This window comes from Streptomyces sp. NPDC096012 (assembly GCF_040426375.1).
In the GTDB taxonomy this organism is placed as follows: domain Bacteria; phylum Actinomycetota; class Actinomycetes; order Streptomycetales; family Streptomycetaceae; genus Streptomyces.
Genome location: NZ_JBEOTD010000008.1, coordinates 1 through 57199 on the forward strand (window position 1 = coordinate 1; position 57199 = coordinate 57199).

Genomic DNA, 57199 nt, shown 5'->3' on the forward strand with positions numbered 1-57199 from the left:
GCTCGGTGTGGCTCACGCAATGGACCGACTGACCGCCGTGGCCGCCAGCCTGAGCAACCGCTCCTGAGCCTCTGACATCGGACTTATTCGTCTAGGGGGCGCCTCGAGCCTCGCGGCGGACGCCGCGGCCCCGAATCATGACGTGCCGGCCTTCGCGCGCGGACCCCGCGTCCCCGAGCTGCTGGGGTACCTCGACCCTCGCGGCGGACTCCGCGCCCGGGGGGCATGACGTGCCGGCCCCCGCGGGAGGACCCCGCGTCGCCGAGCCAGGGGGGCACCTCGACCCTCGCGGCGGACGCCGCGGCCCCGGGTCATGACGTGCCGGCCCTCGCGCGCGGACCCCGTGTCCCCGAGCTAGGGGGCGCCTCGATCCTCGCGGCGGACCCCGCGCCCCCGGGTCATGAGGCGCTCACGGGCCTGCGAGCGGCGTAGATTGACGGCATGGTAACCCCGCTGCTCCCCAACTCCCGCACCGAGGCGGACGGTTCCGCGGTCGTCAGGGTCCTGAGCTACAACATCCGCTCCATGCGCGACGACACGGACGCGCTGGCCAGGGTGATCTCCGCCTGCGCCCCCGATCTGGTCCTCCTCCAGGAAGCCCCCCGGTTCTTCCGCTGGCGCAAGAAGCTGGCGCGGCTCGCGGCGGCCTCGGGCCAGGTCGTCCTCACCGGCGGAGCCACCGCGGCGGGACCGGCGATCCTGTGCGGTCTCCGGGCCACCGTCGAGCGGACCGAGGACGTGCTCCTCCCGCTCACCCCCGGACTCCACCGGCGGGGCTTCGCCACGGCGGTGATCCGGTTCGGCGGCGCCCGCCTGGGCGTGCTCAGCTGCCACCTCAGCCTGCGCGAGGACGAGCGCCACGAGCAGGGCGGCCTGCTCCTGGACCGCCTCGCCGGCCTGGGCGTGGAGCACGCGGTCGCGGGCGGCGACCTGAACGAGCGACCCGGCGGCCGCACCTTCCGCCGCCTCTCCGCAGACCTGCAGGACTGCCGTACGGCCGCCCCCTGGGGCGAGGAGTTCACCTCCACCCCGGCCGACCCCCACCAGCGCATCGACGCGATCTTCGCCACCAAGGGCGTCGAAGTGCTGGGCTGCGGCGTGCCGGTGGACCAGCCCGGCGTCACCCGGGCCGACCTGACGGCGGCCACCGACCACCTCCCGGTGCTGGCCGCGCTCAGGGTCCCGGCGAGCTGAGAGCGGCCGCCGTGGCACGGGCGAGGCCCCGGCGACCTGAGAGCGGCCGCGGTGGCACGGGCGAGACCCGGGAGGTCGTCTCGGCCGTGCCGTGCGGTCAGACCACGGCGCCCCGGCCGGGGTCGCCGTCCTCGTCGTCGTCCGTCCGCATCCGCACCACCAGCGTCGCGAAGCCGCCGAGGAAGCCGCCGATGCCGAGCGTCGTCAGCCACCAGGTCATGTCCCAGCCGAGCAGGACCGCCAGCAGGAGCAGCACCGGCCCGCCGACGACACCGAGCCAGGCGAACCTGGCCGTCGCGTCGGTGGCCGGCAGCGGCGGCGGCTCGGGCGGCACGAAGTGGCCCTCGTCGTCCTCGTCGAAGTCGTCGTCGGACGGCTCGGACGTGTTGTAGTCGCGCGGGCCGACGCCGGGCGCGAACGAGACGGAGCTGCCGAGCGGCCGCACGGGCCGCGGGTCGGCGGACTCGTCGTCGCCGTTCGTGGTGTCCTTCTCCGGCAGCGCGAGATCCTCCACCGGCTTGTGCGGCTTGGCGCCCGGCGGATCCGCCGGTTCCTCGCCGTACCCGGCGACGATGGCCCGCCAGGCGGCGTCCTCGTCGAAGGGCACCCCCTGCTCGTCCGGCTCGCGCTCCTCACGGTTGTCGCGGTCGGAGCCGTGCTCAGCCAACTGCGGCCGTCCCTTCCTTGCCGACGCCGGGTGCGAGCCGGCCGATGAAGGCGAGGCTCTCGTCGAACACCCGGTCCGCATCCTCGTCCAACGTCGCCACGTGGTAGCTGTGTTCCAGCACGAGCTCCGTCACGTCCGTGGACGACACCCGGCCGAGCACCCGGGCCGAGTCCGCGGCCGGGACGACGTGGTCCTGGGCGCTGCGCAGCAGCAGCAGCGGCTGGGTGACCTGGGGCAACTCGCCATCCAGCCGGCGCAGGAACATCCGCAGCGAGTGGGCCGCGTGCAGCGGCACCCGGTCGTAGCCCAGCTCCGCGGCGCCCTCCTTCGCGATGTCGCTGGCGATGCCCTTCGTCGTCCGTACGAGGTGCCGGGCGACGGGCAGGGCGTACGCCGACAGGCCGTGCACCCTGTTCGCCGGGTTGACGGTCACCACGCCGGTGATCCGGTCGCCGTGCAGCGCGGCCAGGCGCAGCGCCAGCGCGCCGCCCATGGACAGGCCCGCGACGAACACCCGGGAACAGCGCTCGGAGAGCAGCCGCAGCTCGCGGTCCACCTCCGCGTACCAGTCCTGCCAGCCAGTGACCTGCATGTCCTCCCAGCGGGTGCCATGGCCGGGCAGCAGCGGCAACGACACGGTCAGGCCGTGGGCCGCGTGGTGCTCCGCCCAGGGGCGCATCGACTGGGGTGAGCCCGTGAAGCCGTGACAGAGGAGGACGCCCACCTCCCCGCCTTCGTGGCGGTACGGCTCGGCTCCGGGGAGAACCGGCACCTTGGACTCTCCTGTTCGTGGGAGGCCTCGCCCGGTGGCCGGTCAAGGCGGGAAGAAACACGCGGATGTGGTTCACCGTACGCGACCGCACTGACACCGACCAGGGTCGTCGGGCCCTTTGACGGTCCTCCGGGTTATGGTCTGTTCGACGCAAACAGGAGGCACACGGGTGTTGTACGGCACGATGAAGGTCGCCATCGGCGGGCCGCTGAAGGTCGCCTTCAGGCCCTGGGTGGAGGGGCTGGAGAACATTCCGGCCACGGGCCCCGCCATCCTGGCGAGCAACCACCTGTCCTTCTCGGACTCGTTCTTCCTGCCGACGATGCTGCACCGCAAGGTCACCTTCATCGCGAAGGCCGAGTACTTCACCACCCCCGGTGTGAAGGGCCGGCTGACCGCCGCCTTCTTCAAGGGCGTCGGCCAGCTCCCGGTGGACCGCTCCGGGGCGCGCGGCGCCGGCGAGGCCGCGATCAACAGCGGTATAGAGGTGCTGCGGCGCGGTGAGCTGTTCGGCATCTATCCCGAGGGGACCCGCTCGCCCGACGGCCGGCTCTACCGGGGCAAGCCCGGCGGCCTCGCGCGCGTGGCCCTCGCCACCGGCGCGCCCGTCATCCCGGTCGCCATGATCGACACGGAGAAGATCCAGCCTCCCGGCAAGGTGGTGCCCAAGCTGATGCGGCCCGGCATCCGCATCGGCAAGCCCCTGGACTTCAGCCGCTACCAGGGCATGGAGCACGACCGGTTCGTGCTGCGCGCCCTGACCGACGAGGTCATGTACGAGATCATGCGGCTCTCCGGCCAGGAGTACGTCGACATCTACGCGACCGCGGCCAAGCGGCAGATCGCGGAGGCGGCGAAGGCGGCCAGGGAAGCGGAGAAGAAGGCGGCGGGGTAGCCGGCGAGGCGGCGGGGTATCAGGCGGGCGGGGGAGCGGGGGGACATGCCCAGGCGCGAGCGTGTGATGCGGATGTCGGTCGAGCTGCCGCTGTGGCGCGCGCTCGCCGGCTACCGCGTGCTGACGATGCTGTACGCCATCGGCCTGTGCGCCACGGCGTACTCCCACTTCGCCCGCCCCTGGGTGGCCCTCGCCTACTACGCCGTCCTGCTCGGGTGGACGCTCGCGACCCTGCCCAAGGTGGCGGGCGAGGCCGCCTGCACCAGGCGCTTCCTCGCCGCCGACCTGACCGTCGCGCTCACCGGCATCCTGCTGACCCCGCTCGCCGACAACCACGAGCGGATCGCCGGCGGCGGCCCCACCCTGCCGTCGATATGGACCGCCGGTTCCGTGCTGGCCTTCGCCCTCAAAGGCGGCTGGCGCTGGGCGGCGGTCGCCTCGACGGCCGTGGCCGCCGGCAACCTCGTCGAGCGCGGCCACCCCGCCCGGGACACCGTGCACGCCGTGATCCTCGTCTGGGTCGCCGCCATCGCCATCGGCTACGTCGTGGAGGTGGCCCGCGCCTCCGAGCGCACCCTGGCCCGCGCGCTGGAGATCGAGGCCGCGACGCGGGAGCGGGAGCGGCTGGCCCGGGACATCCACGACAGCGTGCTCCAGGTGCTGGCGATGGTGAAGCGCCGGGGCACGGCGCTCGGCGGCGAGGCGGCCGAGCTGGGCCGGATGGCCGGGGAGCAGGAGGTGGCCCTGCGCACGCTGGTGTCGGGCGGTCTGGTGCCGGTGTCCCGGGTGTCGGAGGACGCGGCCGCCGGAGCGGTCGTACGGGCCGTCGAGGAGCCCTACGTCGACGGACCGGACGGACCGGCCGGGTCGGCCGGGTCGGTCGATCTGCGCTCCCTGCTCGCCCCCTTCGCGAGCGGCCGGGTCGGCCTCGCCGAGCCCGGTGCCCCGGTGGTGCTGCCGACCGCCGCGGCACGGGAGGTGGCCGCCGCGGTCTCGGCCGCGCTGGACAACGTGCGCAGGCACGCCGGCGAGGAGGCCCGGGCCTGGATCCTGGTCGAGGACGAGCCGGACGAGGTCGTCGTGACCGTACGGGACGACGGTCCCGGCATCCCCGCGGGCCGGCTCGCCCAGGCCGAGGGGGAGGGCCGGCTCGGGGTGGCCCAGTCGATCCGCGGACGGCTGCGGGACCTCGGCGGCAGCGCCGAGCTGGTCTCCGTCCCCGGGCAGGGCACGGAAGTCGAACTGAAGGTACCGAAGGGCGCCGGACGGGCGCGGGGCAAGAGGGCGGAGCAGCGATGACACAGCGGCAGGACCCGATCAGGGTCATGGTGGTGGACGACCACCCCATGTGGCGTGACGCGGTAGCCCGGGACCTCGGTGAGCGGGGCTTCGAGGTGGTCGCCACCGCGGGCGACGGCGACCAGGCGGTCCGCCGCGCCAGGGCCGCCCGCCCCGACGTCCTGGTGCTGGACCTCAATCTGCCCGCCAAGCCCGGCGTCCAGGTATGCAGGGAACTGGTCGCCCACAACCCGGCGTTGCGCGTCCTGGTCCTCTCGGCGAGCGGCGAGCACGCCGACGTCCTGGAGGCGGTCAAGTCCGGCGCCACCGGCTATCTGCTGAAGTCGGCCTCCACCGGGGAACTGCTGGACGCGGTGCGCCGTACCGCGGCCGGCGACCCGGTGTTCACGCCGGGCCTCGCCGGGCTGGTGCTCGGCGAGTACCGCCGACTGGCCTCCGAGCCCGCGCCCGCCGCCGACACCGGCGAGCCGGGCGCGCCCCGGCTGACCGACCGGGAGACGGAGGTGCTGCGGCTGGTCGCCAAGGGCCTGAGCTACAAGCAGATCGCCGAACGGCTCGTCATCTCCCACCGCACGGTGCAGAACCACGTCCAGAACACCCTCGGCAAGCTCCAGTTGCACAACCGGGTGGAGCTGGTGCGGTACGCGATCGAGCGTGGCCTGGACGACGAGTAGAGCGGCCGCCGCGGCACGCGGCGGAATCACCCTTCCCGCCTCTCCCGATGTGACGCGAATCACCACTAGCGTGACTGAGCGTCAGGCAAGCGCGGCGAAGGGACACTTTCATGCGGGTCGGAGTACTGACCGGAGGCGGCGACTGCCCCGGGCTCAACGCCGTCATCCGGGGCATCGTGCGCAAGGGCGTGCAGGAGTACGGCTATGACTTCGTCGGCTTCCGGGACGGCTGGCGGGGTCCGCTCGAGAACGACACGGTCCGCCTCGACATCTCCGCGGTGCGGGGCATCCTGCCCCGCGGCGGCACCATCCTCGGCTCCTCGCGGACCAACCCGCTCAAGATGGACAACGGCATCCGCCGTATCAAGGAGAACCTGGCCAAGCAGGAGGTCGAGGCCCTCGTCGCGATCGGCGGCGAGGACACCCTCGGCGTGGCCGCGCGGCTGGCCGACGAGTACGGGGTGCCCTGCGTCGGCGTCCCGAAGACCATCGACAACGATCTGTCCGCCACCGACTACACCTTCGGCTTCGACACCGCGGTCAACATCGCCACCGAGGCGATCGACCGCCTGCACACCACCGCCGAGTCCCACATGCGGGTGCTGGTCTGCGAGGTGATGGGCCGCCACGCCGGCTGGATCGCGCTGCACTCGGGCCTGGCCGGCGGTGCCAACGTCATCCTCATCCCGGAACAGCGCTTCGACCTGGACCAGGTGTGCGCCTGGATCACCTCCCGCTTCAAGGCGTCGTACGCCCCGATCGTCGTCATCGCCGAGGGCGCCATGCCGAAGGACGGCGAGGTGGTCCTGAAGGACGAGTCGCTGGACTCCTTCGGGCACGTGCGCCTCTCCGGGGTCGGCGAGTGGCTGGCCAAGGAGATCGAGCGGCGCACCGGCAAGGAGGCCCGCACCACGGTCCTCGGGCACATCCAGCGCGGCGGCACCCCCAGCGCCTTCGACCGCTGGCTCGCCACCCGCTTCGGACTGCACGCCATCGACTGCGTGCGCGACGGCGACTTCGGCAAGATGGTCGCCCTGCGCGGCACCGACATCGTGCGCGTGCCGATCGCCGAGGCCACGGCCAGGCTGAAGACCGTGGACCCGAAGCTGTACGAGGAGGTGGGGGTGTTCTTCGGCTGACGACCCGGCCGCGCCGTGGCGGGGCCCGGGACCGCGGTACCCGGGCCCGTCCCTCACCCGCGTGTGCTCGCCGCGCGCAGCCCGCCGATCAGCTCGCGCACGATCGCCGCGCCGTCCAGGGTCAGCACGGACTCCGGGTGGAACTGCACCCCGGCGAACCCGGGCCCCCGCAGGGCGTGCACCTCGCCGTTGCCCGCCCGGCTCACCTCGATCCCGTGCGCCGCCAGCTCCCGGGCCGCCCCGTCGTCGCAGCGAGCCGTGAAGCTGTTGTAGAAACCGACCGTCTCCGGCCGCCCGAACAGGTCGATCCGCGTCTGCGCCCCCTGGTACGGCACCTGCTTGCGCACCAGGTCGAGGCCCAGCTCCGCCGCGATCAGCTCGTGGCCGAGGCACACCCCGAGCACGCCGAAGCGGTGCTCGCGGATCAGCGTGGCCGCCAAGGCGCGCAGGAACCGCATCTTCGGGTCGGCGGGATCGCGGGGATCTCCGGGACCCGGTCCGAGCACGACCGGCCCCTCGTGCGCGAGCGCGGCCTCACGCAGCCCCGGCTCGTCGTACCGCCGGACGGTCACCTCCTGACCGCCCGAGCGCAGCACGTGCGCCAGCATCGCCGTGAAGGTGTCCTCTCCGTCCACGACCAGGGCATGGCCGGTCAGCTCCCGTGCCTGCTCCTGCATCCGCAGCCAGAACGGCGCCAGCGCCGAGCGGCGCCCGTCCAGCGCGGCCCGGACCCGGGGATCGTCGGCCAGCCGGGGCCGGTCCCGCTCCGTGGCCGGCCGGGACGGCCGCACCCCGAGGGCGGACAGCACCCCCGCCGCCTTCGCGTGCGTCTCCGCGACCTCGCCCGCCGGGTCCGAGCCGCGCACGAGCGTCGCGCCGACCGGGACGCGCAGCCGGCCGTCCGCGTCGATGTCCGCGGTGCGGATCAGGATGGGCGAGTCCAGTGTCTGGGCGCCCCCGGAGTCCCGCCCGAGCAGCGCCAGCGCCCCCGCGTAGTAGCCCCGGCCGCCGACTTCACGGCGCTCGATCACCCGGCACGCGTTCTGCACCGGCGATCCGGTGACGGTCGCCGCGAACATGGTCTCCCGCAGCACCTCCCGCGCGTCCAGGGAGGACTTCCCGCGCAGCTCGTACTCGGTGTGCGCGAGGTGGGCCATCTCCTTCAGCCGCGGGCCGACGACCACTCCGCCCCGGTCGCCGACGGTGCACATCATCTTCAGTTCCTCGTCGACGACCATGGACAGCTCCTCGATCTCCTTGCCGTCGGCGAGGAAGTCCAGCAGCCGCTCCGGTGTCGGCCCCTCGGCGGGATAGCGGTAGGTCCCGCTGATCGGGTTCATCACGACGGTCCCGCCGGACATCCGCACATGCACCTCGGGACTGGCACCGACCAGCGTCCGCTCCCCGGTGTGCACCACGAACGTCCAGTACGCGCCGCGTTCGCCGGTCAGCAGCCGCCGGAACAGGGCCAGCGCGTCGGCGCGGCCGAACCCGGGGATCTCGCCCTCGTACGTCCGCCGGATCACGAAGTTCGCGCCCTCGCCCCGGCCGATCTCCTCCGCCAGCACCCGCCCGACGATCTCGCCGTACTCCTCGTCCCCGACGTCGAAGCCGCCGCCCTCGACCCGCACGTCGTGCGCCGGGAGCCCGGTCAGCGCCTCGGCGAGCGGGATCTCGTACGACTCCTCGGGGGTGAGGGCCAGCAGCGGGGTGCCGTCGTCGCGGACGTCGAAACCGCGCTCGCGGATCTGCCGGAACGGGATCAGCGCCAGCCCCTCGTCGGGCAGGTCGGCGAGCCGGTCGTGGGTGGTCACCGGGCCGATCAGCACCTCCACAAGCTGCTCGGCGCGGCCGGGGGTGCGGCGGCGCAGCAGGGCGAAGGGGCGGGGGTCGGACAGCAGGTGCAGAAGGTTCACGGGTCGGGCTCCTACTCGATCGTGTGAAGGAGAGGAACGACCCGGAGAACGCCGAAGGCCGCCCCTCGGGCGGCCTTCGCGAAGTCTGGTGTACGCGCGATCAGCGGGCCGCCGGGAGAGCGGTCCACCACCAGTTCTGGATCGAAAGCGCGAACATGCGAAAGACCCTACCTCACCCGCGGGCCGTCCACGGGGCGACCACCCCGTCTCATCCTTCGAGCCGGAAGAAAGAACATCCGACACGACCACGTAAGGTTTGGGAGGTGACCGTGAACGCTAAGACCAGCACGAGTGCTGGCAACACCTGGCGAGACCTGCCCGCGGCGCAGCAGCCCGAGTACCCCGACACCGAGGCTCTGCGCGCAGTGATCGCGGACCTCGAGTCGTATCCGCCGCTCGTCTTCGCGGGCGAGTGCGACCAGCTGCGCGCCCGGATGGCGGCCGTCGCCAAGGGAGAGGCGTTCCTCCTCCAGGGGGGCGACTGCGCCGAGGCCTTCGACGCGGTGTCCGCCGACCACATCCGCAACAAGCTCAAGACGCTCCTGCAGATGGGCGCCGTCCTGACCTACGCGGCCTCCGTGCCCGTGGTGAAGGTGGGCCGGATCGCGGGGCAGTACTCCAAGCCGCGCTCCAAGCCGACCGAGACCCGCGACGGCGTGACCCTGCCGACGTACCGGGGCGACTCCGTCAACGGCTTCGACTTCACCGAGACCAGCCGCGTCCCGGACCCCGAGCGGCTGAAGCGCATGTACCACGCCTCGGCGTCCACGCTGAACCTGGTGCGCGCCTTCACCACCGGCGGCTACGCCGACCTGCGCCAGGTGCACGCCTGGAACCAGGACTTCGTGCGGACCTCGCCGTCGGGCCAGCGCTACGAGCAGCTGGCGCGCGAGATCGACAACGCGCTGAACTTCATGCGGGCCTGCGGCACCGACCCGGAGGAGTTCAAGACCGTCGAGTTCTTCGCCTCGCACGAGGCGCTGCTGCTGGACTACGAGTCCGCCCTGACCCGGGTGGACTCCCGCACCGGCAAGCTGTACGACGTCTCCGGGCACATGGTGTGGATCGGTGAGCGCACCCGGCAGCTGGACGGCGCGCACATCGAGTTCGCCTCGAGGATCCGCAACCCGATCGGCATCAAGCTCGGCCCGAGCACCACGGCCGAGGAGGCGCTGCAGTACATCGACCGCCTCGACCCCGACCGGGAGCCGGGCCGGCTGACCTTCATCGTCCGCATGGGCGCCGGCAAGATCCGCGACAAGCTCCCCGAGCTGGTGGAGAAGGTCTCGGCCTCCGACGCGACGGTCGCCTGGGTGACCGACCCGATGCACGGCAACACCTTCGAGGCGGCCTCCGGGCACAAGACCCGCCGCTTCGACGACGTGCTCGACGAGGTCAAGGGCTTCTTCGAGGTCCACAAGGCGCTCGGCACCCACCCGGGCGGCATCCACGTGGAGCTGACCGGCGACGACGTCACCGAGTGCGTGGGCGGCGGCGACGAGATCTTCGTCGACGACCTGCACCAGCGTTACGAGACGGCCTGCGACCCGCGGCTGAACCGCAGCCAGTCGCTGGACCTGGCGTTCCTCGTGGCGGAGATGTACCGGGACCAGTGAGCCCGGGTGGGGCGCGGATCACAGACGATCCGCGCCCTTTCTCTTTTGCGCCCGGCGCGGGATGGGTAAGGTTAGGTTTGCCTCACCGAATAGGGGATGGCATCACGACCCGTCGGGAGGTGGATCCGCGTGTACGTCTGCAGCTGCTTCGGGGTGACCGAGGCGCAGGTCAAGCAACACGCGGAGGACGGCGCCTGCACGCCCCGGCAGATCGCCTCGGCCTGCAAGGCAGGCACCGACTGCGGCGGCTGTGTACGGCGGATCCAGGCGCTGCTGGGCCGGGGAGCCTGTCCGCGCCGTGAGCTGATCGAGCAGCACGCCCCGGCGCTCGCGCGGCTGGACGACGCCGCCTAGCGTCCCCGTCCGCGGCCGCCCGGTGCACGGCGAGGCCGCCGTGCCGGGATCTCAGGCGTCGGGCTGGCTCTGCTCGATGACGGTCGCCAGATAGAGCGCCTCGCCGAGCTTGTCCACCAGTTCCAGCTGGGTGTCCAGATAGTCGATGTGGTGCTCCTCGTCGGCCAGGATCGCCTCGAAGACGTTCGCCGACGTGATGTCGTTCTTCTCGCGCATCACCTGGACCCCCCGGCGCAGCCGGTCGATGGCCTCGACCTCGACCTGCCGGTCGGCCCGGAACATCTCGGTGACCGTCTGGCCCACCTGGACGTGGAAGAGCCGCTGGTAGTTCGGCAGGCCGTCGAGCAGCAGGATGCGGTCGGTGAGGATCTCCGCGTGCCGCATCTCGTCGAACGACTCGGCCCGGGTGTACTTCGCGAGCTTCGTCCATCCCTTGTGGTCCTGCAGTTTGGCGTGCAGGAAGTACTGGTTGATCGCGGTCAGCTCGGCGGTCAGCTGCTCGTTGAGCAGTTCGATGACCTCGGGGTCGCCTTGCATTGCGATGAACTCCTTCGCGTAGTCGGACCAGGCCGATAGCGCCGCATGATTGCACCGGCGAAGAAGATCTTCCAGTAAGTGGGTACTTAGTGGGTAAGTTCTGTCTTGCTGATATCTGTCCGTTCCTGTGGGGGGTGGTCAAGGGCATCGCCCGAGGTCTGTCAGGATGGATACATGGGTCATCCGGTGGAGCGAGAGTCTGGAGCAGCGGCAGGGACCGAACTTCCCCCGGGTCAGCGGCTCCAGCGCGGCTGGCCGGTCACGCACTACGGACCCGTCCCGAAGTTCCGGCCCGAGCGCTGGGAGTTCCGGGTCTTCGGCGCCACCGCCGACGGCGACAAGCACACCTGGGACCACGAGGAGCTCACGGCCCTGCCCTACACCACCGTGGTGGCCGATCTGCACTGCGTGACCAAGTTCAGCATGATCGGAGCGGAGTGGGGCGGCGTCCCGGCCCGCACGATCCTGGACCTGGCCCCGCCGGCGCCGGACGTCACCCATGTGATGGTCTGGGCCGAGTACGGCTTCAGCTCCAACCTGCGCCTGGCGGACTTCGCCTCCGACCGCACGATCTTCGCCACCCACAAGGACGGCGAGCTCCTCACCGCCGAGCACGGCTTCCCGCTCCGCCTGATCGTGCCCCACCTGTACGCCTGGAAGGGCCCGAAGTGGGTCCGTGGCGTGGAGTACATGACCGCCGACCGCCGCGGCTTCTGGGAGGAGCGCGGCTACCACAACCTGGGCGACCCCTGGAAGGAACAGCGCTACTCCTACCAGGAGGAGCCCGGGGACGGCCCCGAGCTGTGACCTCGGGTCCGCTCGGGGCGGTACCGGTGCACCATCACGGCCCCCTGCCCCGCCCGGTCGTCCACTCGCCGGCCGCGGGCCGTGCCGTCGGCCGGGCGCTCACCCCGGTCGACTCAGGAGTCCCGGAGTTTCTTCAGCCGCTCCACGTCCGCGGCGTGCCCCTGGCTGCCGCCGGGCGTCTCGATGACCAGCGGGACGCCCGCCGTCGCCGGATGCGTCATCAGGGCGCGGAACGGGTCCTCGCCGATGTGGCCGGCACCGATGTTCTCGTGCCGGTCCTTGTGCGCCCCGACGACGTCCTTGGAGTCGTTGGCGTGGATCAGCTTCAGCCGGCCCTCGCCGACCGTGTCCACCAGCAGGTCGAGGGTCTGGTGCATACCGCTCGGACCGGTCAGATCGTGCCCCGCGGCGAAGATGTGGCAGGTGTCCAGGCACACGCCCAGCTTCGGGTGCGCGTCCAGCGCCTCGAAGTACGGCCCGAAGTCCCAGGTGCGTGAGCACAGCGAGGCGCCCTGCCCGGCGGTCGACTCCAGCAGCAGGAACGGGTCGTCGTCGGTCAGTTCCTCCAGCAGCGGCAGCAGGCGCTCGCGCACCTGCCGCAGCGCGACCTCCCGCGGCCGCCCGCCGGTCGCACTGCCGGTGTGCACGACCACGCCCAGCGCACCGATCTCCCGCCCGCGCCGCAGCGAGTGCCGCAGGGAGGCCACGGACCGCTCGACGGTCGCCTCGGTGTGCGAGCCGAAGTTGATCAGGTAGGGGGCGTGCACGTACGCCGGGATCGACTCCTCGGCGCACGCCGCCCGGAACGCCTCGTCCTGCCGTGGGTTCCCGGCGGGCGTCGCCCAGCCGCGCGGGTTGGCGACGAAGACCTGCACGGTCTCCGCCCGCAGCTCACGGGCGTACGACAGCCCGACGGAGTGCAGGCCGCCGGCCACCGGGACATGGCCGCCGACGGGGTTGCGGGGCGGCGGGGACTGATCAGGACTCACCCGTTCAGGGTGTCATGCCCACCCCGACCCTCGGACCACGGTCCCCGGTGACCCCCGTCACCGGATCCGCCGGACGCTCCGGGTCTCCGGACGCACCGGATCCGCCGGACGCACCGGTTCCCCGGGCCCGCCGGGTTTCCGGGCCCACCGGGTCCCCGGGCCCATCGGATTTCCGGGCCCGCCGGGTCTCCGGGCCCGCCGGGTCTCCGGGCCCACCGGTTCCCGGGACCAGCGGACCCACTGGATCCCCGGACCCACGGGGCGTACCTACCGGGAGAGCCAGATGATCACGGTGTCCCGTCACCGGACGGGGACGACGACCTCGTCACCGGACGGCGACGGTGCCTCCCGTCACCGGACGGGGAGGGCGCTTCAGGTCACCGGACGGGGCACGGTGCCCCCGGCACCTACCGGATGGTGATCGTGATCGACGACCCCTTGGGCGCCGTCTCGCCGCCCTTCACCGACTGCTTCTTCACGGTGTCGCCGAACAGCCCGAGCAGCCCGCGGTCCTCGTCCACCTGGAAGCCGGCGCCCTCGAGGGCCCGGTGGGCGTCGTCCACGCTGTCGCCGACCACGTCCGGCACCTCGACCATCTCCGGGCCCTTGGACAGCGTCAGCGTCACCGTGTCGCCCTCCGCCGCCTCGTCACCGTCCCGCGGGCTCTGCGCCGCGACCGCGTCCTTGTCGTACTCGGAGTTGATCCGCTCCGGGGCGATCCGCACCTTCAGCCCGGCGTCCGCCAGCTCCTGCTTCGCGCTGTCCAGGTCGTCGCCGGTGACGTCCGGTACGTCGATCGGGCTGCCCTTGCTGACGGTCAGCGCGATCGCCGAACCGGCGTGCCGCTCGGTGCCCGCACGCGGGGCCGTCGCGATCACGGACCCCTTGTCCACGTCGTCGCTGAACTCCCGGGTGACCATCCCCGGCTCCAGCCCCGCCGACTTCAGCCGCGCCCGCGCCCCGGCGAGCGACTGCCCCTGCACATCGGGCACCTTCACCGTCTCCGGGCCCAGCGAGACGGTCAGCGCGACCGAGTCGTGGTCCCGGATACGGGCGCCGGGCGCCGGGTCGCTGCTGATGACGGTGCCGCGGTCGACGGTGTCGTTGTACGACCGCTTGATCTTCCCCACGTCGAGCCCGGCCGACTTCAGCCGCTCCCGCGCCTGCGCCTCCGTCTTCGTCAGCAGCGGCGGCACCTTCGTGAACTGCCCGGAGTTGATGTACCAGACCCCGGCGCCCACGCCGAGCACCAGCAGCACGGCCGCGAGCACGGCCAGCACCGTCCGCCGGGGCCGCGCCGGGCGCCGCCGGTCGGGGACGGGCGGGGACTGCAGCCGGGTGGTGCGGTGGACGCCGTCCGCCGCGGCGTCCTCGTCGACGGGAAGCGGCCGGGGTACCGTCAGTGCGCGCGGGATCACGCTCGTGCGGTCCTCGGCGTTGTCGTGCTCCGCGGTCAGCGCCTGCGGCGGCAGTGCGTCCAGCTGCTCCTCGGTCAGCGCCCGGCGCGCCTCGCGCACCTGGCCCAGCAGCACCACGGCGTCCTGCGGGCGGATCCCGGGTTGGCGCGCGGTGGCCGACGCGACCAGCTCGTCCAGCTCGAACGGCAGCCCCGGCACGAGCGCCGAGGGCGGCGGCACGTCCTCGTGTATGTGCCGGTAGAGCACCTGGGCGGGGGAGTCCCCCGAGTGCGGCTTCCCGCCCGTCAGCATCTCGAAGAGGACGACACCGCACGCGTACACGTCGACGCGTGGATCGGTGGTCCCCCGTTCTATCTGCTCGGGCGCGAGGTACGACACCGTCCCGAGCACCGAATCCGTCGTGCTGGTCACCGTGTCCACCGAGCGCACCAGCCCGAAGTCGGCCACCTTGACCCGGCCGTCGTCCCCTATCAGGACGTTCTCCGGCTTCATGTCCCGGTGCACGAACCCGGCCCGGTGCGCGGCGCCGAGCGCGGCGAGCACCGGCTCCAGGATGTCCAGCGCGGCCCGCGGCTGCAGGGCACCCCGCTCGCGCAGCACGTCGCGCAGGGTGCACCCGGCGACGTACTCCATCGCCAGATACACGTACGACCCGTCGGTGCCCTGGTCGAAGACCTGCACCACGTTGGGGTGGTCGAGCCGGGCGACGGACTTCGCCTCCCGGATGAACCGGTCGACGAAGGCCCCGTCCACCGCGAGCGCCGGGTGCATCACCTTCAGCGCGAGGACGCGGTCCAGACGGGTGTCCAGGGCCCGGTAGACCGTGGCCATCCCGCCGGCCGCGACCCGCGCGTCGATGCGGTATCGGCCGTCGAGCACCTGCCCGACGAGAGGGTCCTGAAGGGTCGTATCCACGCAGGCGAGTCTACGAGGGACGACCGGCACTCCCGTCCCCCCGTGCTTTCGCGGGGGACGGAATGCAGCAGAGCTGTGACCGTCGCGCGACCGGCTCGGCTAGAAGGCGGGGCGCTCGGGGTCCAGGTGCGCGCGCCCCTCGGTGGGGGAGGACGCCTCGGCGAAATGGCGGCGCGGGATGCGCCCCGCCAGCCGGGCCAGCCGGCCCGCCTCCACGGCGTGCTTCATGGCCGCGGCCATCGTCTCCGGCTCCTGCGCCCGGGTGACGGCCGAGGCCAGCATCACACCGGCGCAGCCCAGCTCCATCGCCAGCGCCACGTCGGACGCCGTACCGGCGCCCGCGTCCAGGATCACCGGCACGCGCGCGTGCTCGACGATCAGCTGGAAGTTGTGCGGATTGCGGATGCCGAGCCCGGACCCGATCGGGGAACCGAGCGGCATCACCGCCGCACAGCCCACGTCCTCCAGCCTGCGCGCGAGGACGGGGTCGTCGTTCGTGTAGGGCAGCACCGTGAACCCGTCGTCGACCAGCGTCTCCGCCGCCTCCAGCGTCTCCACCGGATCCGGCAGCAGGGTCCGCTCGTCGGCGATGACCTCCAGCTTGACCAGGTCCGTGCCCAGCGCCTCCCGGGCCAGCCGGGCGGTGAGCACGGCCTCCCCGGCGGTGAAACAGCCCGCGGTGTTCGGCAGCGCCCGGATGCCGAGCCGCTCCAGCACCGAGAGCACCGAGCCGTGCACGGAGGGGTCCACCCGCCGCATCGCGACCGTCGTCAGTTCCGTACCGGAGGCAACCAGCGCCCGCTCCAGCACGTCCAGGCTGGGCGCACCGCCCGTGCCCATGATCAGACGGGAGCCGAAGGGCACTCCGCCGAGAACGAAGGGATCGTCGGCCATGGGTCAGCCTCCTTGGACGGCGGTGAGGACTTCGACGCGGTCGCCCTCGGCGAGCGCGGTGTCCGCCCACCGGGCGCGCGGGACGACGGTCTCGTTGACGGCGGCCGCCACCCCGGAGGGCGCCGGGGTGAGGGCCCTGACGAGGGAGTCGAGAGCGGTGCCGGGGGCGATGTCCCGGCGCTCCCCGTTGACGGAGATGGTGACGGAGAGGGTCATGCGGGCTGCTCCGTGAGGACGGTGCCGAATCGCGTCGGCGTGAACGGGCGGGCTTCTTCGGGAAGGTCGCCGGTGACCAGCGCGTGCGCCAGGACGTCCCCCGTCACGGGCGTGAGCAGCACCCCGTTGCGGTAGTGCCCGGTGGCCAGCAGCAGGCCGTCGAGGCCGGACGGGCCGAGCAGCGGCGCGTTGTCCGGGGAGCCGGGCCGCAGCCCGGCGCGGGTCTCGGTCAGCGGCAGCTCGGTGATGCCCGGCACCAGTTCGTGGGCGTCGCGCAGCAGCTCGTACACGCCGCCGGCCGTGACCGTCGTGTCCCAGCCCAGCTCCTCGCTGGTGGCGCCGACGACCAGCTCGCCGTTCTCGCGGGGCACCAGGTAGACGTGGCTGCCGCGGACCACGGCCCGCACGGTACGGCTCAGGAACGGCGCGAACCGGCCCGGCACGGTCAGCCGCAGCACCTGCCCCTTCACCGGCCGCACCGGCGGCAGCAGCGCCTCCGGCACACCCGCGAGGCGTCCGCTCATGCTCCCCGCGGCGAGCACGACCCGGTCCGCGCGCAGCCCGGTGCCGTCCGCCGTGGTGACACCGGCGGCCCGCTCCCGGACCACGTCGAGCCGCTCGGCCCAGGCCCGGTGGAAGACCACTCCGGCCCGCTCGCAGGCGCTCACCAGGGCCGCCGCCAGCCGCCGCGGATCGATCTGGTGGTCACCGTCGACCCGCAGGCCGCCCCGCACCCCGGACGCCAGCATCGGCTCCAGCCGCCGGCACTCCCGCCCCGACAGCCACTCCGCCTCCAGGCCCGAGCGCTGCTGCAGCGCGTGCAGTTCCCGCAGGTGGGCGCGGTCGTCGGCGTCCAGCGCGACGGCGAGGGTGCCGCAGCGGCGGTAGCCGAGGTCGAGGCCGGTCAGGTCGGTGAGCTCGGCCGCGAAGTCCGGATAGCGGCGCGCCGACTCCAGGTTCAGGGCGAGCAGCCGCTCCTCGCCGTAGTGCAGCTCGGTGACCGCGGCCAGCATCCCGGCCGCCACCTGGGCCGCGCCGCCGCCGGGCTCGGGGTCGACCACGGCCGTGGCGAGCCCGCGCTGCGCGGCGCGCCACGCCGTGACCAGACCGATGATTCCGCCCCCGATGACGAGGACGTCGGACGTACGTGAGGACATGGGCGTCCAGCCCCTCCCTTCGCCGGCATGACCCGGATCAGGTTCGTACGGTCGGAGGCCGCCAGCCTCCCTCTCAGCCCGGTGCGCCCGGGCTCCCGCGAGTGCTTGTACGGTGGCCAGCCTAGCCCGCAGCACTCGTCACCCGTAAGGGAGCCCCTGTCATGGCCCGCTCGCTCGACGGACTGGTCCTCGCCCCGGTGGCGGACCAGTCCCCAGGTCAGGTGGGTACGCGTACCCGGTTCACGTACCACGAGGAGGACGGGGCGGTCTGGGCCGAGTACGCGGGCGGCGACGTCGTGCGCGGCCGTCTGATCGGCACCCGCGAGGGCGACCGGCTGGACTTCCGCTACGTGCAGCTCAAGACGGACGGGACGACGTCCTCGGGGCACTGCGTGTCGCAGGTGACCGAGCTGCCCGACGGCCGCGTGCGACTGGCGGAGACCTGGGAGTGGGAGTCGCAGCCCGGGGCCGGTACGAGTGTTGTGGAGCAGGTCACCGAGCACGCCCCCTGACTGACGCACCGTCACGTGTCTAAGGTGATCGGGTGAGCGAGCAGACAGCGCAAGAGACCCCGGCGGCACAGCGGCGCGTGGTCGTCGTGGGCGCGGGCATGGCCGGCGTGCAGACCGCGGCCGCCCTGCGGGACCAGGGCTTCCGGGGCCCCGTGACCGTCATCGGCGCCGAGCCGCACCAGCCCTACGACCGGCCGCCGCTGTCCAAGGCCGTCCTGCTCGGCAAGGCCGAGGGCTCCGCCTTCGACGTGGACTTCGAGGCGCTCGGCGTCGAGCTGCGGCTCGGCTGCGAGGCGCTGGGCGTGCGCCCCGCCGAGCGCGAGCTGGACACCGAGGCGGGCCCGGTGCCCTACGACGTCCTGGTCCTCGCCACCGGCGCCGAGCCGATCACCCTGCCCGGCACCGAGGGCGTCCCCGGCGTGCACCTGCTGCGCACCCTGGACGACGCCGAGCGGCTGCGGCCCGTGCTGGAGCGGCAGCACGACATCGTGGTCGTCGGCGCCGGCTGGATCGGCGCCGAGTTCGCCACCGCGGCCCGGCTGGCGGGCTGCGCCGTGACCGTCGTGGAGGCCGCCGACCGGCCGCTCGCCGGCGCGCTGCCCGCCGAGGTGGCCGCGCCGATGGCCGCCTGGTACGCCGACAGCGGCACCGAACTGCGCACCCACGCGCGCGTGCAGCGCGTCGAGCCCGGCGCCGTGGTGCTCGCCGACGGCACGCGGCTGCCCGCGGGCGCCGTGGTCGTCGGGATCGGCGCCCGCCCCGCCACCGGCTGGCTGGCCGGCTCCGGCGTCGAGCTGGGCGCGCACGGCGAGGTGCTCGCCGACGCCCGCCTGCGCACCGGCGTCGCGGACGTGTACGCCGTCGGCGACTGCGCCTCCTTCCCCTCGGCGCGCTACGGCGAACGGCTGCTCATCCACCACTGGGACAACGCCCTGCAGGGCCCGCGCACGGTCGCCGCCAACATCCTCGGCGAGACCGACGCCGTCTACGACCCGGTGCCGTACTTCTGGTCCGAGCAGTTCGGGCGCTTCGTCCAGTACGCAGGCCACCACGCGGCGGCCGACCGCCTGGTGTGGCGCGGTGATCCGACGGGGCCGGCCTGGACGGTGTGCTGGCTGCGCGGGGAGCGGCTGGTGGCCCTGCTGGCGGTGGGCCGGCCGCGCGATCTGGCCCAGGGCCGGCGGCTGATCGAGGCGGGCCGCCACCTGGACCCGGAAGCCCTGGCGGACCCGGCCCGGCCCCTGAAGGACGCCACCGCCGACCGGCCGGCGACGCCGTGACGAGAAGCGCCGCGTGACCGGGTGCGACGCCGAGCCCGGAGCGACGCTTGGCCGGGTGTGACGCCCGTGACCGGCTGCGACGCCCCTGACCGGGAGCGGCGGCGTGATCGGGTTCGGGGATCGTGACCGGGAGCGACGGCGTGCCGCGGAACGCGCGGCCGGACTCGACCGGGAGCGACGGCGTGACCGGGTTCGGGGATCGTGACCGGGAGCCACGGCGTCCCGCGGAACGCGCGGCCGGACGCTGCCGCCCGTGACCGGGTGCGACGCCCCTGACCGGGAGCGACGGCGTGACCGGGTTCGGGGATCGTGACCGGGAGCCACGGCGTCCCGCGGAACGCGCGGCCGGACGCTGCCGCGGCGCGCGGGGCAGCCCGTGGCGACGTCCGTCGCGACCCCGGGCGGCGTCCCGCGGAGCGCTCGCGTGGACCTGCCTGACTTCCGACTGTCGGTGGGGGATGGCAGGCTAGATTCCGTGACCGAGATTGACACGAAGATCGATGCTCTCGTCCCCGCCTGGCTCACCGTCCCCGACATCGCCGAACAGCTCGGCGTCGAGGTGACGCGTGTGCGGCAGCTGGTCAAGGAGGGCCAGCTCATCGCCGTACGCCGAGGTGAGAACAAGGCACTGCACATCCCCGCCGCCTTCATCGACGGGGACAAGGTCGTCAAGGGCCTGTCCGGGACCCTGACGCTCCTGAGGGACGACGGCTTCACGGACGAAGAGATGCTGGAGTGGCTCTTCACCCCCGACCCGACCCTGCCCGGCACCCCCGCGCAGGCCCTGAGCGAGAATCGCGGCACGGAGGTGAAGCGCCGCGCCCAGGCGCTCGCCGTCTGAGCCGACCGCGCCAGGAGGTGGCGTGCGGCTCCCAGCCCGCACGCCACCGGCCACCACTCCGACCATGGGGGGACCCGCACATGTCCGACACCGCCCGCGCCGCGCTCGCCGACGCCCGCCTGTACCTGTGCACGGACGCCCGTGCGCGCCAGGGCGACCTCGCCGAGTTCCTCGACGCGGTCCTGGCCGGTGGTGTCGACATCGTCCAACTGCGCGACAAGGGCATGGAGGCCGCCGAGGAGCTGGAGCACCTCCGGGTCTTCTCCGAGGCCTGCGCCCGCCACGGCAAGCTCCTCGCGGTCAACGACCGGGCGGACGTCGCCCACGCCGCCGGTGCCGACGTGCTGCACCTCGGTCAGGGCGACCTGCCCGTCCCGGCGGCCCGCGCGCTCCTCGGCGACGGCGTCCTGATCGGCCGCTCCACGCACGCCGAGGAGGAGGCCGCCGCGGCCGCCGTCCAGGAGGGCGTGGACTACTTCTGCACCGGCCCGTGCTGGCCGACCCCCACCAAGCCCGGCCGGCCGGCACCCGGCCTCGACCTGGTCCGCAGCACGGCCGCGCTGGGCACCGACCGCCCCTGGTTCGCCATCGGCGGCATCGACCTGGGCAACCTGGACCAGGTGCTGGACGCCGGCGCCCGCCGGGTGGTCGTGGTCCGCGCGATCACCGAGGCGGACGACCCCGGCGCCGCGGCGGCGGAGTTCGCCAAGCGGCTGCGGGAGACCCGGTAGCGGTTCCGGGGACGCGCCGTCCGCTCCGGGGACGCGTCGTCCGCCGTCGACGTTCGCCAGTGACCCCGGGATGAGGCCTCCCGTCCACCTGATGGACAAGAAAACGACAAATCGGCCAAATTTCCGGTGTGCGGTTGGGGGACCGCCCACCCGTGGCTAACCTGCGGGTATGGCCCTAGGAACCGCATCCACCAGGACCGATCGCGCACGCACCGTGCGTGACATCCTGGCCACCGGCAAGACGACGTACTCGTTCGAGTTCTCGGCGCCGAAGACCCCCAAGGGTGAGCGGAACCTGTGGAGCGCCCTCCGGCGGGTCGAGGCGGTCGCCCCCGACTTCGTCTCCGTGACCTACGGCGCCGGCGGCTCGACCCGCGCGGGCACCGTCAGGGAGACCCAGCAGATCGTCGCCGACACCACGCTCACCCCGGTCGCCCACCTCACCGCGGTCGACCACTCCATCGCCGAACTGCGCAACATCATCGGCCAGTACGCGGACGCCGGCATCCGCAACATGCTCGCGGTGCGCGGCGATCCGCCCGGCGACCCGATGGGCGAGTGGATCGCACACCCCCGGGGACTGACGTACGCGGCCGAACTCGTCCGGCTCATCAAGGAGTCGGGCGACTTCTGCGTGGGCGTGGCCGCGTTCCCGGAGATGCACCCGCGCTCCACGGACTGGGACACCGACGTGACCCGCTTCGTGGACAAGTGCCGCGCGGGCGCGGACTACGCCATCACACAGATGTTCTTCCGGCCGGAGTCGTACCTGCGGCTGCGCGACCGCGTGACCGCCGCCGGCTGCGACACCCCGGTCATCCCGGAGATCCTGCCGGTCACCAGCGTGAGAATGCTGGAACGGCTGCCGAAGCTCAGCAACGCGATCTTCCCGGATGCCCTGAAAGAGCGGATCCTCACAGCCAAGGACGATCCGGCGGCGGTACGCTCCATCGGTATCGAGTTCGCCACCGAGTTCTGCGCGCGGCTGCTGTCCGAAGGAGTGCCCGGACTGCACTTCATCACGCTCAACAACTCCACGGCGACCCTGGAAATCTACGAGAACCTGGGCCTGCACCACCCCCCGCGGGCCTAGACCGGCCGCCACGCGATACGACACACTGCGTAGCGGCCACTGGGAGAGGGGCGTACATGGGCTGGACGGTCCTCTACATCGCATTCGGCGTCGTCGCACTGTGGTTGCTCGGCGAGGTGCTGCTGCAGTACAAGGCGCGGCTGCGCTGGAGGCTGCTCGCGTTCGTCGGCTTCCTCGGCGTCGTGCTCGGCGTGCTGATGCCGTCCGTGATCGTGATCGGGCTGGGCGCGATCGCCTTCGCGACCGGGCAGACCTACGTCACGCTGTCGTTCCGCCGCGGCTTCGCCGCGGGCTGGGCGGTCAAGCGCCCCGAGGCCGAGACCGGCGGTGGCAGCAAGCGCCGCCGCGGCAGGACGGAGCGCCAGGCCCCGGCGCCGGAGGACTTCGACCCGGGGACCGCCGAGAGCGCCGAGGACGCCGAGAGCGCCGGCCACGGGGACGCCGGCTACGGCCAGGAGCGCCCGGACTACGCCGACTACGACCGCGACGACGTCTTCACCCCCGCCCGCGGCGCCGGGGAGACCGGCGCCGAGGCCGCCTCCGTCTACGAGCCCCAGCCCCTTCCCGACGACACCGGCTCCTACGGCGTCTACGGCGACACCGCCGCGCACGCGGGCGCCGCCCAGGCACCGGGCGCCGACCAGAACTACGCCTACGGCTACTCCGGTTACGGCCAGCAGGACTACGGCTACGACACCAGCGGCCAGCAGGCCTACGCCAACTACTCCGACCCGTACATCGGCACCCAGGCCTACGGCGGCACCTCGTACGACACCGGCTACGGGCAGCAGCAGTACGGCCAGCAGGGCTACACCCAGGATCCGTACGCCACCGGCGGCTACGGCGAGACCCCGTCCGGCGGGGTGTGGGTGCCTCAGCAGCGCACCGACGAGACCTACGGCGGCGAACTCCCGCAGGAGCAGCCGTACCCGTACCAGACGGGCGAGCAACACCCGCACCCCGGCGCGGGGTACGACGAGCAGTACCGCTTCTGAGGCGCGGGGTCGCCGAGCGGTACGGCCTTTGAGGCGCCGGGTACGGCGAGCAGTACGGCCTTTCAGGCGCCGGGTACGCCGAGCGGTACCGCTTTCCGGGCGCCGGTATCGCTTGCGGGGCGCGGGGTACGCCGGGGAGCGATGAGCGGTACCGCTTCCGCGGCGGCGGGGACGACGGGCGCTACGGCTTCTGCGGCGCCGGCACGACGGGCGCTACGGCCTCCGAAACCCGGGTACGCCGAGCGGTACCGCTTGCCGGGCCGCCGTGCACCGGCTCACCGAGAGCCGCGGAAGTCCGGGCCCTCCACGATCAGGCCGGCCGCCAGTGCGCCCGACATGCCCGCGTGCGGCAGGCCGCCGCCGGGATGGGACCAGCCGCCGACGGTGAACAGACCCGCCAGCGCGGTGCTGTTGGCCGGATGCAGCACCCCCTCGGGCGCGGCGAGCGCCGGCGGCGGGACCGCACCGCCCGTGGCCCCCGTCTCCCGCTCGGTGTCCAGGGGCGTGCGGACCTCGCGCCACAGCACCCGCTCGCGCAACCCCGGCACGGCCCGCTCGGCGGCGGTGACCAGCCGGTCCGCGAAGGCGTCGGCGGCGCCCGGCGCGGCCCAGTCGTACTCCGTCGCCGCGGGCACCGTCGCCGTCAGCACCATGGACTCGTGCTCCCCGCCGGGGCGCAGGGCCGGGTCGTCCGGCCGGTCCACGACGACCGTCGGCAGGTCGGGCACCACCCCGTGCCGGAACAGCTCCAGATCGCCGTCGCCGTCGGCCGAGTGCACCACTGTGCGATGCACCGCCCCGGGCTCCCGGGCGCCCCGCAGCGCCAGGCACACCACCACCCGGCCCGGGTACCGGTCCTCGGGGTCCGGGGGCACGTCCCGCGCGCCGTACAACTCCTTGCCCGGGACCAGGCCGCCCAGCCGCCAGGGCCCCGTGCCGAGGACGAAGTCCGCATCGCACACCGTGCCGTCGGCCAGCTCCACCCCGGCCGCCCGGCCGTCCTTCTCCAGGATGCGGGCGACCTCGGCGCCGAAGACGAACTCGACCCGCCGCTTCAGGCACCGGTCGTACACCGCGCGCGCCAGTTCCCGGATGCCACCGCGCACGTACCAGCTGCCGAAGGCGTGCTCCATGTACGGCAGCACGGCCGCGCTCGCCGGGGCGATCCCGGGGTCGACGCCGTAGGCGAGCGCGTAGCCGTCCAGCAGCTGGGCCAGCCGGGGATCGCGCAGTTCCCATCTGCCGATCTCGAACAGCTTGACCGCGCGCCGGGTGCGCAACCGCCGCCGGTACGGAACGCCCGGGTAGGGCTCCTTCTCCATCAGCACCGGCCAGTTGGGCCACAGCGGCTCCTCCAGCAGCGGCCGGCGGGTGCGGTCCCAGGCCTCGCGGGCCCGCACCAGGAAGTCGCCCCAGCGCTCGCCCGCCCCGGCGCCCAGCGCCTCGTCCAGGGCCGCGACCACGCCCGCGCGCGAGGCGTTCGGCAGCACGGCCTCGGTGCCGTCCGCGAAGACGTGCCGCGACGCCGGGTCGACCTGGACCAGCTCGACGCAGTCCTCCAGCGGCTCCTTGCCGGTCTTGAGGAACAGGTCGCGGTACACGGCGGGCAGCGTCAGCAGCCCCGGGCCGGTGTCGAAGGCGAACCCGTCCCGCTCGAAGCGGCGCACCGCACCGCCGTACGTCTCCGTGCGCTCGTACACCACCACCCGGTGGCCCGCGACGGCCAGCCGGGCGGCAGCCGCCATCGCGCCCATCCCAGCGCCGATCACCGCAATCCGTGCCATGTCCGCGACTCTATCGACCACCACCGACAATCCGGTCGGCGGGCGGCTCCGGCACAGGTCAGGGCGCCCGCGCCGCCAGGCGCCGCTCCTCCCGCCGCTGGGCCCTGCGGCGCAGGAAGCGCCGGATGCGGGAGACGAGGAACACCAGTGTCAGCAGCCCGCCGGCCAGCAGGACGCCCGCGACGACCGCCGCCGCCAGCGGGTGGAACATCGCGAACGCCACGACGGCGCCCACTCCGAGGTCCTCGGCGAGACTCAGCGCGAAGTTGCTGAACGGCTCCGGCGAGGTGTTGACCGCCATCCGCGTCCCGGCCTTGACCGTGTGGCTGGCCAGCGCCGTCGAACCACCGAGCAGCCCGGCCGCCACATCCGGGAGCGAGCCGCTGTGCCCGGCCAGCAGCGCGCCCACCCAGGCGCCCGCGAGCGGCCGGACCACCGTGTGCACGGCGTCCCACGCCGAGTCCACGTAGGGGATCTTGTCGGCGACCGCCTCGCACAGGAACAGCGCACCTGCGACGATCAGCACCTCGGGCCGCTGCAGCGTCTGCGGGATGTCGTCGCTCACCCCGGTCACGCCGAACAGACCGAGCAGGAGCACCACCGCGTAGGCGTTGATGCCGCTGGCCCAGCCGCTGGTGAAGACGAGAGGGAGTACGGACACGCACGCGATCGTAGCCAGTGCGCGTCGCGGAGTCCCGGCCATGCGCGCGGACGGCTGAGTACCCGTACCTAGGCCCAAGGATGAGTACGCGCGCGGATGGGACCGGGGCCCCGGGGACGGGAGAGTGGAGCCACGGCCGGGGCGCGGCCCGGCACCGCCGGCACGGGGCGGCGGAACGGCGCCGCCCACCGGCCGCTCCTTCCGCCGATCCGTCGGCGGAAGCGAGACAGGGGGTCCCGGGGAAGACCACCACGGGGATCCGCACGAAGCCCGTACGGGGGAGTGCGGGAAGGAAGTACGGGGGAGTCACGGGGGACGGGAAGGCGCCGGTCCGGCAGCGGACCGGCGCCTCTTCGCGTGCGTGCGGGGGAATCCCCGAACGGCGTTCCTAGACCTTGCCGCTGACCCGGCCCTGGAGCAGCCGGGACAGCGCCGAGTGGACGTCGTCCAGGGAGCGCTCCGGCTGGAACGCCTTCCAGTCCAGCGCCGCCACCAGCACCATGCCGACCAGCGCGGCCGCCGTCAGCTGCACGTCGATCTCGTCGCTGAACTCGCCCGCGGCCACACCCTCGCGCAGCACTCCCTCGACGACCGCGACGGCCTCCTGCCGGACCACCATCAGGGTCGACTGCCAGGCCCGGTTGGTGCGCCACAGCTCGGCCACGTACAGCTGGGTGAAGGCCGGGTAGCGGTCGATGAAGACCAGTCCCGCGCGGATCATCGCGTCCAGCGCGTCCACCTTGCCGCCGCCCGCGGCCGCCGTCAGCTCGGCCGCCTCCCTCAGGGAGGCGGTGAGCAGGCCCACCCCGTGCCGCAGCAACTCCTCGAAGAGGACCGACTTGCTCGCGAAGTTGTAGTACACGGTGCCCTTCGCGACCCCGGCCCGCTCGGCGATCTCGTCCACCGTGGTGGCGGAGAAGCCCTGCTCGGCGATGAGCGTGACGGCCGCTTCGTAGAGCTTCTGCCGGGTGGCCTCACGGCGCGTGCTGCCGCCGGACCTGGCGCTGCTGCTTTCCATGGCCCCGATTCTCACAGGTACGCGCGCGTGCCGAGACTCCCCGGGGATCACAGGCTCAACTCCGGGTGCAGCCGGGACGGCGTCCACACCTGGCGCCGCCTGGCGGTGAGGGCGGTCAGCGCCAGGGCGCCCAGGGTGAACGCGCCGAGCACGGCGCACGCCTGCCAGACCGGCCCGAGCCCGCCACCGGTGATCAGCCGGCGCAGCGCCTCCACGATGTAGCTCATCGGCAGGAACGGGTGGATCGCGCTGAAGAAGCCCGGACTGGTCTGCACGGGATAGGTGCCGCCCGCGGAGGTCAGCTGGAGCATCAGCAGGGCGAGCACCAGGATCCGGCCGGCCGCGCCGAAGCGGGCGTTGAGCCACTGCACGAGCGCCGCGAAACAGGCCGCGACCAGGCACAGGAAAGCGATCGTGCCGGCCGCGTGCAGCATCTGCAGACCGATCGCCCAGTGCAGTACGGCCATCAGGGCGGCCACCTGCGCCGCGCCCACCGCGACCACCGGCAGCCAGCCGGCGAACGCGATCCGCCAGGCGGAGGAACCGGCCGAGAGGGCGCGCCGGTTGAGCGGCGGGATCAGCATGTAGGCCACCATCGCGCCCACCCACAGGGACAGTGGGATGAAGTAGGGCGCGAATCCGGTGCCGTAGTTCGGCGCGTGGTGCAGATCGTGCGAGGCCAGTCGGACCGGGTCGGCCATCACGCCGGTGCGCCGGTCGCGGTCCCGTTTGCCGTAGTCCGGGATCTTCTTCGCGCCGTCGTGCAGCCCGCCCGCCAGCTTCCCCGAGCCGTCGGACAGCTTGTACAGGCCGCCGTCCAGGGTCCGGGCGCCGGACTCGGCGGTGCCGATCCCCTTGTCCAGGGCGACCGCGCCGGTGTGGGCGGTGCCGAGCCCGGTGTGCAGCTTCTCGGCACCCGCGGCCACCTTGTGCGCACCGGTGTTCAGCTTGTTGATCTTCTTGACGGCGTCGTCGACGTCCTCGGCGAGGTGGGGGGCGCGCTTCTCGAGTGCCTCGGCCTGCTTCCGCAGGGTGCCGAGGTTGTCCCGCATCGTCTTCAGGTCACCGTCCTGGTCCGCGACGAGGGTGTTGAGGTCGTCGGCGACCGTGGCCACCTCGGCGGCGGCCTTCTTGGCCCGCTTCAGTTCCGGGCAGGCGGGGTCGGGGAGGGCGGCGCTCCCGCAGCGCGCCTCGTAGATCCCGTCCAGGACGGCGGAGGAGGCGTGGGCGGCCTTGGCGGCGCCCGGCGCGTGCTCCACCAGGACGTCGAGGTTGTCCGCGACCGCCCCGGCCGAGTCGGCGACCAGTGCGGCGGTGTCCCCGATCGTCTTCTCGTTGCCCTTCAGGAACGGGCCCGCCTCGCCGTAGACACCGTTGACCCGGTCGGCGAGCGTCTGGGTGCCGTCGGCGACCTGCCGGGAGCCGTCCTGGAGGTCTCCGGCGCCCTTGTCGAGCTTGGCGATCCCCTTGGCCAGCTCGCCGCTGCCGCCCTTGGCGTCCTTCAGTCCGTCGGCGAGGTCCTTGGAGCCCTTTTCCGCCTTGCCGATGCCGTTGTTCAGCTTGTCGGCACCCGTGGCGGCCGTGGCGGTCTTGTCGTGGATGTCGGAGAAGGAGACGAAGATCTTGTCCAGGAACGTCCGGGACGCCTTCGTGGACGCGGCCGAGCGCACCTCGCTGAAGACCGTGCGGGAGATCTGGCCGACGATGTAGTTGTTCGCGTCGTTGGTGCGCACCTGGAGGGCGCCGGTCTCGGGGGAGTCACCCGAACTGGACGCGATCCGCCCGCTGAAGTCGGCCGGCATGGTCAGCGACAGGTAGTAGGTGCCGTCCTCGACGCCCTTGCGGGCCTCTTCGTCGCTCACCTCGTGCCACTCGAACGTCCGGCTGTCGCGCAGCCCGTCGACGATGTCGTCGCCGGCGGTCACCTTCTTCCCGGCCGCCGTCGCCCCCTTGTCGTCGTTGACCAGGGCCACCGGGATGCGGTCCAGCCGGCCGTAGGGGTCCCAGAACGACCACAGGTACAGGGCGCCGTAGAGCAGGGGCAGCACGAGCAGCGCGACCAGGGCGGCGCGCGGCAGAGCTCCGCGTCCGAAACGCCTCAGCTCAAGCGCGGCCAGCCTCGGTGAGCGCATCACGGGCCTCCTCCTCCGGCTCGCCGCGGTCGGTCTTGTGGGCGCCGTCGGCCGGGGCGCCGTCCTCGGGCTCGCTCCGGCCGTCCGGCGGTTCGCCGTTGCCCGATGCGCTCCGTCCGTCAGCCCGGCCGCCGTTCCCGGATCCGTTGCGGTCGTCCGCCGGGCCGCTCGTGCCGTCGCGCCGCACGGTGGACACCCGAACGCAGTCCTCGGGAGCGGTGCGGCACACGGCCACGGCCGTCGTCCCCGCGCGCGTGAGGGACCGCAACAGGCCCCAGACCTCGGCGCGTTCGGAGTCCGAGAGCTTCACGTCGATGTCGTCGACACCGAGCAGCCGGGGCCGCCCGACGAGGGCCAGGGCCACGGACAGCCGCAGCTCCTGGAGCCGCTCCAGGTCGCGCACGGCCGTCCGGGAACCCTTGGGGAGGGTCTCGAGGTCGAGTCCGGCGGCTGCCAGGGCGGCGTCCACCCGCAGCCGCTCCTCGTGGACGCGCTGGGGGCGGGGCCGCAGCACCTCGCGCAGGGAATCGCCGAACCTGCGCTGGAGCAGGGCGCGTTCGCGCAGGTGCTCGCCCACCGTCAGGGCCGGCTCCAGATCGGTCACCCCCGTCACGTTGGCCACGGCGGCCACCCGGCGCACGGCCGCCATGTGCCGGGGAAGTTTGAACCCGCCCACCGCGGCCACCCCTTCGGTGGGTTTCATGCGTCCCGTGAGCGCGAGCAGCAGACACGTACGGCCGGAGCCGGACGGTCCCTCGATCGCGATCAGCGAACCCGGCTCCGCCTCGAGGGTGATGCCACTGAAGGCCCACCCCCGAGGTCCCTTGAGTCCGAGGTCTTCGGCCGTGACGTCGACGCCGTCCACGAGCCCCCCTGCCTGGCAGATTTGAACTGACTGGTCAGTACAAAAATACGCCCGAACGGTAGATCGAAGCAAAGGCCCAGGTCAGAACGGATTGTCAGTGCCATACCGCACGATGGGCACATACGGCACCCGTGCCGTCACCAGACGACAGGAGGTTCGTCATGGCCAACTCGTCCGCAGCCGCCGCCCGTCGGCGCCGCGCCACCGGCCCTGCCCCCTCACTGACCGGCCCGGCGAGCGACGTGCACCCCGTGCTCCGCCGGGCCACGGCCCCGCCCGCCGCCCTCGACCTGCTCTCCCAGGCCCGCGCCGGCCTGGAGGAAGCCACCGTCCTGACGACGCCGAACGAGCGCTATGCGACGGCCCACCTCGCCGCCCTGCGCACCGCGGCCGCCGTGCTCGCCGCCCGGGGGCGCCCCGAGACCTCGCCGCGCCGCCGGGCCCGGATCCGCAGCGCCTGGGAGGTGCTGCCCGAGATCGCCCCGGAGCTGACCGAATGGAGCGCCCTGTTCGCCTCCGGCGCCGCCCGCCGGGCCCGCGCCGAGGCCGGCATCCGGGACGCCGCCGGACAGCGGGACGCCGACGACCTGATACGCGACGTGGCGATGTTCATCCGCATCGTGGAGCGGACCCTCGTCCTGCAGCCGATCCTGCCCCAGCCCCGCCAGGAGGGCGGCGAACGGGACGGCCCGGGGACGCCGAGCGGCCTTCCGGACACGGGCTGACCACCGGTTCGTCCGCCGTACGAGACGTACCCGGCCCACCGCCGCCGCGGTGACCGGGTACGGCGCCGAAGGCAATAGGGTGGGAAGAGCTGAAGCCTTCCCGTCTCCCGACCCGGGGCCGGGGAGGTGTCCCGTTCACGCCGCCGGCCACAGGCGGTGCCGCGCCGAGGAGTCAACTGCCGTGTCGGACCCGATGCGCCCGCCCGTCTCCCCCCACCGCCCTCAGGCGACGCCGCTGCGCTCCGACCCCTCCCGCCCGCGCGCCTCCCTGCGGACCGCCGTGGTCTGGGAGGTCCTCCAGGACGCCCTCGACCGCCGGGTCAAGGCCACGGGCCGGGAGGCGCTGGACGTCCTCGACACCGGGGGCGGCAGCGGCAACTTCGCGGTGCCCCTCGCCCGCCTCGGCCACCGCGTCACCGTCGTCGACCCCAGCCCGAACGCGCTGTTCGCGCTGGAGCGCCGCGCCGCCGAGGCCGGCGCCGCCGACCGGGTCCGGGGCGTCCAGGGCGACGCCCACGGCCTGTTCGACGTCGTCGAGCGCGGCGGCTACGACGCCGTGCTGTGCCACGGCGTCCTGGAGTACGTGGACGACCCGGCCGAGGGCCTGGGCAACGCCGTTGCCGCACTGCGCCCCGACGGCGTCCTCAGCCTCCTCGCGGCCGGCCTCGGCGGCGCCGTGCTCGCCCGCGCCCTCGCCGGCCACTTCAAGGAGGCCGGGCAGGCCCTCCAGGACCCCGACGGCCGCTGGGGCACCGGCGACCCGATGCCGCGCCGGTTCACCGCCGACCAGCTCACCGCGCTGGTCGAGGGCGCGGGCCTGCGGGTCGGCGCCGTGCACGGTGTCCGGGTCTTCGCCGACCTCGTGCCCGGCGTCCTGGTGGACACCGAGCCAGGTGCCCTCGACGCGCTGCTCGAGCTGGAGGCCAGGGCGGCCGAGTTGCCCGCGTTCCACTCCGTCGCCACCCAGCTGCATGTGCTCGGTGAGACGCCGGGTGCCGCAGGAGCCTGAGCGCACGCCCGGGGCGAGCCGCTGATCAGCGGCTCGGCAGCGGATGGAGTACGCCACAAGCCCCCCGAACGAGGGGTTTGCGCCGTATGATCGAGGTGCACCGCCCGGCATGACGGGTCGGTCGCCGGGGAATGGAAGCCTCAGCGAGCCGGGACGCCCATGTCGGGTTGCGGTTGGCTTATTGGCGTAGAGGGGCGGGTTTCACGGGGGCGATTCCCTGCCTATCCTGAAGGGACCCCCCGGGTCGCCCCGGCGACTGCACGATGAGGAGGACTCCGTGCCGCTCTCGGAGCACGAGCAGCGCATGCTCGAGCAGATGGAGCGAGCGCTGTACGCCGAAGATCCCAAGTTCGCGTCGGCGCTCGAGGGAAGCGGACTGCGTACGTACACCCGGCGGCGGGTCTACCAGGCGGTCGCAGGCTTCCTCGTGGGTATCGCACTCCTCATGGCCGGAATGGTCGCGCAGCTGATCTGGGTCAGTGTGGTGGGTTTCCTGGTCATGCTGGGCTGCGCCGTACTGGCCGTCACCGGCTGGCGCAAGGCCCCCAAGCCGGGTGAACAGCCCGCGGCCGTCCCCGGCCGCCAGGGCCGGCCGAAGCGCTCCGTGATGGACCGGATCGAGCAGCGCTGGCAGCGCCGCCGGGACGAACAGGGGCACTGAGCGCGCCGCGGCTCGCCGCCGGCAGACGTCCTGCCCCGCTGACCGGCGCGACGCGTGCCTACCCGGCCGACAACAGCAGACATACGCGTGAGGGGTGACCACCGTCCGGTGGTCACCCCTCACGCGTATGCACACCCCGACCCGTCCGCGCGGCACCCGCGCACCGGCGGCACGCGCACCAGCAGGGCTCCGCGCTGACGGTGCTGCGCACCCGCAAGGCTCCGCGCTGACGGCGCTGCGTGCCCGGAGGGCTCCCGCCTCGCGGGACCGCCACCTCTCAGGACTCCGCGCCACGGCACTCCGCGCCCGCGGAGCTCCCACCTCACAGGACTCCCCGGCCGTCGGACCAGCGGGACTGCCGCCTCCGGGGTCCCCCGCAGCGCGGTCAGCCCCGCTGGTCCGACGGCCGGCGCAGTGCCGGCCTGACCGCCGCGGCGCGGGCCGTGAGGGCCGCCCAGCGGGCGGCCGCCGCCCACAGCACCCGCGCTGCCGAGCGGGGCAGGAACCGCGCCCGCAGACGAGCCCTGGTGCCGGCCGTGCCGCGCAGCGCCTCGACCACCCGGCGGACATCCTGTGCCGCCCCCGCCGACGGGCGCGGCACCGGCGCGTACAGCACCTGCTCGACCGCGTCCGCCACCCGGTGCACCGCGGCACCGGACGACGGATCCAGCTGCCCGAGCCGCACGATCCGGTCGGCCGCCTTCCGAGGGGTCAGCGACTCCTCCGGTGCGATGCCGTAGTCCCAGGCGCTGTCCGTCAGCTCCTGCCAGACGGCCAGGGTGTGCGCCGCCGCGCCCTCAGGGGTCCGCGGGTGCGCGCCCAGCCGCAGCGAGCGCGCCCGCCGCCGCCACAGCAGCGGTGACAGGGCGACGGCCGCCAGGGTCAGGACGGCCAGCCCGGTCAGCAGCCCCCACCACGGGAACGGCCGGTCGTCCCCGCCGTACGGGACCCCCACCGCCGACGCGCTGTCGCAGGCCTGGAGTTCACGCAGCCGGCCCGCGCAGCTCCGGCTCGGGGAGGCCGCCGCCGAGGGCGCCGAGGACGCGTTCTTGGACGGCAGCGTCTGGTCCGGGAGCGAGGTGCCGGGCGTGTCGGGCTGGGTGTACGACGGCGTGGTGCCCCGGGTGGGGGTCGGCTCGAAGCGGGTCCAGCCCACGCCCTCGAAGTACAGCTCCGGCCAGGCGTGCGCGTCCTTCTGGTTCACCGCGACCGTGCCGTCACTCTGCGGGGTGCCGGGAGCGAAACCCACCGCCACCCGGGCCGGGATGCCGAGGGTGCGCGCCATCGCCGCCATGGCGAAGGAGAAGTGGATACAGAAACCCTCCTTCTCCTTCAGGAAGTTGGCGATCGCGTTCGGGCCGCGGCCGACCCGCACCTGGGTGTCGTACCGGAAACCGCCGGTGACGGTGAAGTAGTCCTGGAGCTTGACGGCCTGGTCGTAGTGGCTCGTCGCGCCCGAGGTGATCTCCCGCGCGGTGCGGGCCACCACCTTCGGCAGCGAGGACGGCACCTGCGTGTACTCGCGCTTCAGGCTCGCCGGCGGCTCCGGCGCGGAGGCCAGCTGCGCCGCGGTCGGCCGCACGTCCAGGCTGGTCACCTGGTACGACTTGCCACGCGTGTCCTGGCCGTGGTCACCGACGAGGGCCATCCCGACGGGTTCGTAGCGCCACCGGCCGCTGATCTTCACGCCGCTCGGCGGATAGGGCATCGGCAGCCACTCCTGGGCGTACCAGTCCGCCGCCCTGACCGTCGTGCTGATCCTGTCGCGCTTGACGGCCTCGCCCAGGCCGGTGGGCGTGGGGAACTCGTCCGGCACCCCGACGATGTGCCGCTGGGCGGGCTTCCAGGTCGTGCCGTCGAAGTCGTCCAGGGAGATGATCCGCAGGTACAGGTCGGAGACGTCGTCCGTGCTGGTCCGCAGGGACAGCAGCTGGCGGTCGTCGTCGGTGTTCAGGTTGTCGCGCAGCGACACCAGCAGATTGACCGCGGAGCCGCCGCCGCCCTGGCCGTCGCCCGCGCCCATGCCCGGGCCGGAAGGGCTCAGCAGCCCGCCCTGCATCGTGGGCAGGGCCAGCGGCACCACCAGGGCCACACCGAGCGCGACCGCGCCGATCCGGCGTCCGGTGCGCACCGGGGCGGCGGCGCCGGGCTCCGGGGAGCCCGGGGAACGGGGCGCGCCGCCGAAGACCCGGCCCCACTGGGCGGTCCGGTCCCGGCCCTCCGCGAGCAGCAGCATCAGATAGCCGGCCGCCGCCACCAGGAACCACAGCCAGTCGGCCGCGCCGTCGGACAGCCCCGCGGCCACCGAGTACAGCGCGAGCAGCGGCAGGCCGGCCGGGGCCGCGCTGCGGAAGGTCACCGCGAGCGTGTCCACCAGCAGGCCGATCAGCAGCACGCCGCCGATCAGCATCAGCTTGATGCCGTCGGTGAGCGGCGCCGGTATCGCGTACCGGCTGACGTCCTGCGAGCCCTGCCGAAGCAGGTCGGCGAGGAACCGGAAGGTGTCCGGGCCGGGAATCAGCCCGACGATCGCGTGCTCCCGGGCGAAGACCAGGGTCAGCAGCATCAGGGTGACCAGCGCCTGCACCGCCACCGTCAGCGGCCGGCCCACCGGCACCCGCCGGGCCGCCGCACCCACCCCGGTCTGCACCGCCACCAGCGGAACCAGCTGCAGCAGCCAGGTCGGCTCGGCCACCAGGGGCAGCAGCGCGCACGAGGCCATCAGCGTGGCCGCGGCGGCACACAGGGCAAGTCGCGCCCGCCCGCTCATCCCAGTGCCTCCTCGCTCACGGCGGCCAGGCCCGACCGCTCCCGGTCCGCCTGCCGCCACAGTCCGTCGAGCGGGGCGCCCCGCGGCACGCTCAGCGCCGTCCAGCCCGCCTCGCGCAGCAGGCGCAGCCGCTCGCCGTGCCGGTCGCCCGGCGGCGGCACGTCGGTCGGCTCCCGCACCCAGGTTCCGGGGTCGAGCACGAAGGCGACGGCGCCCCCGCTGCGCCGGCTCATCCGGGCGACCGTCGCCGCCTGCTCCTCGTCCAGGTCGCCGAGGAAGGCGACCAGCAGCCCCTCGTTGCCGCCGCGCAGCACGTCGTACGCCCGGGAAAGCCCCGTGCCGTCGGAGTGGTCGATCACCGCGAGGGTGTCCATCATCAGCCCGGCCGCGTCCGCGGTCTCCTGACCGGCGCCCGCGAACCCGTCGGCGCCCTCACCGGGCACCGAGCTGCCGACGTCCGTCAGCAGGCGGACGGCGAAGCCGCGTTCGAGCATGTGCACCAGGACCGACGCGGTGCCCGAGACGGCCCACTCGAAGGCCGAGTCGGGACCGGCGCCCTCGAAGGCGCCGCCCCGGGTGTCCAGCAGCACGGTGCACCGGGAGCGTCTCGGCTGCTCCTCGCGGCGCACCATCAGCTCGCCGTAGCGCGCGGTGGAGCGCCAGTGCACCCGGCGCAGGTCGTCGCCGTAGCGGTAGCCGCGCGGGATCACGTCGTCCTCGCCGGCGAGGGCCAGCGAGCGCTGCCGCCCGTCGCCGTAGCCCTTGGCCTCGCCGCTGAACCGGACCGGCGTCAGCGGGTCCACGCGCGGGACGACGGTCAGCGTGTCATGCGTCGAGAAGGACCGGGTCAGTTCGCACATTCCGAACGGGTCGGCCAGCCGCAGCTGCAGCGGGCCCAGCGGATAGCGGCCGCGCAGGTCGGAGCGGACCCGGTAGGACACCTCGCGGCGGCCGCCCGGCTCCACCCGGTCCAGCACGAACCGGGGCCGCGGCCCGAGGACGTACGGCACCCGGTCCTGCAGCATCAGCAGACCGGTGGGCATCCGGGAGACGTTGTCGACGCGCAGGTGTACCCGGGCCTCGCTGCCGGCCGGCACCCGCCCGGGGGCGAGCCGGCGGCCGGCGGCCACCCGGTAGCGCGTGCGGTACAGCACGGTCGCGCAGATCAGCGGCAGGGCGGCCAGCAGCAGTCCGACCCGCAGCAGGTCGCTCTGGCCGAGCACGTACGCGCAGATCGCGGCGGCGATCCCGGCCGCCAGGAAGGAACGGCCGCGGGTGGTGAGCCCCGCCAGGGCGGTACGGACGCCGCCCGCCTCCCCGCGGTCGGCCTCCGGCTGCCCCGTCCCCCCGGCGCTCATCACAGACTCCGCGGAGGCTGCTGGGGATAGGCCGGCACGCTCCGGCCGAGTCCGCCGAAGCCGCTCTGCGGCCCGGGGGCCGCGGGCACCGCGGTGTGCTGCAGGATCTCGAGCACCACCTGCTCGGCGGTGCGGCGGTTCAGCTGGGCCTGGGCGGTGGGCAGCAGGCGGTGCGCGAGGACGGCGACGGCCAGCGCCTGGACGTCGTCCGGCAGCGCGTACTCCCGGCCGGCGAGGGCCGCGGACGCCTTCGCCGCGCGCAGCAGATGCAGCGTCGCGCGCGGGGAGGCGCCGAGTCTGAGGTCGTGGTGGCTGCGGGTGGCCGCGACCAGCTCGACCGCGTACCTCCGGACCGCCTCGGAGACGTGGACGCCGCGCACCGCCTCGACGAGCTTCACGATCTCGTGCGCGTGGGCCACCGGCTGCAGGTCCTCCAGGGGGCTGGCCCCGCCGTGCACGTCGAGCATCTGCAGTTCGGCCTCGACGCTCGGGTAGCCCACGGAGACGCGGGCCATGAAGCGGTCGCGCTGGGCCTCCGGCAGCGGGTAGGTGCCCTCCATCTCGACCGGGTTCTGCGTGGCCACCACCATGAAGGGGCTGGGCAGTTCGTAGGTCTGCCCGTCGATGGTGACCTGCCGCTCCTCCATGGACTCCAGCAGCGCGGACTGGGTCTTGGGGGAGGCGCGGTTGATCTCGTCGCCGATCACGATCTGCGCGAAGATCGCGCCCGGTTTGAACTCGAAGTCCCTGCGCTGCTGGTCCCAGATGGACACACCCGTGATGTCCGAGGGCAGCAGGTCGGGCGTGAACTGGATGCGCCGCACCGAGCAGTCGATGGACCGTGCCAGCGCCTTGGCGAGCATCGTCTTGCCCACCCCGGGGACGTCCTCGATCAGCAGATGGCCCTCGGCGAGCAGCACGGTCAGCGCGAGTCGGACGACCTCGGGCTTCCCCTCGATCACGCCCTCCACCGAACCGCGCACCCGTTCCACCGTGGCGGTCAGTTCAGTGAGGCTCGCTCGATCGTCATAGGTCGTCACCCGGCCCTCCTCGGCCCGTTCTTTCCGGGCCGACGCTCTGCGATGCAAACCGGCCCACCCCGAAACACGGGCATCACACGGAAGCAGTTCCGTGTGATGCCACTCCCCGCATTCTTCCTGCCGTTACCGATTCGTGTCACTCGCCTGTGGACAACTGCCCACAAGATGTCGGTCTTGCGTCTTTATCGACCTGGCTTTCGATACGGCGAGGGCGGTTCCGCCCCGGGACGGCCGACCGGTGCGCCGGGTCAGGCCGGGTCGACCTCGCGCAGCAGACCGGTGCGCACGTCGAAGACGAAGCCGCGCACGTCCTCGGTGTGCAGCAGGAACGGCGAGGTGCGCACGCGCTGCATGGACTGCCGCACGTCCTGGTCGACGTCCCGGAAGGACTCCACCGCCCACGCCGGACGCTGGCCGACCTCCATCTCCAGCTCGTTGCGGAAGTCCTCGGTGAGGGCCTCCAGGCCGCAGCCGGTGTGGTGGATCAGCACGACGCTGCGGGTGCCGAGCTTGCGCTGGCTGATGGTCAGTGAGCGGATGACGTCGTCCGTGACCACACCGCCGGCGTTGCGGATCGTGTGGCAGTCGCCGAGCTGGAGACCGAGCGCCTTGTGCAGGTCGAGCCGGGCGTCCATGCAGGCGACGACGGCGACATGGAGGACCGGACGGGCGTCCATGCCGGGATCGGTGAAGGCCTCGGCGTAGTGCCGGTTCGCGTCCACGAGACGGTCCGTCACAGTGCCGCCGGCCGCTATGGCTCCCTCGGGTCCAGTGGATGCTGCTGCAGAAGTCGTCATGCCGACGACGTTACTGGTCACCTCCCGCCCCGGCCTGCCGTGAGAGCGGACAAAGAACGCCATCGCGGCTTGTTGTGAGGTACCCCACACGGTGGGTGAACGGGGGCCGGACGGGTGAATCGGGCCGAATCACGGCTCCGGCCGCGCGGGGGTCCGCGACGCGCAGGCCGGTTGATTGACCGCGAGACAGGGTGGACTAAAGTGACGCGAAGCGGGAGGCGCGGCTCTCCCTGCTGGTGAAACCCCTGGAGGCCCCGGCACCCGTCCGGGCCGTCTCCCCGCGTGCGCGGCGCGTACGCACGACTCGGCCTTCTCCCGCTCCCGGTCGGCTGACGCTTCCGGCGCCGGCAGGCCTTTCGTCCGCGAGCGGGCGGGGGCCCGGCGGTGCGTACGGCCCGCCGGAACTGAGAGGCCCCCTTGAGCCAGAGTCGACACGTCCCGGTGATGCTCCAGCGGTGCCTGGACCTGCTGGCACCCGCCCTGGAGCGGCCGGGAGCGGTGGTCGTCGACTGCACCCTCGGCCTCGGCGGCCACAGCGAGGCGCTGCTGAGCCGGTTCCCCGAGGCGCGGCTGATCGGCCTCGACCGGGACAAGGAGGCGCTGCGCCTGTCCGGTGAGCGGCTGGCGGCGTACCAGGACCGCGCCACGCTGGTGCACGCCGTCTACGACGAGCTGCCCGACGTCCTCGGCCGGCTCGGCATCCCGCGCGTGCAGGGCGTGCTGTTCGACCTCGGCGTCTCCTCCATGCAGCTCGACGAGGCCGGACGCGGCTTCGCCTACGCCCAGGACGCGCCGCTGGACATGCGCATGGACCAGACGACCGGCATCAGCGCCGCCGAGGTCCTCAACACCTATCCCGCGGGCGAACTCGTGCGCATCCTGCGCGCGTACGGCGAGGAGAAGCAGGCCAAGCGGATCGTCTCCGCGATCGTCCGCGAGCGGGACAAGGAGCCGTTCGACAACAGCGCCCGGCTCGTGGAGCTGATCCGGGACGCGCTGCCGCAGGCCGCCAAGCGCACCGGCGGCAACCCGGCCAAGCGCACCTTCCAGGCGCTGCGCATCGAGGTCAACGGCGAGTTGTCCGTCCTGGAGCGAGCGATCCCGGCCGCGGTCAAGGCACTCGCCGTCGGCGGACGCGTCGCCGTGCTGTCGTACCACTCGCTCGAGGACCGCCTGGTCAAGCAGGTCTTCGCCGCCGGAGCCGCGAACACGGCGCCGCCCGGACTGCCGGTCGTGCCCGAGCGCTACCAGCCGAGACTCAAGCTGCTCACCCGTGGTGCCGAACTTCCCACCGAGGAAGAGGTCGCCGAGAACCGCCGGGCCGCACCGGCCCGGTTGCGGGGTGCCGAACGCATCAGGGAGGACGCCGAGTGAGTGAGACGGGTCGGTTGGTTTCCCCAACTCACTGGGGGAGTGGTGAGTAGGAATCCCGAACTGAGCAGGAAGGGCGAGTCGAAGGGTGGGACGAAGGGCGAGCCGAAGGCGCACCCGAAACCCGAGCCGAAGCCGACCGCGAAACCGGCGCTGAGGGGGAGGGCGGCCCGGCTCGCCCGGCTCCTCCCGGCCGGCCGCGCCAGAGCGGCCCGCACTCCGTTCGTCCTGCTCGTCGTCCTCCTCCTGGGCGGCGGTCTCATCGGGCTGCTGGTGCTGAACTCCGCGCTCAGCGAGGGTTCGTTCAAACTCGCCGACCTGCAGAGGCGGACGAAGAACCTCACCGACCAGGAACAGGCCCTCCAGCGGGACATCGACGCCTACTCGGCCCCCGACGCCCTGCAGCGCCGCGCCCGCGCCCTCGGCATGGTCCCCGGCGGCGACCCGGCCTTCCTCGGCCCCGACGGCAGGATCATGGGGGTTCCCAGCGCCGCCGCTCCCGCGGAGCCGGCCGCCCTGACCGCTCCGGTCGTCCCCGAGACCCCGCCGCCGGCCGCCGAGCCCGCAGGGGTCCCCGGCCCCGCGGGAGTCCCGGGCCCGGCAGCGGTCCCGGGCCCCGGCGCGGCGCAGGCCCCGCCCCCGGGCGACCCCGCGGCCGCCCCGGCGCCGGCGCCCGCCTCGCCCCTCACCACCCCCCAGCCCGCCTCCACCCCGACCCCCGGCAGGTGACGGAAGTGTCCGACAGGGAACCGCCGCGACGCCGTGTGCCAGGCCCTGCCAAGCCTCCCCGGCCGCGCGGCGCCGCCAGGCGGCAGCCCGGGCCCGCCGCCCGGCCCGCCCGCCGCCCGGGCGGCGCCCGGCCCATGCCCCCGCGCCCGCTCCGGCTCGGCAGCCCCCGGCCCCGGCTGCGCCTGGTCAGCCTCGCCCTGACCCTGGTGCTCCTCGCCTTCGTCGTACGGCTGCTCCAGGTCCAGGCCGTCGACGCGAGCGCCTACGCGGCACGGGCGGAACAGAACCGCTACGTGGTGCACACCCTGGCCGCCGAGCGCGGCGGGATCACCGACCGCAACGGCGTGGCCCTCGCGATCAGCGAGGACGCGTACGACATCACGGCCGACCCGACGATGTTCAGCCCCAAGCAGCTGAAGATCGCGAACGGCCCCGAGCAGGCCGCCGCGCTGCTCGCCCCGATCCTCGGCCAGGACCAGGCCGCACTGGTCAAGAAGCTCCGGCCGGAGAACAGGAACTCCCGCTACGCGCGGCTCGCCAACCGGCAGACCCCGCAGGTCTGGAAACAGATCAGGGACCTCAAGAGCGCGCTCGCCAAGAAGTCCGAGACGGACCACACCACCGTCAACGTCCTCTCCGGCGTCTTCGCCGACCCCAGCAGCCAGCGCGTGTACCCCAACGGCGACCTCGCCGCCGGGATACTGGGCTGGGTCAACGCCGACGGCAAGGGCGGCGGCGGGATCGAGCAGGCGCTGGACAAGCAGCTCGCGGGCAAGGACGGCAAGGTCCGCTACGCCCAGTCCGGCGGCCGGCAGGTGCCGACGGTGGGCTCCACGGAGACACCAGCCGTACCCGGCTCGGACGTCGAACTCACCATCGACCGCGACATCCAGTGGGCCGCGCAGAACGCGATCAGCGAGCAGGTGCGGAAGTCCAGGGCGGACCGCGGTTACGTCGTCGTCCAGGACACCCGCACCGGTCAGATCCTGGCCATGGCCAACTCGCCCGGCTTCGACCCGAACGACCTGTCGAAGGCCGACGGCGACGCCATGGGCAACGCGGCCCTCCAGGACGCCTACGAGCCCGGCTCCACGGCGAAGGTGATGTCCATGGCCGCCGTCCTGGAGCAGAAGGTGGCCACCCCGCTCACCCGCGTCGTCGTACCCAACCGGCTGCACCGCGGCGACCGCCTGTTCCAGGACGACGTCGACCACGCCACCTGGTACCTCACGCTCAACGGCGTGCTCGCCAAGTCCAGCAACATCGGCACCATCCTGGCCGCCGGCGAACTCGGCAGGACGCAGCAGCAGGCCAACAAGATCCTCTACTCGTACCTGCGCAAGTTCGGCATCGGCGACTACACCGGCCTCGGCTTCCCCGGCGAGACCCGCGGCATCCTCGCGCCGCCGCAGAAGTGGTCCACCTCGCAGCAGTACACGATCCCTTTCGGCCAGGGCTTCTCCATCAACGCCATGCAGGCCGCCTCCGTGTACTCGACCATCGCCAACGGCGGGGTCCGGGTCGAGCCGTCGCTGGTGCGCGGCGCCAAGGGCGCCGACGGACGCTTCGCCCCGGTCCCGAAGCCCGAGGAGAGGCGCGTCGTCAGCGCGAAGACCGCCAAGGCCGTGGCCCAGATGCTGGAGTCGGTCGTCGACGACGAGCAGGGCACCGGCATCAAGGCCCGGATCCCGGGGTACCGGGTCGCGGGCAAGACCGGCACGGCCAACCGTGTGGATCCGGCCACCGGCAGGTACCGCGGCTACACCTCGTCGTTCGCCGGTTTCGCCCCCGCGGACAACCCCCGCATCACCGTCTACTGCGCCATCCAGAACGCGACCTCCGGCAGCTACTTCGGCGGTCAGATCTGCGGCCCGATCTACAAGCAGGTGATGGAGTTCGCCCTGAAGACCCTTCAGGTCCCGCCGACCGGGGCGAGGGCCGCCAACCTGCCCGTGACCTACAAGCCCTGATCAGCACCGCTCAGCACAGCGGCAAGACCACCAGGACGAACTCGTGACAACGATCACCCCGGACCCCGGGAACCACGGCGCCACCGGCCCCTCGCTTCGCCCCGGAGCGGGTGGGCCCGGTACGCTCACCGCCGTGCCACACGCTGATCAGTCCCAAACCACCCAGAAGGGCGTTTCCGTGACATATCCGGGACCGCCGCGACCGGTCCAGGTCTCCGCCACACCCCTCGTGGAACTGGCCGATCAGCTGGGCGCCGCCGCTCCGGCCGGCTCCGCCGCGATCACCGGGATCACCCACGACTCGCGCGCCGTCCGACCCGGTGACCTGTACGCCGCCCTGCCGGGCGCCCGCCTGCACGGCGCCGACTTCGTCACCCAGGCCGCGAGCCTCGGCGCGGCCGCCGTGCTCACCGATCCGGCGGGCGCCGAGCGCGCCGCCGCGACCGGCCTGCCCGTCCTGGTCGTGGACGACCCGCGCGCGGTGATGGGCGAACTCGCGGCGACCATCTACGGCCGCCCCGGCCGCGACCTGCTCCAGATCGGCATCACCGGCACCTCCGGCAAGACCACCACCGCCTACCTGGTCGAGGGCGGCCTGAAGACGGCACGCTCCACCGGCCTGGTCGGCACGGTGGAGATGCGCATCGGCGAGGAGCGCATCAAGTCCGAGCGCACCACCCCCGAGGCCACCGACCTGCAGGCCCTGTTCGCCGTCATGCGCGAACGCGGTGTCGAGGCGGTCGCCATGGAGGTCTCCAGCCACGCCCTGGTCCTCGGCCGGGTCGACGGCTGCGTCTTCGACATCGCCGTCTTCACCAACCTGAGCCCGGAGCACATGGAGTTCCACTCCGACATGGAGGACTACTTCCAGGCCAAGGCCCAGTTGTTCACGCCGGAACGCAGCAGGCTCGGCGTGGTCAACGCCGACGACGAGTACGGCCGCCGGCTCGCCGCCGAGGCGAGCGTACCCGTCGTCACCTTCTCCGCCGAGGGCCACCCCGACGCCGACTGGCGCGCCGAGGACGTCCAGGTCGGTCCCCTGGACTCGACGTTCACCGTCCTCGGCCCGAACGGCGAGCGCGTGCACGCCAGGTCGCCGCTGGCCGGCCCCTTCAACGTGGCGAACACCCTCGCCGCCGTCGTCGCCCTCGCCGCGGCCGGCCTCGACGCGCAGACCGCCGCCGACGGCATCGCCGCCGTACCGGGCGTGCCCGGACGCCTGGAGCGCGTCGACGCCGGGCAGCCCTACCTGGCGGTCGTCGACTACGCCCACAAGACCGACGCGGTCGAGTCGGTGCTCAAGGCGCTGCGCAAGGTGACCAAGGGCCGCCTGCACATCGTCCTCGGCTGCGGCGGCGACCGCGACCGGACCAAGCGTGCCCCGATGGGCGCCGCCGCGGCCCGGCTCTCGGACACGGCCGTACTGACCTCCGACAACCCCCGCTCGGAGGACCCGCTCGCGATCCTCGCGACCATGCTCCAGGGCGCGGCCTCCGTGCCCGCGCACGAACGCGGCGAGGTGCTCCTCTTCGAGGAGCGGGCCGCCGCCATCGCCGCCGCCGTGGGCCGTGCCCAGGCCGGCGACACCGTGCTGGTCGCGGGCAAGGGTCATGAGCAGGGCCAGGACATCGCCGGCGTGATCCGTCCCTTCGACGACCGCCAGGTGCTTCGCGAAGCTATCCAGAAGACCCAGGGATGAACTTGTGATCGCCCTCTCCCTCGCCGAGATCGCAGCAGTCGTCGGCGGGCAGACGCACGACATACCGGATCCTTCCGTCCAGGTCACGGGACCGGTCGTCCGGGACTCCCGCGAGGTGGTGCCCGGCAGCCTGTTCGTCGCCTTCGTCGGCGAGCGCGTGGACGGCCACGCCTTCGCACCGCAGGTCGTCGAGGCCGGCGCGGTGGCCGTACTGGCGTCCCGGCCGGTCGGCGTGCCCGCGATCGTGGTCGAGGACGTGCAGACCGCCCTCGGCGCCCTCGCCCGGCACGTCGTACGCCGGCTCGGCGCGGCCCTCGTCGCCCTGACCGGCTCGGCCGGCAAGACCAGCACCAAGGACCTGATCGCACAGGTGCTGCGGCGCAAGGCGCCGACGGTGTTCACGCCCGGCTCGCTCAACAACGAGATCGGGCTGCCGCTGACCGCCCTGACCGCCACCGAGGAGACGAAGTTCCTCGTGCTGGAGATGGGCGCCCGCGGCATCGGCCACATCCGCTACCTCACCGGCCTCACCCCGCCGCGGATCGGCCTCGTCCTCAACGTCGGCTCCGCCCACATCGGAGAGTTCGGCGGCCGCGAGCAGATCGCCCAGGCGAAGGGCGAACTCGTCGAGTCGCTGCCCTCCGAGGCGGACGGCGGTGCGGCGATCCTCAACGCCGACGACCCGCTGGTGCGGGCCATGGCCTCCCGTACCAAGGCGAAGGTGGTCCTTTTCGGAGAGTCGGCCGAAGCGGACGTACGCGCCGAGAACGTGCGACTCACGGACACCGGACAGCCCGCCTTCAGACTTCACACACCCTCCGGTGCAAGCGATGTGACCATGCGCCTGTACGGTGAGCACCACGTGTCGAACGCGCTCGCCGCGGCCGCCGTCGCCCATGAGCTGGGCATGTCCGCGGAAGAGATCGCCACCGCGCTCTCGGAGGCGGGCTCCCTCTCCCGCTGGCGCATGGAGGTCACCGAGCGCCCGGACGGCGTGACCATCGTCAACGACGCCTACAACGCCAACCCCGAGTCCGTGCGGGCCGCCCTCAAGGCGCTCGCGGCCATGGGCAAGGGGCGCCGCACGTGGGCGGTGCTCGGCAAGATGGCCGAGCTGGGGGACGAGGCGCTCGCCGAGCACGACGCCGTCGGACGGCTCGCCGTCCGGCTCAACGTCAGCAAGCTCGTCGCGGTCGGGGGGATCGAAGCCTCCTGGCTGCAACTGGGCGCATATAACGAGGGTTCGTGGGGTGAGGAGTCGGTGCACGTGTCCGACGCACAGGCGGCGATCGACCTGTTGCGCAGCGAGTTGCGCCCGGGGGACGTCGTGCTCGTGAAGGCGTCCCGTTCGGTGGGGCTCGAGAGCGTTGCCCAGGCGCTCCTCGAGACCGGTGCCGAGGGTGAGGTTGCCGCCCGATGATGAAGCAGATCCTGTTCTCAGGAGTCATTGGCCTCTTCCTGACGCTGGTCGGCACCCCGCTGCTGATCAAGCTTCTCGCCCGCAAGGGCTACGGCCAGTACATCCGTGACGACGGACCGCGCGAGCACGCCAGCAAGCGCGGTACGCCGACCATGGGCGGTATCGCCTTCATCCTGGCGACGATCGCCGCGTACTTCCTGAGCAAGCTCATCACCGGCTACCCCCCGACCTACTCCGGACTGCTGGTCCTCGGCCTGATGGCCGGCATGGGCCTGGTCGGCTTCCTCGACGACTACATCAAGATCGTCAAGCGGCGCTCGCTGGGCCTGCGGGCCAAGGCGAAGATGGCCGGCCAGCTGATCGTCGGCATCGCCTTCGCGGTGCTGTCCCTGATGTTCTCCGACGCGCGCGGCAACACCCCCGCGTCCACGAAGCTGTCGTTCATCACGGACTTCGGCTGGTCGATCGGCCCGGTGCTGTTCGTCGTCTGGGCGCTGTTCATGATCCTCGCCATGTCGAACGGCGTGAACCTGACCGACGGTCTGGACGGCCTGGCCACCGGCGCCTCCGTCCTGGTCTTCGGCGCCTACACCTTCATCGGCGTCTGGCAGTTCCAGGAGTCCTGCGCCAACGCGGGCACCCTGACCAACCCGGGCGCCTGCTACGAGGTGCGCGACCCGCTGGACCTCGCGGTGGTCGCCTCCGCGCTGATGGGTGCCTGCCTCGGCTTCCTGTGGTGGAACACCTCGCCCGCCAAGATCTTCATGGGCGACACCGGTTCGCTCGCGCTCGGCGGTGTCCTCACCGGTCTGGCCATCCTCTCCCGCACGGAGCTGCTGGTGGCCATCATGGGCGGCCTGTTCGTCCTCATCACCATGTCGGTCGTCATCCAGGTCGGCTCGTTCCGGCTCACCGGCAAGCGCGTCTTCCGGATGGCGCCACTCCAGCACCACTTCGAACTCAAGGGCTGGTCCGAGGTCCTGGTGGTGGTCCGTTTCTGGATCATCCAGGGCATCTGTGTGATCGTCGGACTGGGCCTCTTCTACGCGGGATGGGCAGCGGACAAGTGACCTCCAGCTCGGAGCCCTTCGACTTCCAGGGCCGGCACGTCACCGTCGCCGGGCTCGGCGTCTCCGGCGTGCCGGCGGCCAAGGCCCTGCACGCGCGCGGGGCGATCGTCACGGTCGTCAACGACGGCGACGACGCACGCGCGCGAGAGCAGGCCGAGGAGCTGAGGGCGCTCGGCGTCACCGTGCGCCTCGGCGACGGGGCCACCCTGCCCGAGGGCACCGAGCTGATCGTCACCGCGCCCGGCTGGCAGCCGGACAAGCCGCTGTTCGTGGCGGCCGGGAAGGCGGGCGTGCCCGTCTGGGGCGATGTCGAGCTGGCCTGGCGGCTCAGGGGGCCCGGCGCGGCCCCCTGGCTGGCCGTGACGGGCACCAACGGCAAGACCACGACCGTGCAGATGCTCGCCTCCATCCTGACGGCGGCGGGCCTGCGCACGGCCGCCGTCGGCAACATCGGCGTCTCCGTGCTGGACGCGGTCCTCGGCGAGCAGGAGTACGACGTGCTGGCCGTGGAGCTGTCCAGCTACCAGCTCCACTGGGCGCCCTCCCTGCGCGCCCACTCGGCCGTCGTGCTCAACCTCGCCCCGGACCACCTCGACTGGCACGGCTCCATGGAGGCCTACGCCGCCGACAAGGGCCGTGTCTACGAGGGCAACCAGGTCGCCTGCGTCTACAACGTGGCCGACAAGCGCACCGAGGACCTGGTGCGCGAGGCCGACGTGGAAGAGGGCTGCCGGGCCGTCGGATTCACCCTCGGTACGCCCGCGCCCTCCCAACTCGGTGTGGTCGAGGGGATTCTGGTCGACCGCGCCTTCGTCGCGGACCGGCACAAGAACGCCCAGGAACTGGCCGAGGTCGCCGACGTGAACCCGCCGGCCCCGCACAACGTCGCCAACGCCCTTGCCGCGGCGGCCCTCGCGCGCGCCTTCGGGGTGCCCGCCACGGCCGTACGCGACGGCCTCAGGGCCTTCCGCCCCGACGCGCACCGCATCGCGCACGTCGCCGACATCGACGGGGTCGCGTACGTCGACGACTCCAAGGCGACCAACACCCATGCCGCGGAAGCATCGTTGGCGTCATATGAACCGATCGTATGGATTGCGGGCGGCCTGGCGAAGGGCGCGACCTTCGACGAACTGGTCGCCAAGTCGGCCGAGCGGCTCCGCGCCGCCGTGCTGATCGGTGCCGACCGGGCGCTCATCCGCGAGGCCCTCACGCGACACGCCCCGGAAGTACCCGTGGTCGACCTCGACCGGACCGACACTGGGGCGATGCTCCAGGCGGTGACGGAGGCGAAGCGGCTCGCTCAGCCCGGCGACACGGTGCTGCTGGCCCCGGCCTGCGCCTCCATGGACATGTTCACCAACTACAACCAGCGCGGTGACGCGTTCGCGGCGGCGGTCCGCGAACTCGGAGCAGGCGCCTGACGGCGGGTCTCGGCCACCTGGGGTGCTTCGGGACCCTTGGAGGAACGGGTGACTCGAATGTGGCTGAGGTCGGGAGGAGCCGGTCATGCCCGGTAGCCGTACCGGTCGTCCTCCGGTCCAGCGGGCCTCCGGACGGCCCCCCACCCCGCGCCTGCCGCGCGAGAACCCCCTCCAGCGGCTCTACCTGCGCGCACGGCGGGCCTGGGACCGGCCGCTGACCGCCTACTACCTGATCGTCGGCGGCAGCGTGCTGATCACCGTGCTCGGCCTCGTGATGGTCTACTCGGCCTCCCAGATCACCGCGCTGCAGCTCTCGCTGCCCGGGTCGTACTTCTTCCGCAAGCAGGCCCTCGCCGCGTTCATCGGCGGCGCACTGCTGTTCGCCGCCTCCCGCATGCCGGTGAAGCTGCACCGGGCGCTGGCCTACCCGATCCTCGCCGGCGCCGTCTTCCTGATGGTCCTGGTGCAGGTCCCCGGGATAGGGATGGCGGTCAACGGCAACCAGAACTGGATCTCCCTCGGCGGCTCCTTCCAGATCCAGCCCAGCGAGTTCGGCAAGCTCGCCCTGGTCCTGTGGGGCGCGGACCTGATCGCCCGCAAGCAGGAGAGGAAGCTGCTCGCCCAGTGGAAGCACATGCTGGTGCCGCTGGTGCCGGTCGCCTTCCTGCTGCTCGGACTGATCATGCTCGGCGGCGACATGGGCACCGCGATCATTCTCACAGCGATCCTGTTCGGCCTGCTGTGGCTCGCGGGGGCGCCGACCCGGCTGTTCGCCGGGGTGCTGTCGGTCGCCGCGCTGATCGGTGTGGTCCTGATCAAGACCAGCCCGAACCGGATGGCCCGCCTCGCCTGCATCGGCGCCACCGAGCCCAGGTCCGGGGTCGCCGACTGCTGGCAGGCCGTGCACGGAATCTACGCCCTCGCCTCCGGCGGACTCTTCGGATCCGGCCTCGGTGCGAGTGTGGAAAAATGGGGCCAACTGCCGGAAGCGCACACGGACTTCATCTTCGCCGTCACCGGTGAGGAACTGGGTCTGGCGGGGACGCTGTCGGTGCTCGCCCTGTTCGCGGCTCTAGGCTATGCGGGTATCCGCGTGGCCGGACGCACGGAGGACCCCTTCGTCAGGTATGCCGCGGGAGGCGTGACCACCTGGATCACCGCCCAGGCGGTGATCAACATCGGTGCGGTGCTCGGCCTGCTGCCGATCGCCGGCGTCCCCCTCCCGCTGTTCTCCTACGGAGGGTCCGCGCTGCTGCCGACCATGTTCGCCATCGGGCTGCTCATCGCCTTCGCGCGCGACGAGCCCGCTGTGCGGGTGGCCCTTGCGGTGCGGCAACCTCGCTTTGGTAGAAAGCGGGCGGGAGGTCCCGGTGCCGAGCGGGGGCCTCGGAGATGGAACACGATGAGACGGCGTGCCTCGGCGGCGCGTTCGTCCGGAGAGCGGTGAATTTCGGTGCATGTCGTACTCGCCGGTGGGGGGACCGCCGGCCACATCGAGCCCGCGCTCGCCCTCGCGGACGCCCTGCGCAGGCAGGACCCGACCGTGGGGATCACGGCCCTGGGCACGGAGCGCGGTCTGGAGACCCGGCTCGTGCCCGAGCGCGGCTACGAGCTGGCGCTGATTCCGGCGGTGCCGCTGCCACGCAAGCCCACCCCCGAGCTGATCACCGTCCCGGGCCGGCTGCGCGGCACCATCAAGGCCGCCGAGCAGATCCTGGAGCGCACCAAGGCGGACGCGGTGGCCGGCTTCGGCGGTTACGTCGCGCTGCCCGCCTACCTCGCGGCCAAGCGCCTCGGGGTGCCGATCGTGATCCACGAGGCCAACGCCCGACCGGGCCTGGCCAACAAGATCGGCTCGCGGTACGCGGCCCGGGTCGCCGTCTCCACCCCGGACAGCAAGCTGCGTGACGCCCGCTACATCGGCATCCCGCTGCGCCGCTCCATCGCCACCCTGGACCGGGCCGCCGTCCGCCCGGAGGCCCGCGCCCGCTTCGGGCTCGACCCCAACCTGCCCACGCTGCTGGTCTCCGGCGGTTCGCAGGGCGCCCGCCGCCTCAACGAGGTGGTCCAGCAGGTCGCTCCGTGGCTGCAGCGGGCCGGTATCCAGATCCTGCACGCGGTCGGACCCAAGAACGAACTGCCGCATGTGCAGCAGATGCCGGGAATGCCGCCCTACATCCCGGTAAGTTACCTGGACCGGATGGACCTCGCGTACGCCGCGGCCGACATGATGCTCTGCCGCGCGGGCGCGATGACCGTCGCCGAACTCTCCGCCGTCGGGCTCCCGGCCGCCTACGTACCGCTGCCCATCGGCAACGGCGAGCAGCGGCTCAACGCCCAGCCGGTGGTCAAGGCCGGTGGTGGACTCCTCGTCGACGACGCGGAACTGACGCCCGAGTGGGTGCAGCAGAACCTGCTGCCCGTGCTCGCCGACCCGCACCGGCTGTACGAGATGTCCCGCTCGGCAAGCGAGTTCGGCCGCCGGGACGCCGACGAGCTCCTCGTCGGCATGGTGTACGAGGCGATCGCCTCGCGCCGTTAGGACCGTATGACGAAAGGGCAGTGAGCGTGGCCGGACCGACGACCGCCGAGCGCGGTGAACGCCAGCAGGAGTCGTCCGGCCCGCCGCCCGCCCGCAGGCGCGCGAGACGGCGCCTCCTCACGATCGTCGTCCTGGCCGTGGCCGTCCTGCTTCTCGGGGCCGGTGGCGTCTGGGCGTTGTACGGCTCCCACTGGCTGCGCGTCGAGCGCGTCTCGGTCTCGGGCACGCTCGTGCTGACCCCCGCGCAGGTCCGCGAGGCGGCGGCCGTACCCGTCGGGGGGCCGATGGTCTCGGTCGACACCGACGCCATCGAGGCGCGGCTCCGCCGGAGGCTGCCGCGCATCCACACCGTCGACGTGGTCCGGTCCTGGCCGCACGGGATCGGTCTGAAGGTCACCGAGCGCACTCCGCTCCTGCTGGTCCGGAAGGGTGCGGACTTCGTCGAAGTCGATGACGAAGGTGTCCGGTTCGCCACGGTCGCGCGAGCGCCGATCGGCGTCCCGATGCTGGAACTGTCCGTCGTGCGTTCCGGTTCGGGTGCGGCCGCCTTCCGGCGCTTCGGCACGGACCGCCTGGTGCGCGAGGCGGTCCGGGTCGCCGGCGCCCTGCCCGCCGCCGTGGCACGGGACACCCGGACCGTCCGGATCCGCTCCTTCGACGGCATCTCGCTGGAGTTGAGGGGCGGCCGCACGGTCATGTGGGGCAGCGGCGAGAACGGCCGCGCCAAGGCACGGACCCTCACAGCTCTCATGAAAGCAGTTCCCGGGGCACGGTACTTCGATGTCAGCGTCCCCACCGCCCCTGCGTCAGCGGGCAGTTGACGCACATCAGCGCAGGCCAGCACCCTGGTTGGGCACTGCTACGGCTGATCACATAGGGTGAAAAGAAAAACGGGAGGTTCGGCGTGTTCGTTGAACGGGCGCCACTTGTCGACTTAGTGTCCTGTTCAGAAGACTCCAGGGAACAGACACACTGGTAACCCTAAACTTCAAGGTTAGGGTTCGGGTCGGCGCTACGGACCGTCCCATTCGGCATCTGTCGTCCACGCGCGGGGCACCGCACGGCGGCGACAACGTAATTCGAGGCGAGAGGCCTTCGACGTGGCAGCACCGCAGAACTACCTCGCAGTCATCAAGGTCATCGGTGTCGGCGGCGGTGGTGTCAATGCCATCAACCGGATGATCGAGGTCGGTCTCAAGGGCGTCGAGTTCATCGCCATCAACACCGACGCGCAAGCGCTGTTGATGAGCGACGCCGACGTCAAGCTCGACGTCGGCCGTGAACTCACCCGCGGACTCGGCGCCGGAGCCAACCCGGCCGTCGGCCGCAAGGCAGCCGAGGACCACCGCGAGGAGATCGAGGAGGTCCTCAAGGGGGCCGACATGGTCTTCGTGACGGCCGGAGAAGGCGGCGGCACCGGCACCGGCGGCGCGCCCGTCGTGGCCAACATCGCGCGCTCGCTCGGCGCCCTCACCATCGGCGTGGTCACGCGCCCGTTCACCTTCGAGGGCCGGCGTCGCGCCAACCAGGCCGAGGACGGCATCGCCGAACTCCGCGAAGAGGTCGACACCCTCATCGTCATCCCCAACGACCGGCTGCTGTCCATCTCGGACCGCCAGGTCTCGGTCCTGGACGCCTTCAAGTCCGCCGACCAGGTCCTGCTCTCCGGTGTCCAGGGCATCACCGACCTCATCACCACCCCCGGCCTGATCAACCTCGACTTCGCCGACGTCAAGTCGGTCATGTCCGAGGCCGGTTCGGCCCTCATGGGCATCGGCTCGGCCCGCGGCGACGACCGCGCGGTGGCCGCCGCCGAGATGGCGATCTCCTCGCCGCTGCTGGAGGCGTCCATCGACGGCGCCCGGGGCGTGCTGCTCTCCATCTCCGGCGGCTCCGACCTCGGTCTGTTCGAGATCAACGAGGCGGCCCAGCTGGTCAGCGAGGCCGCCCACCCCGAGGCCAACATCATCTTCGGCGCGGTCATCGACGACGCCCTCGGCGACGAGGTCCGCGTCACCGTGATCGCGGCCGGCTTCGACGGCGGCCAGCCGCCGGCCCGCCGGGACAACGTCCTCGGCTCGGCCTCCACCTCCTCCGCGCCCCGCCGCGAGGAGCCGGCCCCCGCCCGGCCGGCCGAGCCCAGCCGCCCGTCCTTCGGTTCGCTCGGCAGCGTGAAGCCGAAGGAGGAGCCGGAGCCGGCGTCCGAGCCGGTGGCCGAGATCCCGGTCGCCCCGCCGGTCACGCCCGCCCCGCGCACCTACGCGGACAGCGCGGCCGAGGAACTGGACGTCCCGGACTTCCTGAAGTGATAGGAGAGCGCGCGAGCGTGGGCGGCGCCCACTTCGCCTTCACCGACCGGTGGGGCGGGGTGAGCGCCGCTCCGTATGAGGAGCTCAACCTCGGTGGAGCCGTCGGCGACGCCGCCGCGGCGGTACGGGAGAACCGGGAGCTGGCGGCGGCCTCGCTGGGCCTGGACCCCGGCCGGGTCGTGTGGATGAACCAGGTGCACGGCGCCGACGTGGCCGTGGTGGACGCGCCGTGGGGCGAGGTCCCGGTACCGGAGGTCGACGCGATCGTCACCGCCCGGCGCGGACTCGCCCTCGCCGTCCTCACCGCCGACTGTGTGCCGGTGCTGCTGGCCGACCCCGTCGCCGGGGTCGCCGCCGCCGCCCACGCGGGCCGGCCCGGCATGGTCGCGGGCGTCGTGCCCGCCGCCGTCCGGGCCATGATCGCGCTCGGTGCCGAACCGGACCGGATCGTCGCCCGCACCGGACCGGCCGTGTGCGGCCGGTGCTACGAGGTCCCGGAGCGGATGCGCGCCGAGGTGGCCGCCGTCGAGCCGGCGGCGCACGCTGTAACCAGCTGGGGCACACCGGCGGTCGACGTGAGCGCCGGCGTGCACGCGCAGCTCGACCGGCTCGGGGTGTGCGACCGGGAGCAGTCGCCGGTGTGCACGCTGGAGTCGGCGGACCACTTCTCGTACCGCCGCGACCGCACCACCGGGCGGCTCGCCGGCTATGTGTGGCTGGACTGATCGGACATGACGGACCGTAGAACCGAACTCGCCGCAAATCTGGCGAAAGTGGAGGAGCGCATCACCGCCGCGTGTGCGGCGGCCGGGCGTGAACGGGCGGAGGTGACCCTGATCGTGGTCACCAAGACCTACCCGGCGAGCGACGTGCGGATCCTGTCCGATCTCGGCGTGCGCCATGTCGCCGAGAACCGCGACCAGGACGCCGCGCCGAAGGCCGCGGCCTGCGCGGATCTGCCCTTGACCTGGCACTTCGTCGGCCAGTTGCAGACCAACAAGGTCCGTTCCGTGGTCGGTTACGCCGATGTCGTGCAGTCCGTCGACCGCGCCAGGCTCGTCACGGCGCTGTCGAAGGAGGCCGTGCGCACCGGGCGCGAGGTGGGCTGCCTCGTCCAGGTCGCGCTCGACGCGGACGCGAGCGGCAGGGGCGAGCGCGGCGGCGTGGCGCCGGACGGAATCGAAGAGTTGGCCGCCCTGGTCGCGGACTCGCCCGGGCTGCGGCTCGACGGCCTGATGACCGTCGCTCCGCTCAGCGGGGAGTACGCGGGGCGCGAACAGGCGGCGTTCGGGCGGCTCATGGATTTGTCGACTGACCTGCGCCGAGCCCATCCGGCTGCAACCATGGTGTCGGCAGGGATGAGTGCGGACCTCGAACAGGCCGTGGCCGCCGGGGCGACACATGTGCGCGTCGGCACCTCGGTACTCGGTGTCCGCCCCAGGCTCGGGTAACGTCGCCAAGAAGTCGGACCACAGCAGAAAATATGGTCAATGCCTGTGCAGACGGGCACAACGACCTCGTGGATCGCGGGCACTTGGCAGTCGTCAGTCGATCCACCACAGAGCGGAGGACTCAGAGCATGGCCGGCGCGATGCGCAAGATGGCGGTCTACCTCGGCCTCGTGGAGGACGATGGGTACGACGGCCGCGGATTCGATCCCGACGACGACTTCGAGCCCGAACTGGACCCGGAGCCCGAGCGGGACCATCGACGGCACGAGTCGTCACACCAGCACGGCGCACATCAGCCCCAAAGGGGCGAAGAGGTGCGAATCGTGCAACCGCCCGCGCCGCGCGAGCCGGTGGCCCGTGCGACTTCGCTCGCCGCGGAATCGGGGCGCCCGGCGCGGATCGCGCCCGTGGCGTCCATCACACAAGAACGTCAGTCCCTGGAGAAGAACGCGCCGGTGATCATGCCCAAGGTCGTGTCGGAACGAGAGCCGTACCGGATCACCACGCTGCACCCGCGGACCTACAACGAGGCCCGTACCATCGGGGAACACTTCCGTGAAGGCACCCCGGTGATCATGAATCTGACTGAGATGGATGACACAGACGCGAAGCGACTTGTCGACTTTGCGGCCGGTTTGGTGTTTGGTCTTCACGGCAGTATCGAGCGGGTGACGCAGAAGGTGTTCCTGTTGTCTCCTGCTAACGTCGATGTCACGGCGGAGGACAAGGCCCGCATCGCAGAGGGCGGGTTCTTCAACCAGAGCTGAGAAGCACGACCGGATCGAAGTACGGAAGAGCACGGAGCAGGGGAGAGGGAAGCGCAGACCATGAGCGTGTTCGCACTGGTGGTCCACACCGCGCTGCTGGTGTTCCTCGTCGTGCTCATCTTCCGGCTGGTCATGGACTACGTCTTCCAGTTCGCCCGCTCGTGGCAACCCGGCAAGGCGATGGTGGTCGTACTGGAGGCCACCTACACTGTCACCGATCCACCGCTGAAGCTTCTGCGGCGGTTCATCCCGCCGCTGCGTCTCGGGGGCGTGGCGCTCGACCTGTCCTTCTTCGTACTGATGATCATCGTCTACATCCTCATCTCCCTGACGAGCCTAGCGAGATGAATGTGGACGATACGGTCTTGCCGACTGCCGATGACTACGTTGAGGTGAAGAGATGCCGTTGACCCCCGAGGACGTGCGGAACAAGCAGTTCACGACCGTCCGCCTCCGAGAAGGCTATGACGAGGACGAGGTCGATGCCTTCCTCGACGAGGTCGAAGCCGAACTGACCCGTCTGGCCCGCGAGAACGAGGACCTGCGCGCCAAGCTGGCCGCGGCCACGCGCGCTGCTGCCCAGAACCAGCAGAACATGCGCAAGCCCCCGGAGCAGGACCAGCAGCATCCTCAGCAGCAGCAGGGCATGCGAGGTCCCGGCCAGCCGGTGCCCGCCGGGATATCAGGTCCGCCGCAGCAGCAGATGGGCGGCCCCATGGGTGGTCCGCCGCAGCTGCCGAGCGGTGCCCCGCAGCTGCCCGCCGGCCCCGGCGGTCAGGGCGGCCCGCAGGGTCCCGGCCCGATGGGCCAGGGTCCGATGGGTCAGGGTCCGATGGGCCAGGGCCAGATGGGGCAGGGCCAGATGGGGCAGGGCCCCATGGGCGGCCAGCCGCCCATGCAGCAGCAGATGGGCGGCCCGATGGGCGGTCCCATGGGTGGTCCGATGGGCGGCCCCGGTCAGGGCCCCGGTGGCGACAGCGCCGCCCGTGTCCTCTCGCTGGCCCAGCAGACCGCCGACCAGGCGATCGCCGAGGCCCGTTCCGAGGCCAACAAGATCGTCGGCGAGGCCCGCAGCCGCGCCGAGGGTCTGGAGCGGGACGCCCGTGCCAAGGCCGACGCGCTGGAGCGGGACGCGCAGGAGAAGCACCGCGTCGCCATGGGCTCCCTGGAGTCCGCGCGCGCCACGCTGGAGCGCAAGGTCGAGGACCTGCGCGGCTTCGAGCGCGAGTACCGCACGCGTCTGAAGTCGTACCTCGAGTCCCAGCTGCGTCAGCTGGAGACCCAGGCCGACGACTCCCTGGCTCCGCCGCGCACCCCGGCCACCGCGTCGCTGCCGCCGTCCCCGGCGCCCTCGATGGCTCCGGCCGGCGCGAGCGCCCCGTCCTACGGCGGCAACCAGGGCATGGGCGGCCCGTCCGCTCCGTCCGGCCCGTCCTACGGCGGCCAGCAGCAGATGAGCCCGGCCATGACCCAGCCCATGGCCCCGGTCCGTCCGCAGGGTCCGTCCCCGATGGGCCAGGCTCCCTCGCCGATGCGCGGGTTCCTGATCGACGAGGACGACAACTGAGCAGCGGTCACGGTGTGTAGTACGCCATAGGCGTCGGCAGCGTTCAGGGCGGGACCCCGGATCACCATCCGGGGTCCCGCCCTTTTTACGCGCGTTGAGACGGAAGGGCCGGGGAACCACCCGACCACCGCTCGCAGGACCCACTCAGGGCGCGGGGAACCGCGTGGCCGTCGTGGGGTTGGACTGGTCCGGGGATGCGGGGAAGCGCGTGGCCGTCGTGGGGTTGGACTGGTCCGGGGATGCGGGGAAGCGCGTGGCCGTCGTGGGGTTGGACTGGTCCGGGGATGCGGGGAACCGCGTGGCCGTCGTGGGGTGGACTGGTCCGGGGTGCGGGGAAGCGCGTGGCCGTCGTGGGGTGGACTGGTCCGGGGTGCGGGGAACGGGGTGGTCAGCGTTGGCGGTCTGCCCCCGGGGCCCCCGCGAGGTGGACTGCTCCGGGGGCCCGGAGGCGCCCGGAGGTCGCGAGGTGGACTGCCCCGGGGCCCGGAGGTCGCGAGGTGGACCGGCCATAAGGCGCCGGGAACCACGCGACCACCGCTCGCAGGACCCACTCAGGGGCGCGGGGAACCGCGCACGGCCATCTGCGGCGGCGCATCTGTCGGAAGGGCCGGCCTCCGAACCGGTGACCGCGCATCCGTCGGAAGGGCCCGGCCTCCGAACCGGAGACCGGGCCCTTCTCGACGACCGGGCGGCTACGCCCTCGCGCTCACGCCGGTGCGCCTCCGCGCTCACGCCCGTGCGCCTGCGCGCGGGCGCCCGCGCGTCTACGCCTTGCGCAGCCGGAACGTGAGGGACAGTCCCTCGTCGGTGAACGGCTCGCCGAAGCCCTCGGGGGCCTCACCTTGGCGGAAGTCGGTCGCCAGTACCTCTTCGGCGATCAGCTCCGCGTACTCGTTCAGCGCCGCGATCACCACGGGGTCCGTCGACGTCCAGCGCAGCGCGATCCGGTCGGTCACGTCCAGGCCGCTGTTCTTGCGGGCCTCCTGGATGAGGCGGATCGCGTCACGGGCGAGGCCCGCCTGCCGCAGTTCCTCGGTGATCTCCAGGTCCAGTGCGACCGTGGCGCCCGAGTCGGAGGCCACCGACCAGCCCTCCCGCGGAGTCTCGGTGATGATCACCTCGTCGTGGGCGAGGGTGATCGTCTCACCG

53 protein-coding genes and 1 riboswitch (1 of these 54 cut by a window edge) are annotated in these 57199 nt (G+C 72.6%); of the genes, 33 read left to right on the plus strand and 20 right to left on the minus strand.

The features are described 5' to 3' along the window. The first annotated feature begins 441 nt into the window (after positions 1-441). Positions 442-1194 (plus strand): endonuclease/exonuclease/phosphatase family protein, encoded by a 753-nt coding sequence (locus tag ABVB68_RS10750; RefSeq protein WP_353600684.1) that lies wholly within the window; start codon positions 442-444, stop codon positions 1192-1194. A 97-nt stretch (positions 1195-1291) separates the two neighbouring features. Here ABVB68_RS10750 and ABVB68_RS10755 read toward each other — a convergent pair whose 3' ends face one another. Both ABVB68_RS10755 and ABVB68_RS10760 read right to left on the minus strand, forming a co-directional pair. Further along, a complete protein-coding gene (locus tag ABVB68_RS10755; RefSeq protein ID WP_353600685.1) occupies positions 1292-1861 on the minus strand; it encodes a hypothetical protein in 570 nt (189 codons plus the stop codon). Continuing rightward, complete coding sequence (locus ABVB68_RS10760) at positions 1854-2633, minus strand: alpha/beta hydrolase (protein ID WP_353600686.1); 780 nt, start codon at positions 2631-2633, stop codon at positions 1854-1856. Before ABVB68_RS10760 ends, ABVB68_RS10755 begins: the two co-directional genes overlap by 8 nt. Before the next feature lie 169 nt (positions 2634-2802). On the opposite strand from ABVB68_RS10760, the gene ABVB68_RS10765 reads away from it, so the two are divergent. The 4 genes from ABVB68_RS10765 (at position 2803) to ABVB68_RS10780 (ending at position 6640) form a co-directional block, all read left to right on the plus strand. Beyond that, entirely contained in the window at positions 2803-3528 is a 726-nt protein-coding gene (locus ABVB68_RS10765; protein WP_353600687.1) for a lysophospholipid acyltransferase family protein, read from the plus strand. Between the two features lie 45 nt (positions 3529-3573). After that, the gene (macS, locus tag ABVB68_RS10770; protein ID WP_353600688.1) at positions 3574-4827 is read left to right on the plus strand and encodes a MacS family sensor histidine kinase; all 1254 of its coding nucleotides are present in this window, start codon (positions 3574-3576) and stop codon (positions 4825-4827) included. Further along, positions 4824-5501, plus strand: a complete 678-nt coding sequence (locus ABVB68_RS10775) for a response regulator (RefSeq protein ID WP_353600689.1) — start codon at positions 4824-4826, stop codon at positions 5499-5501. The genes macS and ABVB68_RS10775 overlap by 4 nt, the downstream gene beginning before the upstream one ends. A gap of 110 nt (positions 5502-5611) precedes the next feature. Then, positions 5612-6640, plus strand: a complete 1029-nt coding sequence (locus ABVB68_RS10780) for a 6-phosphofructokinase (protein WP_353600690.1) — start codon at positions 5612-5614, stop codon at positions 6638-6640. A 53-nt stretch (positions 6641-6693) separates the two neighbouring features. On the opposite strand, the gene ABVB68_RS10785 is transcribed toward ABVB68_RS10780, so the two are convergent. Next, entirely contained in the window at positions 6694-8556 is a 1863-nt protein-coding gene (locus tag ABVB68_RS10785) for an anthranilate synthase family protein (protein ID WP_353600691.1), read from the minus strand. A 100-nt stretch (positions 8557-8656) separates the two neighbouring features. After that, positions 8657-8713 carry a trp operon leader peptide gene (locus tag ABVB68_RS10790; protein ID WP_353600867.1) on the minus strand — a complete coding sequence of 19 codons (57 nt, stop codon included), beginning with the start codon at positions 8711-8713 and terminating at the stop codon, positions 8657-8659. A 106-nt stretch (positions 8714-8819) separates the two neighbouring features. Between ABVB68_RS10790 and ABVB68_RS10795 the strand changes: the two genes are divergently transcribed. Both ABVB68_RS10795 and ABVB68_RS10800 read left to right on the plus strand, forming a co-directional pair. Next, entirely contained in the window at positions 8820-10172 is a 1353-nt protein-coding gene (locus ABVB68_RS10795; protein ID WP_353600692.1) for a class II 3-deoxy-7-phosphoheptulonate synthase, read from the plus strand. Positions 10173-10301: 129 nt separating this feature from the next. Then, the gene (locus ABVB68_RS10800; RefSeq protein WP_353600693.1) at positions 10302-10526 is read left to right on the plus strand and encodes a (2Fe-2S)-binding protein; all 225 of its coding nucleotides are present in this window, start codon (positions 10302-10304) and stop codon (positions 10524-10526) included. 51 nt (positions 10527-10577) lie between these two features. On the opposite strand, the gene bfr is transcribed toward ABVB68_RS10800, so the two are convergent. Beyond that, entirely contained in the window at positions 10578-11063 is a 486-nt protein-coding gene (bfr, locus tag ABVB68_RS10805; RefSeq protein ID WP_353600694.1) for a bacterioferritin, read from the minus strand. Between the two features lie 174 nt (positions 11064-11237). Here bfr and ABVB68_RS10810 point away from each other — a divergent pair, with 174 nt between their 5' ends. Then, positions 11238-11870 carry a sulfite oxidase-like oxidoreductase gene (locus ABVB68_RS10810; RefSeq protein ID WP_353600695.1) on the plus strand — a complete coding sequence of 211 codons (633 nt, stop codon included), beginning with the start codon at positions 11238-11240 and terminating at the stop codon, positions 11868-11870. Between the two features lie 113 nt (positions 11871-11983). Here ABVB68_RS10810 and ABVB68_RS10815 read toward each other — a convergent pair whose 3' ends face one another. The 5 genes from ABVB68_RS10815 to thiO all read right to left on the minus strand — a co-directional run bounded on the left by ABVB68_RS10815 (position 11984) and on the right by thiO (position 17459). After that, positions 11984-12859, minus strand: coding sequence for a deoxyribonuclease IV (locus ABVB68_RS10815; RefSeq protein WP_353600696.1), 876 nt, complete (start codon positions 12857-12859; stop codon positions 11984-11986). Positions 12860-13266: 407 nt separating this feature from the next. After that, a complete protein-coding gene (gene pknB / locus ABVB68_RS10820) occupies positions 13267-15192 on the minus strand; it encodes a Stk1 family PASTA domain-containing Ser/Thr kinase (RefSeq protein WP_353600697.1) in 1926 nt (641 codons plus the stop codon). Positions 15193-15291: 99 nt separating this feature from the next. Next, entirely contained in the window at positions 15292-16086 is a 795-nt protein-coding gene (locus ABVB68_RS10825; RefSeq protein ID WP_353600698.1) for a thiazole synthase, read from the minus strand. 3 nt (positions 16087-16089) lie between these two features. After that, entirely contained in the window at positions 16090-16302 is a 213-nt protein-coding gene (thiS, locus tag ABVB68_RS10830) for a sulfur carrier protein ThiS (protein WP_353600699.1), read from the minus strand. Further along, complete coding sequence (gene thiO / locus ABVB68_RS10835) at positions 16299-17459, minus strand: glycine oxidase ThiO (RefSeq protein WP_353600700.1); 1161 nt, start codon at positions 17457-17459, stop codon at positions 16299-16301. Before thiO ends, thiS begins: the two co-directional genes overlap by 4 nt. After that, a riboswitch (TPP riboswitch) is annotated at positions 17457-17568 on the minus strand. It overlaps the preceding gene by 3 nt. 52 nt (positions 17569-17620) lie before the next feature. On the opposite strand from thiO, the gene ABVB68_RS10840 reads away from it, so the two are divergent. The 6 genes from ABVB68_RS10840 (at position 17621) to ABVB68_RS10865 (ending at position 22911) form a co-directional block, all read left to right on the plus strand. Continuing rightward, on the plus strand, positions 17621-17971 hold the full coding sequence (locus tag ABVB68_RS10840) for an avidin-fold protein (RefSeq protein ID WP_353600701.1): 351 nt from the start codon (positions 17621-17623) through the stop codon (positions 17969-17971). Between the two features lie 32 nt (positions 17972-18003). Continuing rightward, positions 18004-19251 (plus strand): NAD(P)/FAD-dependent oxidoreductase, encoded by a 1248-nt coding sequence (locus tag ABVB68_RS10845; RefSeq protein ID WP_353600702.1) that lies wholly within the window; start codon positions 18004-18006, stop codon positions 19249-19251. Between the two features lie 475 nt (positions 19252-19726). Further along, entirely contained in the window at positions 19727-20092 is a 366-nt protein-coding gene (locus ABVB68_RS10850) for an Rv2175c family DNA-binding protein (RefSeq protein ID WP_353600703.1), read from the plus strand. Positions 20093-20172: 80 nt separating this feature from the next. Continuing rightward, positions 20173-20823 (plus strand): thiamine phosphate synthase, encoded by a 651-nt coding sequence (gene thiE / locus ABVB68_RS10855; RefSeq protein WP_353600704.1) that lies wholly within the window; start codon positions 20173-20175, stop codon positions 20821-20823. 169 nt (positions 20824-20992) lie between these two features. Continuing rightward, positions 20993-21916 carry a methylenetetrahydrofolate reductase [NAD(P)H] gene (gene metF / locus ABVB68_RS10860; RefSeq protein WP_353600705.1) on the plus strand — a complete coding sequence of 308 codons (924 nt, stop codon included), beginning with the start codon at positions 20993-20995 and terminating at the stop codon, positions 21914-21916. 56 nt (positions 21917-21972) lie between these two features. Beyond that, positions 21973-22911: an SCO2102 family sporulation regulator gene (locus ABVB68_RS10865; protein WP_353600706.1), complete on the plus strand. Its 939-nt coding sequence runs from the start codon at positions 21973-21975 to the stop codon at positions 22909-22911. Positions 22912-23186: 275 nt separating this feature from the next. On the opposite strand, the gene ABVB68_RS10870 is transcribed toward ABVB68_RS10865, so the two are convergent. From ABVB68_RS10870 to ABVB68_RS10890, 5 genes are all read right to left on the minus strand, one after another. Then, the gene (locus ABVB68_RS10870) at positions 23187-24695 is read right to left on the minus strand and encodes a phytoene desaturase family protein (RefSeq protein ID WP_353600707.1); all 1509 of its coding nucleotides are present in this window, start codon (positions 24693-24695) and stop codon (positions 23187-23189) included. A 58-nt stretch (positions 24696-24753) separates the two neighbouring features. Then, on the minus strand, positions 24754-25356 hold the full coding sequence (locus ABVB68_RS10875) for a DUF4126 domain-containing protein (protein WP_353600708.1): 603 nt from the start codon (positions 25354-25356) through the stop codon (positions 24754-24756). 388 nt (positions 25357-25744) lie between these two features. Further along, a complete protein-coding gene (locus ABVB68_RS10880) occupies positions 25745-26374 on the minus strand; it encodes a TetR/AcrR family transcriptional regulator (RefSeq protein WP_353600709.1) in 630 nt (209 codons plus the stop codon). Positions 26375-26421: 47 nt separating this feature from the next. Beyond that, the gene (locus tag ABVB68_RS10885; protein WP_353600710.1) at positions 26422-28506 is read right to left on the minus strand and encodes a YhgE/Pip family protein; all 2085 of its coding nucleotides are present in this window, start codon (positions 28504-28506) and stop codon (positions 26422-26424) included. After that, on the minus strand, positions 28478-29371 hold the full coding sequence (locus ABVB68_RS10890) for an ATP-binding cassette domain-containing protein (protein ID WP_353600711.1): 894 nt from the start codon (positions 29369-29371) through the stop codon (positions 28478-28480). Before ABVB68_RS10890 ends, ABVB68_RS10885 begins: the two co-directional genes overlap by 29 nt. A 161-nt stretch (positions 29372-29532) precedes the next feature. Here ABVB68_RS10890 and ABVB68_RS10895 point away from each other — a divergent pair, with 161 nt between their 5' ends. The 3 genes from ABVB68_RS10895 (at position 29533) to ABVB68_RS10905 (ending at position 31766) form a co-directional block, all read left to right on the plus strand. Next, entirely contained in the window at positions 29533-30096 is a 564-nt protein-coding gene (locus tag ABVB68_RS10895; RefSeq protein WP_353600712.1) for an SAV_6107 family HEPN domain-containing protein, read from the plus strand. Between the two features lie 181 nt (positions 30097-30277). Then, positions 30278-31105, plus strand: a complete 828-nt coding sequence (locus ABVB68_RS10900) for a methyltransferase (protein WP_353600713.1) — start codon at positions 30278-30280, stop codon at positions 31103-31105. A 277-nt stretch (positions 31106-31382) separates the two neighbouring features. Continuing rightward, the gene (locus ABVB68_RS10905; RefSeq protein WP_353600714.1) at positions 31383-31766 is read left to right on the plus strand and encodes an SCO2097 family morphological protein; all 384 of its coding nucleotides are present in this window, start codon (positions 31383-31385) and stop codon (positions 31764-31766) included. 385 nt (positions 31767-32151) lie between these two features. Here the strand turns inward: ABVB68_RS10905 and ABVB68_RS10910 are convergent, their stop codons facing one another. From ABVB68_RS10910 to ABVB68_RS10925, 4 genes are all read right to left on the minus strand, one after another. After that, the gene (locus tag ABVB68_RS10910) at positions 32152-34536 is read right to left on the minus strand and encodes a transglutaminase TgpA family protein (protein ID WP_353600715.1); all 2385 of its coding nucleotides are present in this window, start codon (positions 34534-34536) and stop codon (positions 32152-32154) included. Then, entirely contained in the window at positions 34533-35894 is a 1362-nt protein-coding gene (locus ABVB68_RS10915; protein ID WP_353600716.1) for a DUF58 domain-containing protein, read from the minus strand. Before ABVB68_RS10915 ends, ABVB68_RS10910 begins: the two co-directional genes overlap by 4 nt. Further along, positions 35894-36934 carry an AAA family ATPase gene (locus tag ABVB68_RS10920; protein WP_353600717.1) on the minus strand — a complete coding sequence of 347 codons (1041 nt, stop codon included), beginning with the start codon at positions 36932-36934 and terminating at the stop codon, positions 35894-35896. Before ABVB68_RS10920 ends, ABVB68_RS10915 begins: the two co-directional genes overlap by 1 nt. Positions 36935-37182: 248 nt before the next feature. Beyond that, positions 37183-37731, minus strand: coding sequence for a beta-class carbonic anhydrase (locus ABVB68_RS10925; protein ID WP_353600718.1), 549 nt, complete (start codon positions 37729-37731; stop codon positions 37183-37185). 417 nt (positions 37732-38148) lie between these two features. Between ABVB68_RS10925 and rsmH the strand changes: the two genes are divergently transcribed. From rsmH to ABVB68_RS11005, 16 genes are all read left to right on the plus strand, one after another. Beyond that, positions 38149-39105, plus strand: coding sequence for a 16S rRNA (cytosine(1402)-N(4))-methyltransferase RsmH (gene rsmH / locus ABVB68_RS10930; protein WP_353600719.1), 957 nt, complete (start codon positions 38149-38151; stop codon positions 39103-39105). Positions 39106-39255: 150 nt separating this feature from the next. Next, positions 39256-39831 (plus strand): cell division protein FtsL, encoded by a 576-nt coding sequence (ftsL, locus tag ABVB68_RS10935; RefSeq protein WP_353600868.1) that lies wholly within the window; start codon positions 39256-39258, stop codon positions 39829-39831. 5 nt (positions 39832-39836) lie between these two features. Continuing rightward, positions 39837-41801: a penicillin-binding transpeptidase domain-containing protein gene (locus tag ABVB68_RS10940; protein ID WP_353600720.1), complete on the plus strand. Its 1965-nt coding sequence runs from the start codon at positions 39837-39839 to the stop codon at positions 41799-41801. A 43-nt stretch (positions 41802-41844) separates the two neighbouring features. Continuing rightward, a complete protein-coding gene (locus ABVB68_RS10945; RefSeq protein WP_353600721.1) occupies positions 41845-43500 on the plus strand; it encodes a UDP-N-acetylmuramoyl-L-alanyl-D-glutamate--2,6-diaminopimelate ligase in 1656 nt (551 codons plus the stop codon). A gap of 4 nt (positions 43501-43504) precedes the next feature. Next, a complete protein-coding gene (locus ABVB68_RS10950; RefSeq protein ID WP_353600722.1) occupies positions 43505-44920 on the plus strand; it encodes a UDP-N-acetylmuramoyl-tripeptide--D-alanyl-D-alanine ligase in 1416 nt (471 codons plus the stop codon). Next, positions 44920-45990, plus strand: coding sequence for a phospho-N-acetylmuramoyl-pentapeptide-transferase (mraY, locus tag ABVB68_RS10955; RefSeq protein WP_353600870.1), 1071 nt, complete (start codon positions 44920-44922; stop codon positions 45988-45990). The genes ABVB68_RS10950 and mraY overlap by 1 nt, the downstream gene beginning before the upstream one ends. Next, positions 45972-47414, plus strand: a complete 1443-nt coding sequence (murD, locus tag ABVB68_RS10960; protein WP_353600723.1) for a UDP-N-acetylmuramoyl-L-alanine--D-glutamate ligase — start codon at positions 45972-45974, stop codon at positions 47412-47414. Before mraY ends, murD begins: the two co-directional genes overlap by 19 nt. A gap of 85 nt (positions 47415-47499) precedes the next feature. Further along, complete coding sequence (ftsW, locus tag ABVB68_RS10965; RefSeq protein WP_353600724.1) at positions 47500-48861, plus strand: putative lipid II flippase FtsW; 1362 nt, start codon at positions 47500-47502, stop codon at positions 48859-48861. A 6-nt stretch (positions 48862-48867) separates the two neighbouring features. Next, a complete protein-coding gene (gene murG / locus ABVB68_RS10970) occupies positions 48868-49956 on the plus strand; it encodes an undecaprenyldiphospho-muramoylpentapeptide beta-N-acetylglucosaminyltransferase (RefSeq protein ID WP_353600725.1) in 1089 nt (362 codons plus the stop codon). Positions 49957-49982: 26 nt separating this feature from the next. Beyond that, positions 49983-50777, plus strand: a complete 795-nt coding sequence (locus ABVB68_RS10975; RefSeq protein ID WP_353600726.1) for a cell division protein FtsQ/DivIB — start codon at positions 49983-49985, stop codon at positions 50775-50777. A 279-nt stretch (positions 50778-51056) separates the two neighbouring features. Further along, positions 51057-52265 (plus strand): cell division protein FtsZ, encoded by a 1209-nt coding sequence (gene ftsZ / locus ABVB68_RS10980; RefSeq protein ID WP_353600727.1) that lies wholly within the window; start codon positions 51057-51059, stop codon positions 52263-52265. Continuing rightward, on the plus strand, positions 52262-52990 hold the full coding sequence (gene pgeF, locus ABVB68_RS10985; RefSeq protein ID WP_353600728.1) for a peptidoglycan editing factor PgeF: 729 nt from the start codon (positions 52262-52264) through the stop codon (positions 52988-52990). Before ftsZ ends, pgeF begins: the two co-directional genes overlap by 4 nt. A gap of 6 nt (positions 52991-52996) precedes the next feature. Continuing rightward, positions 52997-53716: a YggS family pyridoxal phosphate-dependent enzyme gene (locus ABVB68_RS10990; protein ID WP_353600729.1), complete on the plus strand. Its 720-nt coding sequence runs from the start codon at positions 52997-52999 to the stop codon at positions 53714-53716. 128 nt (positions 53717-53844) lie between these two features. After that, on the plus strand, positions 53845-54483 hold the full coding sequence (locus ABVB68_RS10995) for a cell division protein SepF (RefSeq protein ID WP_353600730.1): 639 nt from the start codon (positions 53845-53847) through the stop codon (positions 54481-54483). A gap of 60 nt (positions 54484-54543) precedes the next feature. Beyond that, on the plus strand, positions 54544-54831 hold the full coding sequence (locus tag ABVB68_RS11000; RefSeq protein WP_353600731.1) for a YggT family protein: 288 nt from the start codon (positions 54544-54546) through the stop codon (positions 54829-54831). A gap of 52 nt (positions 54832-54883) precedes the next feature. After that, positions 54884-56050, plus strand: coding sequence for a DivIVA domain-containing protein (locus tag ABVB68_RS11005; protein WP_353600732.1), 1167 nt, complete (start codon positions 54884-54886; stop codon positions 56048-56050). 764 nt (positions 56051-56814) lie between these two features. On the opposite strand, the gene ileS is transcribed toward ABVB68_RS11005, so the two are convergent. After that, positions 56815-57199, minus strand: partial view of an isoleucine--tRNA ligase gene (gene ileS / locus ABVB68_RS11010; protein WP_353600733.1) — the 3' end only. 2759 nt of this gene lie beyond the right edge of the window; 385 of the gene's 3144 nt are visible here — the last part of the coding sequence; its start codon lies beyond the right edge, outside the window; its stop codon occupies positions 56815-56817.

Excerpts from the sequence above, each read along its gene's own strand:
- ABVB68_RS10750 (WP_353600684.1), top strand. The coding sequence starts at position 442 with ATGGTAACCCCGCTGCTCCCCAACTCCCGCACCGAGGCGGACGGTTCC.
- macS (WP_353600688.1), top strand. The coding sequence starts at position 3,574 with ATGCCCAGGCGCGAGCGTGTGATGCGGATGTCGGTCGAGCTGCCGCTG.
- ABVB68_RS10775 (WP_353600689.1), top strand. The coding sequence starts at position 4,824 with ATGACACAGCGGCAGGACCCGATCAGGGTCATGGTGGTGGACGACCAC.
- ABVB68_RS10780 (WP_353600690.1), top strand. The coding sequence starts at position 5,612 with ATGCGGGTCGGAGTACTGACCGGAGGCGGCGACTGCCCCGGGCTCAAC.
- bfr (WP_353600694.1), bottom strand. The coding sequence starts at position 11,063 with ATGCAAGGCGACCCCGAGGTCATCGAACTGCTCAACGAGCAGCTGACC.
- ABVB68_RS10810 (WP_353600695.1), top strand. The coding sequence starts at position 11,238 with ATGGGTCATCCGGTGGAGCGAGAGTCTGGAGCAGCGGCAGGGACCGAA.
- ABVB68_RS10825 (WP_353600698.1), bottom strand. The coding sequence starts at position 16,086 with ATGGCCGACGATCCCTTCGTTCTCGGCGGAGTGCCCTTCGGCTCCCGT.
- thiS (WP_353600699.1), bottom strand. The coding sequence starts at position 16,302 with ATGACCCTCTCCGTCACCATCTCCGTCAACGGGGAGCGCCGGGACATC.
- thiO (WP_353600700.1), bottom strand. The coding sequence starts at position 17,459 with ATGTCCTCACGTACGTCCGACGTCCTCGTCATCGGGGGCGGAATCATC.
- ABVB68_RS10840 (WP_353600701.1), top strand. The coding sequence starts at position 17,621 with ATGGCCCGCTCGCTCGACGGACTGGTCCTCGCCCCGGTGGCGGACCAG.
- thiE (WP_353600704.1), top strand. The coding sequence starts at position 20,173 with ATGTCCGACACCGCCCGCGCCGCGCTCGCCGACGCCCGCCTGTACCTG.
- metF (WP_353600705.1), top strand. The coding sequence starts at position 20,993 with ATGGCCCTAGGAACCGCATCCACCAGGACCGATCGCGCACGCACCGTG.
- ABVB68_RS10865 (WP_353600706.1), top strand. The coding sequence starts at position 21,973 with ATGGGCTGGACGGTCCTCTACATCGCATTCGGCGTCGTCGCACTGTGG.
- ABVB68_RS10870 (WP_353600707.1), bottom strand. The coding sequence starts at position 24,695 with ATGGCACGGATTGCGGTGATCGGCGCTGGGATGGGCGCGATGGCGGCT.
- ABVB68_RS10880 (WP_353600709.1), bottom strand. The coding sequence starts at position 26,374 with ATGGAAAGCAGCAGCGCCAGGTCCGGCGGCAGCACGCGCCGTGAGGCC.
- ABVB68_RS10885 (WP_353600710.1), bottom strand. The coding sequence starts at position 28,506 with ATGCGCTCACCGAGGCTGGCCGCGCTTGAGCTGAGGCGTTTCGGACGC.
- ABVB68_RS10895 (WP_353600712.1), top strand. The coding sequence starts at position 29,533 with ATGGCCAACTCGTCCGCAGCCGCCGCCCGTCGGCGCCGCGCCACCGGC.
- ABVB68_RS10910 (WP_353600715.1), bottom strand. The coding sequence starts at position 34,536 with ATGAGCGGGCGGGCGCGACTTGCCCTGTGTGCCGCCGCGGCCACGCTG.
- ABVB68_RS10915 (WP_353600716.1), bottom strand. The coding sequence starts at position 35,894 with ATGAGCGCCGGGGGGACGGGGCAGCCGGAGGCCGACCGCGGGGAGGCG.
- ABVB68_RS10925 (WP_353600718.1), bottom strand. The coding sequence starts at position 37,731 with ATGACGACTTCTGCAGCAGCATCCACTGGACCCGAGGGAGCCATAGCG.
- mraY (WP_353600870.1), top strand. The coding sequence starts at position 44,920 with ATGAAGCAGATCCTGTTCTCAGGAGTCATTGGCCTCTTCCTGACGCTG.
- murD (WP_353600723.1), top strand. The coding sequence starts at position 45,972 with ATGGGCAGCGGACAAGTGACCTCCAGCTCGGAGCCCTTCGACTTCCAG.
- ftsW (WP_353600724.1), top strand. The coding sequence starts at position 47,500 with ATGCCCGGTAGCCGTACCGGTCGTCCTCCGGTCCAGCGGGCCTCCGGA.
- ABVB68_RS10990 (WP_353600729.1), top strand. The coding sequence starts at position 52,997 with ATGACGGACCGTAGAACCGAACTCGCCGCAAATCTGGCGAAAGTGGAG.
- ABVB68_RS10995 (WP_353600730.1), top strand. The coding sequence starts at position 53,845 with ATGGCCGGCGCGATGCGCAAGATGGCGGTCTACCTCGGCCTCGTGGAG.
- ABVB68_RS11000 (WP_353600731.1), top strand. The coding sequence starts at position 54,544 with ATGAGCGTGTTCGCACTGGTGGTCCACACCGCGCTGCTGGTGTTCCTC.
- ABVB68_RS11005 (WP_353600732.1), top strand. The coding sequence starts at position 54,884 with ATGCCGTTGACCCCCGAGGACGTGCGGAACAAGCAGTTCACGACCGTC.